Below are 53,256 nucleotides of genomic sequence, written 5' to 3'. Positions count from 1 at the left end.
CAAGCTCAGCGACGGCGACAGCATCACCATCCTCCCGGCCGTCGCCGGCGGCATGAACTGATGCGCTTCGACAGCCCGCTCGCCGCGGTGGGCAACACCCCGCTCGTCCGCCTGCCGCGGCTGTCACCCTCGGACGACGTCCGCATCTGGGCCAAGCTGGAGGACCGCAACCCCACCGGCTCGATCAAGGACCGCCCCGCGCTCCACATGGTCGAGCAGGCGGAGAAGGACGGCCGGCTCACCCCGGGCTGCACGATCCTGGAACCCACCAGCGGCAACACCGGCATCTCGCTCGCGATGGCGGCCAAGCTCAAGGGCTACCGCATCGTGTGCGTGATGCCCGAGAACACCTCCCAGGAGCGGCGCGACCTGCTCGCCATGTGGGGCGCCGAGATCATCTCCTCCCCGGCGGCGGGCGGCTCCAACACCGCCGTCCGCGTCGCCAAGGAACTCTCGGCGGAGCACCCGGACTGGGTGATGCTCTACCAGTACGGCAACCCCGACAACGCGGGCGCCCACTACGCGACGACCGGGCCGGAGATCCTCGCCGACCTCCCGTCGGTGACCCACTTCGTGGCGGGGCTCGGCACGACGGGCACCCTCATGGGCGTCGGCCGCTACCTGCGGGAGCACGTCGAGGGCGTCAGGATCGTGGCCGCCGAGCCGCGCTACGACGACCTCGTCTACGGCCTGCGCAACCTGGACGAGGGCTTCGTCCCCGAGCTGTACGACGCCTCGGTCCTGACCACGCGCTACTCGGTCGGCTCCGCCGACGCGGTGACGCGCACCCGCGAACTCCTCCAGCAGGAGGGAATCTTCGCGGGCATCTCCACGGGGGCGGCGCTGCACGCCGCGATCGGGGTGGGCAACAAGGCGGTGAAGGCCGGGGAGACGGCGGACATCGTGTTCGTCGTGGCCGACGGCGGCTGGAAGTACCTGTCCACGGGCGTGTACACGGCCCCGACCACGGAGGCGGCGATCGCCACACTCCAGGGGCAGCTCTGGGCGTAACCCGCTATCGGGGGCGCTGCCCCCGTACCCCCGCTCCTCAATCGCCGGAGGGGCTTGATTCTGCCCCCGTTGCCGCACACCCGCGGCAACGGGGGCTTTTTCGGCTGAGCCCCGGCGCCACCCGAACCGGTGACAGCGCAGGTGAGTTCCCCCACAACGAGCCACCCCGAAGGAGCGACCCGCTCTTTCGCGCCTTACGCTCAACAAACCGCACCGCGAGAACCGCACGAACCCTCCCCGTTCCCACGTCTCGGAGGTTCACGCTCCATGAAGCTCACCGTCGTCGGCTGCTCCGGCTCGTTCCCCTCCGCGGGATCGGCATGTTCGAGCTACCTCGTAGAGGCCGACGGCTTCCGGCTGCTCCTCGACATGGGCAACGGCGCCCTCGGCGAGCTGCAGCGCCATGTCGGTCTCTACGACCTCGACGCCATCTTCCTCAGCCACCTGCACGCCGACCACTGCATCGACATGTGCGCGTACTTCGTCGTCCGGTACTACCCGCACGGCGGCGACCGCCCCGCCCGCATCCCGGTCTACGGCCCCGAGGGCACCGAGCAGCGGCTCACCACGGCGCACGCGGACACCCCGTCCGAGCACGCGATGAGCGAGGTCTTCGACTTCCACACGCTGAAGCCGGGCTGGTTCGAGATCGGCCCCTTCTCGGTGCGCACGGAGAAGCTCCGGCACCCCGTGGACACGTACGGCATCCGCATCGAGCACGGCGGCTCCTCGCTCACGTACTCCGGTGACACCGGCACCTGCGAGGCCCTGGACGAGCTGGCCGAGGGCACGGACCTCTTCCTGTGCGAGGCGTCCTTCGTGCACGGCAAGGAGGACATCCCGGACCTCCACCTCAACGGCCGCGAGGCGGGCGAACTGGCGGCCCGGGCGGGCGTCGGCCGCCTGGTGCTCACGCACATCCCGCCGTGGACCGACGCCGAACGCAACCTCTCCGACGCCCGCGACGTCTTCACCGGCCCGACGGAACTCGCGGCGCCGGGCGCGGTGTACGAACTCTGAGCGGTGCGCCCGTACGCGTACGGCGTGCGGGTACGACGAAGCCCTCACCTTCCGCCGGGAAGGTGAGGGCTTCGAGCTGTCGGGCCGGACCTACTTGGTCAGGTCCTCGACCTCCTCCTCGGGCTCACGGCCCGGGGTGGTGAGGTTGAACTTGACGATCGCGAAGCGGAAGGTCACGTAGTAGATCACCGCGAACACCAGACCGATCGGGATGATCATCCATGGCTTCGTGGCATGGGTCCAGTTCAGCGCGTAGTCGATGAACCCGGCCGAGAAGTTGAAGCCCGCGTGGACGCCCAGGCCCCAGGTGATGGCCATCGAAGCGGCGGTCAGCACGGCGTGGAGCACGTACAGGACCGGCGCGATGAACATGAACGAGAACTCGATCGGCTCGGTCACACCGGTGACGAACGAGGTCAGGGCCAGGGAGACCATCATGCCCATGACGGCCTTGCGGCGCTCGGGGCGGGCGGTGTGCGCGATGGCGATCGCGGCGGCCGGCAGACCGAACATCATGATCGGGAAGAAGCCGGACTGGAACATGCCGGCGGTCGGGTCGTCGTTCAGGAAGCGCGGGATGTCACCGTGGATGACCTCGCCGGCGGCGTTGGTGAAGTCACCGAGCTGGAACCAGGCGACCGTGTTGACGAACTGGTGCATGCCGATCGGGATCAGCGCGCGGTTGATCCCGCCGAACAGCGCGGCGCCGCCGGAGCCGAGACCGGTCATCCACTCGCCGAAGTTGGATATGCCGTCACCGATCGGTTCCCAGATCAGACCGAAGAAGACACCGACGATGACGCCGACGAAGGCCATGATGATCGGGACCAGGCGGCGGCCGTTGAAGAAGCCGAGCCAGTCGACCAGCTTCTTGCGGTGGTACCGCTGCCACAGGACCGCGGCGAGCAGCCCCACGATGATGCCGCCGAAGACGCCGGGATCGTTGTACGTCGCAGCGACGTCGACACCCTTGTTGGCGGTCGTGTTGACCACCGCGTCGGTGACCGGGAACGCCTGGAGGACCTTGCTGTAGACCAGGAAGCCCACGAGGGCGGCGAGAGCGGTCGAGCCGTCCGACTTCTTCGCGAACCCGATGGCGACGCCCACGCAGAACAGGAGCGGCAGGGCGCCGGTGATCGAGCCGCCGGCCTTGTCGAAGACGGATGCGACCTTGTCCCACCCGAGCCCGTCGGCGCCGAACACGTCCGGCTGGCCCAGTCGGACCATGAGACCGGCGGCGGGCAGCACCGCGATCGGCAGCTGCAGGCTGCGACCCACCTTCTGCAGGCCCTGGAACAGGCCGGAGCCCCGCTTCTTCGCGGGGGCCGCCGTAGCGGTGGCCGTACTCATCAACTTCCTCCAGTAAGCAAGGCGTCGCCGGGGACAGGGGGGTTTGGGTGGGCGACGACTCGAGAAACGTGAGGCTCGGGGCTTCACGTGGTCTGGACCACTGAGTGGTGTAGACCAGTTGTAGCACGGTGAGGGATAGATAAGGAACCTGCAATTTGCGACTACTTCGCAGCAGGTCGCGCATACGTACCGTGACATGCGAAAAGCCCCCGGACCGCTGGGTCCGGGGGCCGCGCTCACAAGGTCAGTGACCTTGCATAAAGGCTACTTGGTGAGGTTCCTCTCGATGTCCTCCTCCACGTCCTCGGGCTCGCGCCCGGGTGTCGGAAGGTTGAACTTGGTGATCGCGAACCGGAAGATCACGTAGTAGACCACCGCGAAACAGAGCCCGATCGGGATGATCAGCCACGGTTTCGTATCCAGGTGCCAGTTGACGACGTAGTCGATCAGTCCGGCCGAGAAGCTGAACCCCGCGTGCACCCCCAGGGCCCAGGTGATGCCCATCGACGCACCGGTCAGGAGCGCGTGCACCCCGTACAGCAGCGGCGCGACGAAGAGGAACGAGAACTCCAGCGGCTCCGTCACGCCCGTCACGAACGACGTCAGCGCGACGGACAGCATCAGGCCGGCGACCTCCTTGCGCCGCTCCGGCCGCGCGGTGTGCGCGATGGCCAGCGCCGCCGCGGGCAGGCCGAACATCATGATCGGGAAGAAGCCCGAGGTGAACTGCCCGGCCGACGGGTCCCCGGCGAAGAACCGGGAGATGTCGCCCTGGACGGTGCCCCCGTCGCTCCCGGTGAACTCGCCCGCCTGGAACCAGAAGAACGTGTTCAGGAACTGGTGCATGCCGATCGGGATCAGCAGCCGGTTGGCGAAGCCGAAGATCGCCGCACCCCAGGCGCCCAGGTCGATCAGCTGCTTGGCGAACCAGGTCAGCGCGTCACCCACCGGCTGCCACAGCAGCCCGAACACCACGCCCAGGATCGCGCAGAGGAACGCCATCAGGATCGGGACGAGCCGGCGGCCGTTGAAGAAGCCGAGCCAGTCGACCAGCTTGGTGCGGTGGTAGCGCTGCCAGACGACGGCGGTCAGCAGCCCGATGATGATCCCGCCCAGCACGCCGGGATTCTGCGGTACCCCCTCCGGGACCTCCTTGGTCACCGAACCGTCCACCGGGAATGCCGTCAGCACCCCCCGGTAGACCAGGAAACCGGCGACCGCGGCCAGGGCCGTCGAGCCGTCCGCCTTCTTCGCGAAGCCGATCGCGACCCCGATGCAGAAGAGCAGCGGCAGGCCCAGCTCGCCGTCGAGGATCGCGCTCCCGCCGTTGAGGAGGACCTTCGCGGTCTTGTCCCAGAAGCGTCCGTGCAGCGAGGAGTCGAAGAGGTTGCCGAGGCTGACCAGCAGGCCCGCCGCGGGCAGGACGGCCACCGGCAGCTGCAGGCTGCGGCCGACCTTCTGCAGGCCCTGGACCGGCCCGTTCCACCACTTCCGCTGCGGTAGCGCGGCCGCGTTCGAACTCATCGGCATCCTCCCGGAACACGCCTGGTTTGGCGGTCGTCGCATACTGGTGTAGACCAGTCGCGATACGGTGCGGAGCCCGGCCCGGAAGGCGGGGCGCCGGTGATCGTCATCATTGGGGACCGTGTGGTTGCCCGCCCGAGAAGTTGGGCCAACCGTGCGTTACCGTGACGAAACGGACCCAGGGTGGGCCGTCGCACGCACATGAGGAACCAGGGAGAAGGCCATGGCCAGCAAGGCTGAGAAGATCGTCGCCGGGCTCGGCGGAATCGAGAACATCGAAGAGGTCGAGGGCTGCATCACGCGCCTCCGCACCGAGGTCATCGACCCGGGCAAGGTCGACGAGGCCGCGCTCAAGGCCGCCGGCGCGCACGGCGTCGTGAAGATGGGCACCGCGATCCAGGTCGTCATCGGCACCGACGCCGACCCGATCGCGGCCGACATCGAAGACATGATGTGACGACCGCCTGAACCCGTCCCCGCAGGCCCCGCCCACCCCGGGCGGGGCCTGTGGCGCACCCGGAAAACGGGGCACCCGTCACCCGATAGGCTCGGCGCCATGTCTCGTATCGACGGCCGCACCGCCGACCAGCTCCGTCCCGTCACCATCGAACGCGGATGGAGCAAGCACGCCGAAGGTTCCGTGCTCATCTCCTTCGGCGACACCAAAGTCTTCTGCACCGCCTCCGTCACCGAAGGCGTGCCGCGCTGGCGCAAGGGCAGCGGCGAAGGCTGGGTCACCGCCGAGTACTCGATGCTGCCCCGGTCCACCAACACCCGCGGCGACCGCGAATCCGTACGCGGCAAGATCGGCGGCCGGACCCACGAGATCAGCCGGCTCATCGGCCGCTCCCTGCGCGCCGTCATCGACTACAAGGCCCTCGGCGAGAACACCATCGTCCTGGACTGCGACGTCCTCCAGGCCGACGGCGGCACCCGCACCGCCGCCATCACCGGCGCCTACGTCGCCCTCGCCGACGCCGTCGCCTGGGCCCAGGGCAAGAAGATCATCAAGCACGGCCGCAAGCCGCTGACCGGCACCGTCGCCGCCATCAGCGTCGGCATCGTCGACGGCACCCCGCTCCTCGACCTCTGCTACGAGGAGGACGTCCGCGCCGAAACCGACATGAACGTCGTCTGCACCGGCGACGGCCGCTTCGTGGAAGTCCAGGGCACCGCCGAGGCCCAGCCCTTCGACCGTACGGAGCTCAACGCGCTGCTCGACCTCGCCACCGCAGGCTGCGTCGACCTCGCCCGGCTCCAGACCGAGGCACTGGCCACCACGCTCGGCGCCTGAGACGCGAAACCGAGAAGGTAAAGAGGCAACCAAGTCCCGCCGGGCCGCGTCGATACGCATACGGGCGCACGGGTCGAACCGTGCGCCCGTCCGCGTATCCGCATCCCGGGGAGGGACCACACCATGGCCGCGCGCCACCGGCTCCACCGCACCGCACTGGCCGTCACGGCCGTACTGATCACCGCCACCGCGGCGGCGGGCTGCGGCGCCCTCGACAAGACGCTCGACTGCGTCCGCACCGCCGACGCCATCGCCACCAGCGTCGACAACCTCCGCCAGGCCGTCTCCAACGCCTCCAGCGACCCCACCCAGGCGTCCGAGGCCCTGGACCAGATCCAGGAGGAACTGGGCAACCTCGGCGACAAGACGGACAACACCGACCTCTCCAAGGCCGTGGACGACCTCCGCACCGGCGTCACCAACGTCCGCGACGCCATCGACAAGGGCGACGCCACCCCGGACATCAGCCCGGTCACCGACGCGGCCGGCGAGATCGCCAAGGTCTGCACCCCCTGACACGCGGGTGTCCCCGGCGGTCGCGAAGACCGCCGGGGACACCCCGACCCGGCTCGGCTCACGACGAGGCGATCCGCTTCCAGAACGCGTAGTGGTGGTCCGCCGCGAAGTCCGTCCGCCCGACGTTCCCGGACGCGAGGCGCTGAACGTACACGTCGTCGTCCGCGAACCGCTGCCACGCCGGCAGCCCCGGACCGTCCATCCGCCCGGTGCTCGCGAACCGGCTCCAGTAGCTGACCACCGTGTCCGACAACTCCGCCTGCGCCGCGTCGAGCGGCTCGAAGAGCTCGTTCTCGAACACGTACGCCAGATCCGTCATATGACCCGTACCCAGGGAAAAGCTCGCCGGACGCGGCAGGCCCCGGAAGTACGGGGCCGACACCTCGGCGAACTCGTACGCGTACACCGATGTGTGCCGCGCCAGCGCCCGCTGCGTGTCCAGCGCCGCCGTCGACCAGTCCGCGTCCGTGAGCGCCGCCGACAGTGCGGCCGCCGGAGCCGGATACCGCCCCACCGGGTACTCGTCCAGCACCGCCGGGGCGTCCGCCCCGAACCGGTCCGCCACCTTCTCCGCGTAGCCCTCGGCGGTCAGCGGCTTCCCCGTCATCACCTCGTCCAGGCCGGCCAGCCCGCTCATCTCGTCGCGCGTCGAGCCGTGCAGCACCGGCAGCCGCGCGAACCGCCCCGCCGCGATCGCCCGCGCCGGCGCCTCCGGCACCACCTCACCGTCCACCACCGGCCGGTAACCGTCGTGACCCGAGGCGGACGCGGCGACCAGGTCCGCCGTCGGCAGGCCCCGCAGACAGGAGTCCACCGACTCCGCCTCCTCGCACCGGGCCGCCGCGGCGACGGCCCTGCCCTGCTCCTCCGCCTGGGCCCTGGTGAACGAACCGTCCGGCCCGACGCACCCCGCGCTCTGCACGATCGCCTTGTGGAACAACCCCCGCGCCCCCGGTGACACCAACTGCGCGCACACGCTGTAGCCCCCGCCCGACTGGCCCATGAGCGTCACGTTGTCCGGATCCCCGCCGAACGCACCCGCATTGCGCGCCACCCACCGCAGCGCGGCCTGCTGGTCCAGCAGCCCCAGGTTCGCCGGAGCGCGCAGCCCGGGCGCTGACAGGAACCCGAACGCCCCCAGCCGGTAATTCACCGTCACCACCACCGCGCCCTGCCGCGCGGCGGCCAGCTTCGCCGCGCCGTAGCTCGCTCCGTCCCCGTAGGTGAAGCTCCCGCCGTGCAGCCACACGATCACCGGCCGGGGCCGTGCCGACCGGTCGGCCGGCGTCGTGACATTCAGATACAGGCAGTCCTCGCTCCCGCCGCCCGCGATCGCGATGGGCTGGTCCGTCGGCTGCGCACACGCGCTCCCCGGGGCCCGCGCGTCCAGCGTGGCGGACCACGGACGGACCGCCCGCGGCTTCTTCCACCGGCGCTCACCGGTCGGCGGAGCCGCGTACGGGATGCCCTGGAACGTACGCACCGCCCCGGCGACCGCTCCCCGCACGGGGCCTTCGGCGGTCACCACCCGGGTGGGAAGTGGATCCTCCGAGGCGCCGGCGGCCGGTGCCAGGACCGTTGCGGAGAGCGCCGCGCCGACGACGGCTGCGGCGAGGGCGGTGACACGGGACTTCAGTGGACTCATCCGGACTCCAGAGTTCGACGTGGTCTTCGGTGCGCCAACGGGACCAACGTAGCGAGGAGTTGGGCAATCGTGCAAGACGATTGTTTAAGGCGAACGCGCAAAACGCCTGCGTCAGGCGTTCGCCTCACTCCCTCGGGCGGCCCTAGGATGCGGCGCATGGGTATGGGAAACCGGGAGAAGCTGCTGGAAGCGGCCAGGAAGTGCCTCTTCGAGAAGGGGTACGAGCGCACCACCGTCCGCGACCTCGCCTCGGCGGCCGGCGTCAGCATGGCGGCCATCGGCTACCACTTCGGCTCCAAGGAGGCCCTGCTCAACCAGGCGCTCTTCGAGGCGCTCGACTCGGGCGGGCAGGCCCTCGGGCCGGCCGGGCGGGACGGCGACATCCAGGCCCTCTGGCACCGCCTGATCGAGGCGTTCTCGGCCAACAGGACGTTCTGGCTGGCCAACCTGGAGACGGTCCTGCGCGCCCAGCGCGACCCGGAGCTCCGCGAGCAGGTCGCCTCAGGCCTGCGGCAGGGACGCGGCGGCATGGCGTACGAGGTCACGGGGACACCCGAGGACCAACTCTCCGAGGAGACGGTGCGCACCCTCGGGTCCGTACAGCTCGCCCTGGTCGGCGGGCTGATGATGCAGCACATCACCGACCCGGAGTCGGCGCCCACCGCCGCCGAGGTGCTGACCGGCATCCGCGCGCTGGCCGCCCTCCTGCCCGACGAGGCGTGAGGGCGGACCCGGTGATACTGGTCGCATGACCCGTCTCATCCTCGCCACCCGCAACGCCGGGAAGATCACCGAACTCCACGCGATCCTCGCCGACGCGGGCCTCACGCACGAGCTCGGCGGCGCCGACGCGTATCCGGAGGTCCCCGACGTCAAGGAGACCGGCGTCACCTTCGCCGAGAACGCCCTGCTCAAGGCCCACGCCCTCGCCCGGGCCACCGGCCACCCCGCGATCGCCGACGACTCCGGCCTCTGCGTGGACGTCCTCGGCGGCGCCCCCGGCATCTTCTCGGCCCGCTGGTCCGGCACCCACGGCAACGACCGCGCCAACCTGGACCTGCTCCTCGCCCAGCTCGGTGACATCTCCGACCCCCATCGCGGGGCCCACTTCGCCTGCGCGGCCGCCCTCGCCCTCCCGGACGGCACGGAACGCGTGGTCGAGGGCCGCCTCACCGGCACCCTCCGCCACACCCCCGCCGGCGGCTACGGCTTCGGCTACGACCCGATCCTCCAGCCCGACGGCGAGACCCGCACGTGCGCGGAACTGACCCCGGACGAGAAGAACGCGATCAGCCACCGCGGCAAGGCGTTCCGGGCGCTGGTGCCGGTGGTGCGGGAGCTGGTGGGCTGACACGAAGAAGCGGCTTTCGCCTTCGAAGTAAAGGTGAAAGCCGCTTCTTGCCTGTGAGCCCGGTGGGATTTGAACCCACGACACACTGATTCTAAGTCAGCGCCCTCTAGCCTGCTGGGGTACGGGCTCGCGACCCCACTCTACTGTGTGGTGGCGCGCCCCTTCGAGAAAGTCGCCGTTTGGCTGTGGCAGGAAGGGCAGAGATAGCGCAGATTGGCCTGGCGGTTGTCGGTGCGGATCCCGTTGATGTGGTCGATCTCCAGCACGAGGCGTTTCCCTCGCCACGACTCGCCGGTTCCGCACACCGCGCATGCGCGTGGAAGCCCCACGTCGTCCAGTGCGCGTCTCAAGAGGGACGTCTTTGTTCGGGATGCGTTATCACTCAGGACAAGGATCTCGTCAGCCCCTTTGCGGCTCGGGGAGCGCGTCCCCGCCGAGTGGCCTTGGCCCACGAAGTGAGCGGTCGACAGCTGGTATTTCGCGATGTCCCGCTTCAGGCGGATGCGAGCGCCGCCGTTGTCGACGTGACCCAGCGCCTTCAGTACGGCGGCGAGGGTCCGGGATTCGGCGACCACGGCCTCCAGCCGCTCGCGCGGGACGGAGGGCGCCCCCTGCCTGCGCCCGCTGTTGAAGTGCGACGTATCTATGCCGAGGCGGTCGAGCTTCGCCCGCACGTACCCGTACGGGCTGTCGCTCGGCGGCAGCCCCATGTACTCGAACACCCCCCTGATGCTGGAAGAGTTGGCGGCCGCTTCGGCGAGGAGTGCGGCCGGGTAGGCCGTACGCGCCCGTTCGGGAAGGGGCTCGTCCACGAAGTGGGAGATGTCGATGCCGTAGTGCCGGAGCCGTTCTCTCAGGTATCGGCGTGTCCGGCTGCCCAGTGGCGCGTCGAGTCTGCGCATCAGATCGACCAGGCTGGTCGCCGTGGCCGCGGCCTTCTCGAGCACACTGCGTGTGTACGTGATGCTCATGCCGTCCTCGCGCGCTTGCGTCCGCGGTACGTGTCGGTTGCCGCGTGGCAGTTGGGGCACAGGATCCGGAGATTTGCCGGGCGGTTGTCCGACCAGTTGCCATTGATGTGATCGACTTCCAGTCGAAGCGGCTGCCCCTGCCACTCGCCCGGGTTGCCGCATTCCGCGCACGCGTCGACCACCCCCGTACGCACCAGCTCTCGGCGCAGCCGTTCGCCGGGAATCCGGCCGCCGGACGGGTCGCCGAGCGCGAGGAGGTTCCTTCGTGCTCCCTTGGGGCGCCGCGGTGACGTGTGCACAAAGTGGGAGGTGTCGATCCCGAGAGCGGCGATGCGGCGGCTGATATGCGCGTGGTTCCCGCCCACCGGACTGATGCCGAGGCGGCGTACGACCTCCGCCACGCTCGTTGACCGGGCCACCAGCTCGCGCAGCACCTCTTCGGTGTGGCGCACCCTCATGTCGGCGAAGTGCGAGACGTCCACCCCCCACTCCGCCACCTTCTGCCGCAGATAGCTCCGTGTTCCCGGTGTGGGCTTCCCGCCGCACCACCGCACGGCGTCGTTGATGTTCGTCGTCATACGAGCCGCTTCTTCGAGCAGCTCGCGCGTGTACCGAACCCCCACGTTCCCCTCCGCATCCGGCCGCCCGTTCGCGGCCTCGTACGGAGTAACGAACCGACTATCGGGGCGTCACGTCCGATATCCGACAAGATGCGGAACGGCCCGTACCGCTCGGGGGAAAGCGGTACGGGCCGTGGCCGGGCGGGGTGGGTCAGAACTTCGGGTCCGGGGTCTGGGCGTGGACCAGTTCTTCCGCCTCCGCCGTCGTCTCCACCGACGGCGGGGAGCCCGCCAGGGGCTTGTTCGCCGTTTCCTTCATGCAGGCCACCGCGATCACGCCCACCAGGGCCGCCGCCATCGAGTAGTACGCCGGCATCAGGTTGGAGCCGGAGACGCTGATCAGGGCCGTGATCACCAGCGGGGTCGTACCGCCGAAGATCGACGCGGAGAGGTTGTAGCCCACCGAGAGGGAGCCGTAGCGGACGTTCGTCGGGAACAGGGCCGGGAGCGCCGCCGACATCGTGCCGAGCATGCAGACCAGGGAGAGGCCCAGCATCGCCATGCCGATGATGATCGCGGGGATGCTGCCCTGGCGGATCAGGAGGAAGGCGGGCAGCGAGAGGATCAGGAAGCCGAGCATGCCCGTCATCAGGAGCGGCTTGCGGCCGAAGCGGTCGGAGAGCTTGCCGATCTGGCTGATGATCAGCATCAGGAACACCATCACGCCGAGCAGGATCAGCAGGCCGTGCGTCTCGCTGTAGCCGAGCTCGTCGGAGAGGTACGTCGGCATGTACGACAGCAGCATGTAGTCGGTGATGTTGTACGCGCCGACCAGGCAGATGCAGAGGATCAGCGTCGGCCAGTAGTCGCGGAAGATCTTCGCGAGGTCGCCCTTCGCCGTCGTCTCGACGCTGTCCGCCGCCTCCGTGGCGTGCGCGGTGCCGCCCTCCAGCTTCTGGAAGGCCGGGGTCTCGTCCAGGCGCAGTCGCAGGTAGAGGCCGACCAGGCCGAGCGGGCCCGCGACCAGGAACGGTACGCGCCAGCCCCAGGTTTCCATCTGGGCGTCGTCGAGCAGCGCGTACAGCAGGGTCACCAGCCCCGCGGCGCCCACGTAACCGGCGAGCGTGCCGAACTCCAGGAAGCTGCCGAAGAAGCCGCGCCGCTTGTCGGGGGCGTACTCCGCGATGAAGGTCGAGGCGCCGCCGTACTCGCCGCCCGTGGAGAAGCCCTGGAGCATGCGGAAGAAGATCAGCAGGACCGCGGCCCAGACGCCGATCGTGGCGTGGGAGGGGATCAGGCCGATCGCGAAGGTGCCGGTCGCCATCAGGATCATCGTGAGGGCGAGGACCTTCTTGCGGCCGATCTTGTCGCCCATCGGCCCGAAGAACATGCCGCCGAGGGGGCGGACGAGGAAGGCGACCGCGAAGGTGGCGAACGAGGAGAGCAGCTGGGTCGTGTCGTTCCCGGACGGGAAGAACACGTGTCCCAGGGTGGCGGCGAGGTAGGAGTAGATGCCGAAGTCGAACCACTCCATGGCGTTGCCGAGTGAGGCCGCCTTGACCGCGCGCTTGACCGACTGGTCGTCCGTGATCGTGATGTCGGTGCGCCGCAGCTTGGGGTTCTGGCGCTTCCGGATCGCACGGAACAGCGCGGGGTGGCGTTTGACCGCTTCCGGGTCGGCCACCTGGTGGGGGTCGGAGGCCGCCATGGCCGGTTCCTTTCCTCGGCAACTGTTACAGGAAAGGCTTCTGCGCGGACATGGCGGCCGCAAACCGGTTCAGCGAAGGAATGGGATGTCCATCACATGTTTTCGGCCATTCGGCCGAGTGAATGGCCCGTTTCGGACTGTTCCGTGTCACCTGTGGGCCGGCCCCGGCCGGCCCCGCCGGATCTCAGATCCCGAGGTCCTTGATGATCTTGGCGACGTGGCCGGTGGCCTTCACGTTGTAGAACGCGTGGGCGACCTTCCCCTCCTCGTCCACCACGACCGTGGACCGGATGACACCCGTCACCGTTTTGCCGTAGAGCTTCTTCTCGCCGTATGCGCCGTACGCCTCAAGGGTCTCCTTGGCCGGATCGCCCACAAGTGTGACCTTGAGGTTCTCCTTCTCGCGGAACTTCGCGAGCTTCTCCGGCTTGTCGGGGGAGACGCCGATGACGTCGTAGCCGGCTTCGGCGAGCAGGTCCAGGTTGTCCGTGAAGTCGCACGCCTGCTTGGTGCAGCCGGGGGTAAGCGCTGCGGGGTAGAAGTAGACGATGACCTTGCGGCCCTTGTGGTCCGCGAGCGAGACGTCGTTGCCGTCCGCGTCGGGCAGGGTGAAGGCGGGGGCGGTGTCGCCGGGGGTGAGGCGCTCGCTCATGGTTCTCCTCGTTGGTACGTGGGGTCTAAGGGACCGAGCGTAATGGGGGTGCCGCCGGGTGCGGATGCGGCGGAACTGACAGACTGTCGATGAAGGTTTACCGGACGAGGACCACGGAGGCGGCGCGGTGTCGGATGCCAGGACCCCTGCGCAGATCGAGGCGGACATCATCAGCAGGCGCGAGCAGCTTGCGGTGGTACTCGATGAGATCGGGGTGCGCGTGCACCCGAAGACGATCATCGGTGACGCGAAGGCCAAGGTCGCCGGGACCGTGGACCGGACGGCCGGCCGGGCGTACGTGGCGGTGAACCGGGCGGTGTCGGACGTGAAGGCCCAGTTCGTGTCGGAGACGGGCAGTCCCCGGCTGGAGCGCGTGATCCCGGCGGCGCTGCTCGCGGTGGGTGTGGTCGGCCTGGTCGTCGTCTCCTCGCGCCGCAAGGGCTGACCCCTCGTAGGTGGGCGGGCCGCCGCCCGGTAGGTTGCGGGGCGTGAGCGAGAACACCGACGACAAGCTGCCCATCCGGATGCTGCACGACCGAGTGCTGGTCCGGTCCGAGTCGCCCGAGGGCGAGCGGCGTTCCGGCGGGGGCATTCTGATTCCCGCGACGGCCGCGGTCGGCCGCCGTCTCGCGTGGGCCGTGGTGGTGGCGGTGGGGCAGAACGTACGGACGGTCGAGCCGGGTGACCGGGTGCTGTTCGACCCGGAGGACCGGGCGGAGGTCGAGGTGCGGGGTGTGGGGTACGTGCTGATGCGCGAGCGCGACCTGCACGCGGTGGCCGCGGACCGGTTCGAGGGCTCGGAGGATTCGACCGGGCTGTATCTGTAGATCCGTGGGCGAAGGGCCCGGTGACAGCCGTCACCGGGCCCTTTGCCGTTCCTTTGCTACGGTTGAGGGACCCGACGAGACGCGCCGTACCGGGTTTCGCAAAGACGACGCACCCGTGTTGTTCGCGTGTTCTGTCTCGTCGGAGGTGCTGTCGTGGCGTGGGTTCTGCTGGTCGTCGCCGGTCTGCTGGAAGTGGCCTGGTCGATCGGGATGAAATACACCGAGGGGTTCACCCGGCTGTGGCCGAGCGTGTTCACGGGTCTCGGGATCGTGGCGAGCATGATGCTGCTGTCGCACGCGGCCCGGACCCTGCCGATCGGTACGGCGTACGGGGTGTGGGTCGGGATCGGCGCGGCGGGTGCCGCGGTCCTGGGCATGGTGGTGCTGCACGAGCCGGTGACGGCGGCCCGGATCTTCTTCGTGTGTCTGCTGCTGGTGGCGGTCGTGGGGCTGAAGGCCACCTCGGGGCACTGAGCCCGGTCTCAGGGCCGGGTGCTGGGTGCCCGGGTGCCGCGGGGGCCCTGGAAGAAGCCCTCGTCACCGCCCCCGTCCCCGCCGTCGCCCCCGGTGTCCCCGCCGTCGCCCCCGGTGTCCCCGCCGCCCGTGTCCGCCCCGCCGTCCGTGGTGCCGCCGTCGCCGGTGCCTCCGGCCGGGTTGTCCGTGGTGCCGGGAGTGGTGCGCGGGGCGGACGGAGTCCGGGACGGGGTGGTGGACCGGGTGCGGCGGGGGGTGGCCGAGGGGGTGCGGCGGCCGGTGTCGCCGGGGGCGGTGTCCTCGGCGGTGGGCAGCGCGGTGTCGCCGGTGCCCTCCGCCACGTCGAGGTCGAAGTCCTGGACGGGGGTGCCCTTCAGGGCGGCCCCGGTGTACTGGGCCCAGGTCTCGGCGGGGGCGCCGCCGCCGTTGATGCGGGGGAGTCCGAGTGCGCCGTAGAGGGACTTCTGGGCGCCGGTGGACGGGTCCTGGCCCATGACGGCGATGACGGTGGCGAGGTCGGGGGTGTAGCCGGCGAACCAGGCGGCCCGGTCCTCCTCGGCGGTACCGGTCTTTCCGGCGGCGGGGCGGCCCGCGCCCCGGGCGGCGGTGCCGGTGCCGCCCTCGACGACGCTCTGGAGGATCGAGGTGGTGGTGTCGGCGGCCTCGCGGCTGACGGCCTGCTTCACCGTGCGGCCGGGCAGGGTGACGTCCTCGCCGTCCTTGGTGACCTTGCTGACCAGGACGTGGGCGCCGTGCTTGCCGTGGGCGGCGAGGGTCGCGTACGCCTCGGTCATGTCGAGGACGCTGGCGGTGGCGACGCCGAGGGCGATGGAGGGGGTGGGGGTGAGGTCGGAGGTGTCCTTGGGGATGCCGAGGTCGATGGCGGTCTGCCGGACCTTCTCGGGGCCGACGTCCTCGGCCATCTGGGCGTAGACGGCGTTGACGGACTTGTCGGTGGCGGTGGACACGGTGATGGGGCCGTAGCTGCGGTCGTCCTCGTTGGCCGGGTCGTAGCCGGTGGGCCCGTCGGGGCCTTCCACCATGCGCTTGTTGGTGCCGTCGTAGATGGTGCTGGGGGTGATGCGGCGGCCGTCCTGGGTGGTGGAGTCGTTCGCGACGGCCGAGGTGAAGACGAACGGCTTGAAGGTGGAGCCGACCTGGTAGTCGCGGCGGGTCGCGTTGTTGACGTACTGCCGGGTGTAGTCGACGCCGCCGTACATGGCGACGACATGGCCGGTGGCCGGGTCGATGGACGCCCCGCCGGCACGGACATTGCGGTCGGCCGCGCGGTCGTCGTCGGTCTTGGACATGACCTTGTCCTCGACGGCTTCGACGAGGGCGTCCTGCCGCTTGCGCTGGAGCGTGGTGGTGATGCGGTAGCCGCGGGTGGCGAGGGTCTTCTCGTCCAGGATGTCGTTGTCGACGAGATAGTCCTCGACGGCCTTGACGATGTAGCCGCGCTGTCCGGAGAGGCTGTTGGCGGGCTTGACGGGGCCGGGGACGGGGAAGGTCATCGCGGCGCGCTCGGCGGGGTCGAGCCACTTCTCCTTGACCATGCCGTCCAGCACGTAGTTCCAGCGGGCGACGGCGGCGGGCTTGTTCTCGGGATAGGCGACGACGTCGTAGGCGCTGGGGGCGTTGAGGAGGGAGGCGAGGTACGCGCCCTGGGCGGTGGTGACGTCGCCGATGTCCTTGCCGTAGTAGGCCTGGGCGGCGGCCTGGATGCCGTAGGCGTTGCGGCCGAAGTAGCTGGTGTTGAGGTAGCCCTCCAGGATCTGGTCCTTGGACTGTTCCCGGTTGAGCTTGATCGAGATGAAGAATTCCTTGATCTTGCGGACGACGGTCTGTTCCTGGCCCAGGTAGTAGTTCTTGACGTACTGCTGGGTGATGGTCGAACCGCCCTGTTTGCCCTTGCCGGTGAGGGTGTTCCAGCCGGCGCGGAACATCGCCTTCACGTCGACGGCGCGTTCGGAGTAGAAGTCGCGGTCCTCGGCGGCGAGGACGGCGTGCCGGACGGTGCGCGGGACCTGGGCGAGCTTGATGTTCTCGCGGTTGATCTCGCCGTCGCGGGCGATGACGGTGCCGTCGGCGTACAGGTAGACGTTGGACTGGGCGGTGGCTTTGGCGTTGGCGGCGGGGATGTCGACCAGTTGGTAGCCGGCGATGAAGCCGCCGATCAGGATCAGGGCGATGAGGAGTACGCCGCCGAGGACCATGCGCCAGGTGGGGACGAGCCGCCGCCAGCCGGTGCGCTTGGGGCGCTTGGCCTTCTTCTTCGGGGCGGTGGGGCCGGCGGACTCGCCTTCGGGGGCCGGTCCCGGGGCGGCGGCGTCGGCAGGCAGGTCCCTGGGGGCCCAGCCCGGGGGGTCGGTGTCCCCGTTCTGCTGCTGTGGCTCGTCGCTCATGTCGGTGCAGACTCCTCGGCCGCGGTCAGTTCCCCCATAGTGCCCTTTTCTGGCGCATATCCCTTGGATCGACGGCCGAAAAGCGCTCGCGGCGGCTGGCCCGGCTGGACTAGGCTCCTGCGCTTTGGTGTCCACGCACGGTGCGGCACCCGTTGACGGGGAGGCGGTTGCTGTGCGGGTCTACGCGGTGGTGGCGGCGGGCGGTTTCCGCCGTTACGCCACCTATCGGATCGAGACGGCGGCGGGGGTGTTCACCAACACCGTCTTCGGTTTCATCCTCGCCTACACGTACATGGCGTTGTGGGACGAGCGGCCGCGGCTCGGCGGTTACGACATGCCGCAGGCCCTCACCTTCGTCTGGCTGGGCCAGGCGCTGCTGATGACCTGCGTGATGATGGGCGGCGGCTTCGAGGACGAGCTGATCGAGCGCATCCGCACGGGCGACATCGCGGTGGACCTGTACCGGCCGGTCGATCTCCAGCTGTGGTGGCTGGCGCAGGACTTGGGACGGGCGGCCTTCCATCTGCTGGGGCGCGGCATCGTGCCGATGGTGCTCGGGGGGCTCGCGTTCGACCTGGCGCTGCCGGGGTCGGCGGGGCCGTGGCTGGCGTTCCTCGTCTCGGTGGCGCTGGGCGTGGTGGTGAGCTTCGGGATCCGCTATCTGGTGGCGCTGTCCGCCTTCTGGCTGATGGACGGGGCGGGCGCGGCGCAGATCGCCTTCCTGGCGGGGCTGTTCTTCTCGGGGATGCTGCTGCCGCTGAGCCTGTTCCCGGGGCTGCTGGGCGAGGTGGCGCGGCTGATGCCGTGGTCGGCGCTGCTCCAGGTGCCGGCGGACGTGTTCCTGGGCAAGCACACGGGCTGGGGTCTGGTGCGGGTGTACGTGTTCCAGGCGGCCTGGGCCGCGGTGCTGCTGCTGGTGGGGCGGATGGTGCAGGGCGTGGCGACGCGGAGGGTGGTGGTCCAGGGTGGCTGAGGTGGCGGAGGCGGGCGTGCCGGAGGCGCCGGGGGAGGTGTTCGCCCCGCGGCCGCGGCTGGTCGAGGGGGTGCGGGCGTACGGGCTGATCGTGTCGATGTGGCTGCGCTCCACGATGGCGTACCGGGCGTCGTTCGTGATGACGGCGGTCGGCAACTTCACGGCGACGGCCTTCGACTTCGTGACGATCATGCTGATGTTCGCGCACGTCGACGCGCTGGGCGGCTACACGCTGCCGGAGATCGCCCTGCTGTACGGGGCTTCGGGGACGGCCTTCGGCCTGGCGGACCTGCTGATGGGGTCGATGGACCGGCTGGGCCGCCGGGTGCGCGACGGCACCCTGGACACGTTGCTGGTGCGGCCGGTCCCGGTCCTCGCGCAGGTGGCGGCCGACCGTTTCGCGCTGCGCAGGCTGGGGCGGATCACCCAGGGGCTGCTGGTCCTGGGCTACGGGCTGGTGGCGGCGGACATCGACTGGACCCCGGCGAAGGCGGTCGTGCTGCCGCTGATGCTGCTGAGCGGGTCGGTGATCTTCGGTGCGGTGTTCGTGGCGGGCGGGGCGTTCCAGTTCATCGCGCAGGACGCGTCGCAGGTGCAGAACTCGTTCACGTACGGCGGTAACACGCTGCTCCAGTACCCGCCGACGATCTTCGCGAAGGACCTGGTGCGCGGGGTGACGTTCGTGGTGCCGCTGGCCTTCGTGAACTGGCTGCCGGCGCTGTACGTGCTGGGCCGCGAGCTGCCGTTGGGGCTGCCGGAGTGGGTGGCGTTCCTGCCGCCGGTGGTGGCCGCGGTCTGCGCGGCCGGGGCGGGTCTGGCGTGGCGGGCGGGGTTGCGGGCGTACCGGAGTACGGGAAGTTGACGGACGGAGAGGGAGCGGCATGAGTACGGACACGGGCACCGGGGCGGCCTTCATCGAGCTGGACCGGCTGGAGAAGGTCTTCGACGTCCGCCGCAGGACGGGCTTCCTGCGCGGCGAGCGGCGCCAGGTGCGGGCGGTCGACGGGATCAGCTTCCGGGTGGAGCGCGGCGAGATGGTCGGCTACATCGGGCCGAACGGGGCCGGTAAGTCGACCACGATCAAGATGCTGACGGGCATCCTCACCCCGAGCGGCGGCACCCTGCGCGTGGCGGGCATCGACCCCTCGCGCGAGCGTACGCGGCTGGCGCACCGGATCGGTGTGGTCTTCGGGCAGCGGACGACGCTCTGGTGGGACCTGCCGCTGCGCGACTCGTACCGGCTGATGCACCGCATGTACCGGGTGCCGGACGCGCGCTTCCGGGCCAATCTGGACCGGTGCGTCGAACTCCTGGACCTGGGTGAGCTGTTGGACGTACCGGTGCGTCAGCTGTCGCTCGGGCAGCGGATGCGCGGCGACATCGCGGCGGCGCTGCTGCACGATCCGGAGGTGCTGTATCTGGACGAGCCGACGATCGGCCTCGATGTGGTGTCCAAGGCCAAGGTGCGGCAGTTCCTGCGGGACTTGAACGCGGAGCGCGGGACGACGGTGCTGCTGACGACCCATGACCTCACGGACATCGAGCAGTTGTGCAGCCGGGTGATGGTGATCGACCACGGCCGGCTGATGTACGACGGTGCGCTGACGGGACTGCACGAGGTGGGGGAGAGCGAGCGGACGCTCGTGGTCGACCTGGAACGCGAACTCCCTCCGATCAGGCTGGAGTCGGAGCCCTCGGTGCGGACGGTGAAGGTGGAGGGGCCGCGCCAGTGGCTGGCCTTCCCGGCGTCCGCGTCGGCGGCTCCGCTGGTGGCGCGGATCGCCGCGGAGTATCCGTTGGCGGACCTTTCGGTGCGGGAGCCCGACATCGAGGCGGTGATCGCGAAGATGTACGCGTCCGAGACGGCCAGGGGAGCCGGTGACGTGAGCGCGGCCGTTCAATAGGCTGCGTTCCATGACGAGCGAACTCCCCGATATGCGGGCCTCCGACGCCGAGCGTGAACGTGTTGCCGAGATCCTGCGTGAGGCGGTCGCCGAAGGGCGCCTTGAGATGGAGGAGTTCGAGCAGCGCCTCGACACCGCCTACAAGGCGCGGACGCACGGCGAGCTGGAACCGCTCGTCCGTGATCTGCCGTCCGTCGGCTCCGGCTCGTCGGCGCCCGTCGCCGTGCAGCCCCGGTCGGGCTCGGCCGCCCGCTGGTCGGAGCGGATCGGGCGGCCGGCGACGTCGACCGGCTGCTTCGCGTTCTGGGGCGGTTTCCGCCGCCGGGGCAACTGGACGGTGGGCAAGGTGTTCACCGCGTTCGCGATGTGGGGCGGCGGCGACATCGACCTGCGCGAGGCGAACTTCGAGTCCCGCGAGACCGTGATCCGCTGCTTCACGATCATGGGCGGCCTCCATGTGACCGTCCCGCCGGACCTCAACGTGGACGTCCGGGGCATCGGCATCATGGGCGGCTTCGGGGAGGACGCCAAGGATGAGTCGGCCCCCGCGCCCGACGCGCCCCGGGTCCGGATCACCGGCTTCGCGCTCATGGGCGGCGTCGGGGTGGAGCACAAGCGCAGCAAGGCGGAGAAGCTGCGGCTGCGGGAGGCGGAGCACGCGCGAGGCCGCCTGGAGAAGGGCGAGGGGCGCTAGCCCATCAGAGCGCGTCGACCTTCGGCCTGTCGCCGGTCAGGGTGTCCACGTCCAGCAGCGACGCGAGGCGGGCGTACCCGGCGTCGTTGAGGTGCAGGTGGTCGCCGGCGTCGTACGCGGGGCGCAGCCGCTGGGGGTGGGCCGGGTCGCGCATGGTGAGGTCGGAGTCGATGACCTCGTCGAAGATCCCGCCGGCCCGGATCTCCGCGTTGACGGACTGCCGCACCTGCTCACCGGCGGCGGTCCACCTGGCGTAGCCCTGGTAGGGCATGAGGGTCGCGCCGATGACCCGCAGGCCGCGTGCGTGGGCCCGCTGGGTGAGGGTGCGCAGGGCGCCGGTGATCCGCTCGGGGTCGGTCTCGTTCGGGAAGGCCTGCACGTCGTTGATGCCGAGCGCGATGACGACCGTCTTCACGCCGGAGACGCCGAGGACGTCGCGCTCGAAGCGGTCCAGCGCGCGCGGGCCGATGCCGTTGAGCAGGAGGCGGTTGCCGCCGATGCCCTCGTTGACCACCGCGTAGCGGCCTTCCAGCCGGTCGGCGAGGAGGTCGGGCCAGCGGGTGTTGGCGTCGGTGGTGGAGCCGGTGCCCGCCGTGAGCGAGTCGCCGAACGCGACGAGCGTCGCCGACGCCCGGGCCCCGCCCCGCACATCGACGGCGGTGAGGTAGCGCCACTGCGTGGTGGCCCAGGTGCCCCGGTCGTCCTCGGTGTATGAGGTCTGGTGGCTGTTCGAGTGCACGGTGACCGGCCCGTCGGCGGTCGGGGTGCGCAGGGTGACCACGAGGTCGGCGTCGGCGTCGACCGGGACGGCGACGGGGTCGCTGACGGTCTGCCCGCCCGCGGCGATTGTGGCGGACGCGGCGCCCCGGAACGTCACGGGGCGGGTGTTCACGGTGACGCGGTCGATGAGCAGGGGCCGCGTACCGAACAGGTTGGACAGCGTCACGCGGGCCTCGGTGCCGCCGATGCTGGTGTGCACGACGTTACGGATGACGCGGCTGCTCTGGTCCTCCGCCTGGGCCGGGTCGGCGACGCCTTCCACGGGCGACGCCGCCCAGGTGGCGAGCCAGTGCCCGGAGGAGTGGGCCGGGGCGGCCGGGCTGTGGGCCACGCCCTGCGGGGCCGTGGTGGCGGCGGCCGTCGCCCTGTCCCCGGTGAACAGCAGGGAACCGGCGAACGCCACGGCTGCGGCGAGCGCGGCGGTACCCGCCACGAGGGCTATGAGCAGGGCGTACCCCTGGCGCCTGGGCATGGGCGGTGTGTCTCCTTGCGGAAATGAGGAAAGCGGGGGGAGTGGACCTGTTCCCATGATGCGGCAGGGCGCGGGGAACTCGACGTGCGGCCCGGGAGTAGGTCAGGTAGGCACAATGCGTAGCGGACGTCGAGGGCTGTGCGTACGCGGACGGGTGGAGCGGATGGAACGGATCGACGGGACCGGGCGGACCGAGCGGGGCGAACTGCCCCCGGGGCCCGGTGGGCGGGCGAGACCCGGGGGCCTCGCCTCTTTCGCGTACACCGCGGCGGACGAGGAGAAGCGTCGTGGTGTACGCCGTATGAAGACCACGGCCACCGGCCTCCTTCTGCTGGTCGCGCTGGTGTACGTCCTCGCCACCTGGGCGAAGAACGAGGGGGTGAGCGGCTGGCCGGGCTTCGTCGCGGCGGCCGCCGAGGCGGGCATGGTGGGTGCGCTGGCCGACTGGTTCGCCGTCACGGCCCTCTTCAAGCGTCCGCTCGGTCTGCCGATTCCGCACACCGCCATCATTCCCACCAAGAAGGACCAGCTCGGGGCGTCCCTCGGTTCCTTCGTCGGGGAGAACTTTCTCTCCGGGGACGTCGTACGTGACCGGATTCACTCGCTGGGCATCGGCCGCCGGGTCGGCGGCTGGCTCGCCGAGCCGGCCCACGCGGACCGGGTCACGGCCGAGCTGTCGACCGCACTGCGCGGGGCGCTCACCGTCCTGCGGGACGCGGACGTCCAGGCCGTCGTCGGGGAGGCGATCACCCGGCGGGCGAACGCGGCGGAGATCGGCCCGGGCCTCGGCAAGATGCTGGCGAAGATCGTCGCGGACGGCGGCCACCGCAAGCTGGTCGACCTGGTCTGCACCCGGGCCCACGACTGGCTCGTGCTGCACGGCGACTCGGTGATGGACGCGGTGCAGGGCGGGGCGCCGGGCTGGACGCCCCGGTTCGTGGACAAGCGGGTCGGCGAGCGGGTCTACAAGGAGCTGCTGCGCTTCGTCACCGAGATGCGGGACATGCCGGGGCATCCGGCGCGCGGCTCCATCGACACGTTCCTCGCGGACTTCGCGGCCGACCTCCAAACCGACTCGGAGACCCGGGACCGGGTGGAGCGCCTGAAGTCGGAGATCCTGGGGCGCGGCGAGGTCCAGGACGTCATCGCCTCGGCCTGGGCGTCGGTGCGCGCGATGGTGATCGCGGCTGCGGAGGACGAGCAGAGCGAGCTGCGGCTGCGCGCCCGGGCCTCGCTGATGTCGCTGGGCGCCCGGCTGGCCACGGACGAACGGCTCCAGGGGAAGCTGGAGGGCTGGCTGGAGGACGCGGCGGCGTATGTCGTCACGACGTACCGGACGGAGATCACGTCGCTGATCAGCGACACGGTGGCCGGCTGGGACGCGGACCAGACGTCCCGCAAGATCGAGGCCCACATCGGGCGTGACCTGCAGTTCATCCGGATCAACGGCACGGTGGTGGGGGCGCTGGCGGGGCTGGCGATCTACACGGTGTCGTGGGCGTTGTGGGGGTGAGCCGGTCCCGGGGCCGGGGCCCCGGGACCGCTTCTCCGGTTCCTTCGGTCAGGAGGCCCGGCGGGTGACCGCCCAGGACGCTGCGGCCACCGTGCCGGCCACGGTGAAGACCGCGGGCCAGGCGCCGACCTTCTTGGCCAGCGGGTGCGAGCCCGCGAACGCGGCCACGTACGCGGTGGTCAGCGCGACGGCCGCGCGCGGGCCCGCCTGCCGGTTCCACTCGTACGCGGCGACGCCGCCCGCCGCCGCGAGCGCGACCCCGCCCAGTGGACGCTTGCGGGTCCATCGCGCGACGGCGTAACCGCCGACCAGTCCGCCCGCCGCCACCGCCGCCGCCGGCACCTTCGCCATCGCGGTCACCTCCGCCTTCGTCCACGTCATGGGGTGTGCGCCCGGCGCACGCGTACGCGCCCCGCGCCCAGCGCCGCACCGGCGCCGGAACCGAGGCTAACCCGTGCTTCCACCTCCCCGTCGCCGAGGGGGTGCACAGGCGTTTACCCTGGGGGTGAACATCCGTGCACCCCTAGTCGGCAACGGAGAACCATGCCTGCGGACATACCCGCCCCCGCCGCCCCGTCGACCCCCGCGGCCCAGGCCCCGCACCCGCGCTTCGCGGTTGGCGTGCTGGCCTTCTGCGGGGTCGTTGTCGCCGTGATGCAGACGATCGTCGTGCCCCTGCTCCCGCACATCCCCGAGCTGACCGGCGCCACCCCGGCCGCCGCGAGCTGGCTGGTCACCGTGACGCTGCTGACCGGTGCGGTGTTCACGCCGGTGCTCGGCCGGGTCGGCGACATGTACGGGAAGCGGCGGGTGCTCGTCGCCTCGCTCGCCGTGCTCGTGGCCGGCTCGGTGCTCTGCGGGGCGAGCTCCCACATCGGCGTGCTGATCACCGGCCGCGCGCTTCAGGGCGCCGCCATCGCCGTCGTACCGCTCGGCATCAGCATCCTGCGCGACGAACTGCCGCCCGAGCGCGTGCTGTCCGCCGTCGCGCTGATGAGCTCGACGCTCGGCATCGGCGCCGCCGTGGGCCTGCCGATCGCCGCGCTGGTGGTGGAGAACTTCGACTGGCACACGATGTTCTGGGTCTCCGGGGTCATCGGCCTCATCGACATCGTGCTCGTCCTCGCCTTCGTACCGGAGTCCCCGCTCCGCAGCCGCGGCCGCTTCGACGCGCTCGGCGCCCTCGGCCTGTCCGGCGCGCTGGTCTGCCTGCTGCTCGCGGTGACGCAGGGCGGCGACTGGGGCTGGACCTCCGGCCGGACGGTCGGCCTGCTCGTGGCGGCCGTCGTGGTGGCGCTGATCTGGGGGGCGTACGAGCTCCGCGTGGCGACGCCCATGGTCGACCTGCGGGTCTCCGCCCGCCCGGCCGTCCTGCTCACCAACATCGCGGCGCTGCTCATCGGCTTCGCCTTCTACGCGAACTCCCTGGTCACCGCGCAGATGGTGCAGGAGCCGAAGGCGACCGGCTACGGGCTCGGCGCGTCGCTCGTCGTCAGCGGTCTGTGCCTGCTGCCGGGCGGTGTCGCCATGGTGGCGCTGTCCCCGGTCTCCGCCCGGATCTCCGCCAAGCACGGCCCCAAGGTGAGCCTCGCGCTGGCGGCGGGGATCATCGCGGCCGGCTACGGGGTGCGGTACTTCACCAGCCACAGCCTGTGGCTCATCATCGCGGGCGCCACGGTCGTCGCCTCCGGCACGGCCATCGCGTACTCGGCGCTCCCGGCCCTCGTGATGCGCGGGGTCCCGGTCAGCGAGACCGGGGCGGCGAACGGCCTGAACACCCTGATGCGGTCGATCGGCCAGGCGTTCTGCAGCGCGACCGTGGCGGCGGTCCTGGCCAACCTCACCTTCCGGGTGGGGGACCGGACCGCGCCGACCCTGCACGCGTACCAGTTGGTCTTCGTCATCGCGGCGGGCGCGGCGCTGCTCGCCCTGCTGGTCACGCTCATGCTGCCGGGCCGCAAGCCGTCCGGGACGGGTACGGTCGAGGAGAGCCGAAAGACGCCGGGCACCCTGACGGGGGGTGTGCGGCCGGCGGGGATCCAGGAGGGCGCATGACCGGCGGCCAGGCCATCGCCGCGGACGCGGGCACCGGGCGGGACGCCATCCTGCGCGCCGCCCGGCGGGCGTTCACGCAGCGGCCGTACGCGGAGGTGACGATCCGGGGGATCGCGGCGGACGCGGGGGTCAGCGCGTCGCTGGTGGTCAAGCACTTCGGCCGCAAGGAGGAGCTGTTCAACACGGTGGCCGACTTCGGCCCGGCCGCCGCCGAACTCTTCGACGCCCCGCTCGATGCGCTGGGACGCCACATGGTGGTCACCCTGGTGACCCGCCGCCGCGCGCTCCAGTCGGACCCGCTGCTGCGGGTCGTCTTCTCCCTGGGCAACCAGGACGAACGCTCCCTGCTCCGCGACCGCTTCCACGAACAGGTCACCGACGCCCTGACCGCGCGCCTCCCCGGCGAGGGGCGCGCGTTGCGCGCGGAGCTCCTGGCGGGGCATCTGCTGGGCCTGGGCGCGACGTTGAGCCTCCACCGGGAGGGGGCGGGGGCGTCCGCGACGCCGGAGCACATCGCGGACCTGTACGCGCCTGCGCTGCAGCGCCTGATCACGGGCGCAACGTAGCCGCGAAAACCCAAGCCCTTCCGGCGCTTGAGGAGCGGGGCCCGCGGCAGCGCCCCGGTTCGGGAAGGGGCGGGGTGGGGAACAGCCCCACCCCCGGCGCCCCCTACCGCATCGCGTTCCGCCAGACCGTCACATCGAGCGTGATGTAGTCACTCGGCGAATCCTCCGGCGAGTGCCCCTGATACGTCACCAGCGCCATGTGGCCCGTGCCCGTCGTCACGCACACCTGCCGCCCCTTGGACAGCTTGCTGATCTCGATGTTGTTGGCGAACCGCGTCTCCGCCCGGCACACGTCCAGCGACCCGGCCTGTCCCGGGTCGAGCAGGATCAGCTTGCCGCCCTCGCTCTCCGCCTCCAGATACCCGCCGGAGTCGTACGTCAGCTCGTACCCGTCGTCCTCACCCTCCTGCGGCCGCACCTCGGCATCGCCGAACGTCAGGTGGTACCCGTTCGTGAGGTTGATCCCGGTGAAGTCCTCCGGCGTCGGGTCCGACGTCGCCGGGGTCTGCCCCTCGGGCTGCTCGGTGCCGTCATCGACACCGTCCCCGGTGGCCTCCGCGCTGGGCGTGGAACTCGCCTTGGGCGCAGGCGAGTTCTTGTCCTGGGCGGTGGTGTCGCTCTGCGACCCCTTGTCGTCGTCCTTCTGCGACAGGAAGTACGCCGTCCCGCCACCCGCCACACCGACCAGCAGCGCGGCCACGACCGCGATCGCCGCCGCCCGCCCCCGCCGCCGCTTCGGAGGCGTCGGCGCGGCGGTCTGCGTCACCGGGGACTGCGGCGGGACCCCGCCGGAGTACGCGGCCCCCGGCCCCGGATACCCGTACGACGGCTGCTGGGCCGCCGGATACCCGTACGCCGGAGTCGGCCCGGCAGGCGTCGAGGGCGCCCCGTACGCCGGGGTCGGCTCCGAGGGGGCCGACGGCGCGCCGTAGGCCCCGGGACCCACCGGCGCGGGCCCCTGCCCGGGCGCGGGCGTGACCGGCGGGCCGTACCCGGGCGGCGGAGTGCTCGGCGCCGGGGTCGTGGGCGAGTAGGCGGCCGGAGCCGCAGGCGTGGCGGCCACCGGCGGCGTGGCCGGAGCCGCGGGCGCGGCGGGGGCGGCCGACGGCGGCGGCGGCGTCTGCACGGGCGCAGGCGCGGCGGCCCGTACGGTGATGTCGGCCGCGACCGGCTTCGGCAGCCAGTCCTCCGGCCGCCGCAGCACCGTCTCCGCGTTCGCGGTCTGGCAGAGCTGGATCACCTCGGCGACCGACGGCCGGTCCTCCGGATTCTTCGCGAGGCAGCGCCCCACGAGGTCCATCAGCCGCTCCGGCACGCCCGCGAGGTCCGGCTCCTCGTGCACGATCCGGTAGAGCACCCCGTGCGAGGTCCCCTCGCCGAACGCGGGCGTCCCGGTCGACGCGAACACCGCGACCTGGCCCAGCGCGAAGATGTCCGTCGCGGCGGTGACCTTGCGCCCGGCGGCCTGCTCCGGCGCCATGAACGACGGGGTGCCGATCGTGACCCCGCTCCCCGTGAGCGACGTCGCGTCGGCCGCGTAGGCGATGCCGAAGTCGATGACGCGCGGCCCGTCCGCCGCGAGCAGCACGTTGGACGGCTTGAGGTCGCGGTGGACGATCCCCGCCCCGTGGATGACGTGCAGCGCCTCGGCCATGCCCGCGATCAGCAGCAGCACCGCGTCGACCGGCAGCGCGCCGTGCTCCACGACCGCGTCGGCGAGCGACGGGCCCGGCACGTACGCGGTGGCGAGCCACGGCTGCGCGCCCTGGGTGTCGGCGTCGATCACCGGCGCGGTGAACAGCCCCTGCACGCGCTGCGCGGAATGGACCTCCTGCGCGAACCGCCGCCGGAACTCCGCGTCCTCGCCGAACTCGGGCCGGATCACCTTGATCGCGACGGGCCGCCCGCCGGGTGTGTACGACAGGTACACCTTGCCCATGCCGCCCGCGCCGAGCTTGGCGGCCAGCCGGTATCCGGCGATGGTGGTGGGGTCGTCAGCCGCGAGGGGCTGGAAGACCTGCGAGGCGCCGCCTCTGCTTGGCTGCTGACCGCTCATGAACTCGTAACTCCCCCGGAGAGCGCTGCTGTAGACACGGCACCTTATCCAAATCCCGGGGCGCTGCGGAGCGGTGGGAGCGCCTGGATTCAGCCGGAACGGGGGAACGCGAACCGCACGCCCGCGGCCTCCTCCGACACCTGCCACAGCCGCCGCCCCGTCGCGGCGTCGGCCGCCCCGGCGGACAGCCGCACCCGGGTGGGTGCGCCGCGCAGCTCGCCCCGTCCGTCCGGCCCGATGAACTCGCCGCCCTTCAGCCCTGGTTGGGTCGCCGCGTACAGCTGCGGCAGCGCCCCCCGGCCGGGGGACTGCGCGAGCGGCCTGAGTACGCGGCCGAACAGCAGGGAGACCAGGGCGACGGGGCCGCCGGTCTGGAGGTTGGTGGCGGTGTAGCCGGGGTGGGCGAGCAGGCTGCGGACCGGGCTGCCGGCCTCGGTGAGGCGGCGGTGCAGCTCGTGGCCGAACACGGCGTTGGCCAGCTTGGACTGGTTGTAGTAGCCCATCGGCGAGTACCGCCGTTCGCCCGCGAGGTCGTCGAAGTACAGGTGTGCCTTGCGGTGGTTGGGCGAGCTGACGGTGACGACGCGTGCATCGGTGCCCGCCGCCAGGAGGGCCAGCAGCCGCCCGGTGAGCGCGAAGTGGCCGAGGTGGTTGACCGCGAACTGCAGCTCGTGGCCCTGCGGGGACAGCGTCCGGGGCGGCGCCATGACCCCGGCGTTGTTGACGAGCACGTCGAGGCGCGCGTGGTCCGCGTGCAGCTTGTCCGCGAACGCGCGTACGGAATCGAGGTCGGCCAGGTCGAGCCGGCGCACCTCCAGCCGGGCATCCGGCTGCGCGGCGGTCAGCTCCGCCGCTGCGCGGCGCCCCTTCGCCTCGTCGCGTACGGCGAGGATCACGTGCCCGCCCCGGCGGGCGAGGGCCCGGGCCGTGGCCAGGCCCAGGCCGCTGTTGGCCCCCGTGACGACGAAGACGCGCCCGGTCTGGTCCGGGATCTGCTCGGCGGTCCAGCGTTCCTGCTGTGTCATACGGCATAGGCTGCCCTTGATGACACCAGGTGTCAACACGGCATCGAGTGCCATGCGAGGCATGGAGTACCGTGAGGTGGGTGAGCACTCCCCGAACGACCCTGGCCGAGCGCAAGCGCCGCCTGGTCTCCGACGAACTGACCGAGGCCGCCCTGCAGTTGCTGGCCCTGAAGGGCTTCGACGCCGTCACGGTGGACGAGATCGCGGCGGCGGCGGGCGTCTCCAAGCGGACGTTCTTCCGCTATTTCGCGTCCAAGGAGGACGTGGTCGTCCAGTTCCTCGCGGACATGGGTACCGGCATCCGCGCGGAGCTGGCCGCCCGCCCTCCCGCCGAGCCGCCGTCCGTCGCCCTGCGCCACGCGGTCTGGGTGCCGCTCGGGGAGTGCGCGGACGACGGGGACCGCGCGCTGCGCGTCGTGCGGCTGATCCTGCGCACACCCGCGCTGCTGGCCCGCTTCCTGGAGCGCCAGGCGCGGTGGCGTGACGACCTCGCGCAGGAGCTGGCCGGGCGGCTGGGCCGGGACGCCGAGGCGGACCTGTACCCGGGGCTGGCGGCCGGCATGGCGCTGAACGCCTTTGACGCGGTGCTCCACCGTTGGAGCGCCGACGGCTCGACGGAGAGCCCGGCGGACCTCACGGACCGCGCGTTCGCGGTGATCGCCCCGGCGCTGGACGAGGGCGCGGCCCAGGCGTACTGACCCGCGCGGTCATGTCCGAAGCTGTCATTTCCGTTGCCTGCCACGGCCGCCTGTTCGATCATGAACGGCCGAAGGCCCCCGTGTACCGGAGGCCGTTCCCGGACGAAAGGTCCTCTGTGCGCAAACTGGTGTACTTCATCGCCGCCACCCTCGACGGCTTCATCGCCGGCCCGGACGGCTCCGACCCCAGCGGCCCGGACGGTTTCTGGCCCATACCGGAGGACTACCTCAAGCACCTGATCGCGGAATACCCGGAGACCCTGCCCGGCCCGGCGCGGGCCGCGCTCGGGGTGACGGCGGAGGGCACGCACTTCGACACGGTCGTGGAGGGCAGGCGCTCGTACGAGATCGGCCTCGACGCCGGACTCACGGACGCCTACCCGCATCTGCGGCACCTGGTGTTCTCCCGCACCCTGGGCGAGAGCCCGGACCCGGCCGTGGAGCTCGTCGCGAGCGATCCCGTCGCGCGTGTACGGGAGTTGAAGCAGGAGGACGGCAAGGACATCTGGCTCGTCGGCGGCGGCGAGCTGGCCGCCTCGCTCTACGCGGAGATCGACACGCTGATCCTGAAGCTCAGCCCGACGACGACCGGCGCGGGCATCCCGCTCTTCGGCCGGCAGGCGGCGTTCGAGCCGGCCGCCTGGACGCTCACGGACCACACGGTCCTCGGGAGCGGGGCGGCGTATCTGACGTATCAACGTGCCTCGATGGACAGCTGAGTCGCTGACACCGGCCGGCCGGGGCGCGAGCCCCCGCCGGCCGGGTGCAGTGCTAGGCGACCGTGCAGGCCGCGCCGCTGAGGGTGAACGCGGCCGGGACGGCGTTCGTACCGCTCTGGCTGCCCGTGAAGCCCACGGTCACCGAGGAGGCCGGGGCGATCGTGGCGGTGTACGAGGCGGGCGCCACGCTCACCGAACCCCCGGACTGCGTGGGCGTACCGCCCCACATGTTGGTGATCGTCTGACCGTTGGCGAAGGCGAAACCGAGCGTCCAGCCGTCGATCGCGGCGGTGCCCGTGTTGCGGATGGTGATCTCGCCCTGGAAACCGCCCTGCCACTGGCCGACCACCTTGTAGCCGACCGAGCAGCTGCCCGCCGGAGTGGTCGCGCCCTCGTCCGTGGTCACGCTCACGGCGGCCGACCGGGCCGAACGGTTGCCGGCCGCGTCGCGCGCGTAGACCGCGAAGGAGTACGCCGTGTCGGCGGTGAGGCCCGTCACGGTGACGCCCGTCGTGGCCGACGAGGCGACCCTGGTCTCCGTACCGCCGCTGACGCGGACCACGTCGTAGCCCGCGACGGCAACGTTGTCGGAGGACGCGGCCCAGGTCAGCGTGGCGGAGGTGTCGGTCACGGCGGAGGCGGCCGGGGTGCCCGGGGCGGTCGGGGCCTCGGTGTCCTCCTCGGCGGGCCCGCCGTAGACCGTGGCCTCGCGGGAGGTCTCCGCGATGCCGTTCGCGCCGTGGAAGATGCGCTCGCCCCAGGAGCTGAGCTGCGCCGGGTCGAAGCCGATGGTCAGGTCGAGGATCGGGTCGGTGTTGCCGCTCCACGACCAGGCGATCCAGCCGAGCCCGAGCCGCTGCGCCTCGGACATCATCGTGTCCTCGTCCGGGTCGCCGTACTGGTCGGCGGGGCCGCCGAACTCACCGATGACCAGGGGCAGTCCGGCGTCCACGAAGGTGTTCAGATAGTCGGTGACCTTCTGGGCGGTGTTGTAGACGCTGTACATGTGGATCGAGAACAGCAGGTTGCCCGTGGTGTCGGCGTCGTAGACCGCCTGGGCGTTGTCCCGCATGACGTTCTGCCAGTCCTGGCCCCAGTTGGGCGCGTCCACCATGATCGTGTGCGCGAACCCGGCGGCCCGCAGCTTCTTGATCGCGGCGGTGGTGGGAGCGGTCCAGCCGGCCGGATCGGTGTTGCCCCAGGGCTCGTTGCCGATGTTGATGACGACGTAGTCCTCCTGGCCCTGGAGGACGTCCTTCAGGGAGATCCAGTAGTCCGCCGCGTGGTCGAGCGTCCCGGCGGCGGAGTCCTCGCCGTATCCGGTGGTGTCGTGCACCTCCAGGACGCAGATGAGCCGGTTCGCCTTGCAGTCGGCGACGACGGCGGCGACGTCGTCCGGCCCGTTCTTGCTCCAGCGGAAGCCGTCGGACAGCACGACGCGGACGGTGTTGGCGCCGGTCGCCTTGATGTCGGCCAGGGACTGGGTTTCGCCGGGGTACCAGGTGTGCGCGTGGTTGACGCCGCGCATGATGAAGTCGTTGCCGTTGCCCTCGACCAGCCGCCCGTCGCTGATGTGCAGTCCGGTTCCGGCGGCGGTGGCGGCCTGCGCGGGGGCGAGGCCGCCGAGCGCGAGGAACCCGAGCAGGGTGGCCAGGACGGTGAGGATGACGGCGGCGGGGCGCTGCGCCGGATGTCTCGCTGTTCTCACTGCGGCTCCAGAGGGGAGGGAGGGGGAGGGCGGACGCACGGGTGGGTCACGCTCTTGTGGGAGCGCTCCCACGCTGTGCGCTCCCATGAAGCCATTTAGTCAGGAGCACGTCAATAGGTCGGACGACTCGGACGCCAGGTTCTATGGTTCGTGGCACCGGACGTCACGCCCGACGAAGGGAACACCACACGATGGCTGGAACCGACCAGGACGAAGTGCGGGCCCGGATCGCGAAGGGGCTCATCTACACGGAGACCGAGGCCGCCTTCCTGGCCCCGGCCCGGCGCGCGGACGAGGTTTTCGCGTACAACCGGACACCCCCGGGCGACACGGAGAGACGGCGTGCGCTGCTGACCGGGATCTTCGGCTCGGTGGGCGAACGCACCGTCCTCCAGGCGCCGTTCCATGCCGCGTTCGGCAGCAACGTGCACATCGGCGACGACTTCTTCGGCAATGTGAACCTGACGTTCGTCGACGACGTGGAGATCCGCATCGGCAACGACGTCATGATCGCCCCGAGTGTGACCCTGACGACGACGGGCCACCCGGTGCACCCCGCACGCCGGGCGGATTTCGGCCGCTTCTCGGAGCCCATCGTCATCGAGGACAAGGTGTGGATCGGCAGCAACGTGGTCGTCCTGCCGGGCGTCCGCATCGGCTACGGCTCGGTGATCGGCGCGGGCAGCGTCGTGAGCCGCGACATTCCTCCGATGAGCGTCGCGCTCGGCACGCCGTGCCGGGTGATCCGGCCGATCACGGACGCGGACCTCACGACGCGGATGTGAACGCCCCGCTCGCCGGGGCCCGTGGTGCCGCCCGCACGTGGCGAGCGTGCGGGGTAGGGGGCGGGTACGGGTGCGGGTGGGGCGAACCGGGCGGGGTGCCTGAGGGGGCCGGGTGCGGGTGGGGCGAACCGGGCGAGGAGTCCGAGCGTGCCGGGTGCGGGCTCGGCGATCCCGGCGGACGGCCCGCGAGGGCCTTCGGCCGTGACGGGCGGTTCAGTGTGCCGAGGGCGCTCCGGAGGGCTCGGTCAGCAACTCCGCCAGCCGGTCCGCGAACGCGGTGATCCACTCCAGCTCCGGCCCGCCGCGGGCGACCCGGAACCCGTGCCGCCGGGCCCAGAACGCCGCCTGCACGGCGTGCAACTGCGCCCATCGCCGCACCCGTTCACGGTCCAGCTCGGCGGCGTCCGCGAAGACGTCCACGATGCGGTGGACGGTGCCGCGGAGGTCGTGGGCGCCCGCGAGGGCGTACGCACGGGACTTCATCAGCGCCCCCGCGTCGTACGCCGGGTCGCCCACGTAACCCTTGGGATCGACGGCCAGCCAGGGCTCGCGTTCGGCCCGCAGGATGTTCCGCCCGTGCAGATCGCCGTGGACGAGCGTGTCGGGCTGCTCCCGCCCCAGCTCCCTCACGGTGGCGAGGGCGGCGTCCAGTACGCGGCGCGGCAGGGCGTGCGACAGCTCGGCGGCGTCCTTGCGCAGCTCGTCCTCCCACTCCCCGGCGCGGTCGCTGAGCCGGGGCAGCCGCAGCCCGCCGGGCGCGGGCACGGCGAGCCGCCGCCCGAGCCGCGCGGCGACGACCACCACCTCGTCCCCGTCGACGGCCTCGGCCAACGTCACCGGCGAGGCCCGTTCCAGCAGCATCGCGTACCGCGCGTCGTCCCTCTCGTACAGGGAGACGGCCCCGCGCCCGCCCCACGCGACGAAGGCGTCGGGTTCGTGGTCGTTGCCGGGGTGCGGGAAGGAGACCTTGAGCACGGCGGGGGGCGTGTGGTCGCGGCGCACGGGGACGATGAGGCCGACGCCGCCGTGCGTGACGTCGCCGTCGAGGACGCACCCCCACTCATCGGCCAGGCCCTCGACGATGCCGGGCAGTTCGGCGGTCCACGCCGCCCCGGCGCTCCCCTCGCGCTCGACGGTGGACCGCGCGAACTCCTCAGGAATGACAACCATCCGGGCACCCTACGCGGGGCCCGCCGGACCGGGCCCGGCGCCGCATCGGCCCGTCAGCGCGCGTCGGGTGCGCCGGGCGCGTCGGGGGACGGGCTGCCGGGCTCCGTCGCCCGGGGCTGCGGACCTCGGCGGAGCACCGGGAAACGGTCCCGCCAGTCGGCACGGACGTACGGCACCGGCCCGGCCGCCGTCTCGCGGTGACGCCGCCCCTCGTGATTGGCGTTGCGGGGAAGGTACCCCTGGAAGAGATCGGCCCCGCGCAGTCCCTCGTGGAGGTGGCCGACGGACTCGGCGACGGGCCGGACGGACACGGGGTCGGCGGGGCGAAAGGCGCCGTCGGCCAGCCGGAACGCCCGCCCCTCGTCGTGGTCGACGCCGCATGCCGCGACGAGCCCGCCCTCCCGGAAGGCGGCCGCGTACTCGTGGAGGAGCTGCCCGCCGAAGGTGCTGTCGCTGATGACGACCACGGGCGCGGCGAGGCTGAGGAAGGAGCCCAGCAGGAAATCGCCGTCATCGAACGCGTCGAGCGGATCGAGCCGCGAGGGCACCCCTGCCGCGACCCGCCAGCCGTCGAGGTCGGACGGCGTGATCCCCTCCAGGTCGTAGGCAAGCCGGCCGACGCCATGCGCGAGCTCCCAGAGAGCGGGAAGCACCCACCCTTCGGGGAGGGCGGGGGCGCTGCCGGTGCGTGGGACGTAGGCGGAACCGCTGGGTATCGCCAGGTCGTAGAGCGCCAACACGCGGGCGTCGAGGGCGAGTACACAGTTGAGGTGGAATCCCATGGCGGGCATCCTCGCGGACGCCGCCCCCTCCGAAGGAGACGACCATGACTGTGACGATCCGCCCCGCCCACCCGGACGACACCCCGCGCCTGGCGGACCTGATCGAGGAGATCGAACGCTTCTACGGAGCCACGGAGATCCAGCCCCTCACGGAACGCCGCTCCCAGATCGAGGCAACCCTGTTCGCCCCGGCACCCTTGGCCCACGCCCTGATCGCCGACCCGGGCGACGGGACTCTCGCGGGGATGGCCGCGTACTCGTTCCTGTGGCCGGCGAGGGGGACGACACACGCCCTCTTCCTGAAGGAGCTGTACGTGACGGAACCGTGGCGGGGGAGAGGCCTCGGCGCCCGCCTGATGGCAGAGCTGCGCGGAGTGGCGTCGGCCCGGGAGGGGTGCAGCCGGGTGGAGTGGATGGCGGACACGGACAACCCGGGGGCGAGGAAGTTCTACGGGGCGCTGGGGTTCGAGGTGGTGGAGGGGAAGGTGGTGTACCGGGTGGGGGTGGAGGGGTGAGGCTGGGTGAACTGGCGGTGTGCCGGGGGGAGTTGGCTTAGGGTGGGCGAGAGCGTGGGCTGTGTGGGGGTTGGGGTGGTTATGCCGGAGTGGGCGAAAGTGGTCAGAAACAGCGCCGACGCGAGATGAACCTGCAGGTCACGAAGAGTGCTCCCCGCGCGTGCGGGGATGGTCCCGGGCCGACAGAGGGTTCCGCCTCGTACCCGGCGTGCTCCCCGCGCGTGCGGGGATGGTCCCTGGGTGTATGGCTCTCCAACACCCGCGCCCGAGTGCTCCCCGCGCGTGCGGGGATGGTCCCGAGGCGATCTTGCTGATCGGGCCGCCGCCGGTGTGCTCCCCGCGCGTGCGGGGATGGCCCCCGCAACCAGCCATGACGTTGCCCGCCCAAAGCGTGCTCCCCGCGCGTGCGGGGATGGTCCCCCGGCGACGCCGACGGTGGCCGCCCAGGCGGAGTGCTCCCCGCGGGCGCGGGGATGGCCGCCGTTCACCGGTCTGCCGTGTCGTGACGCCCTGGGGCCCCGCACGCCGCGCGGCCCGGGGCCGCCCGCGTAGCCTGGCCGCCATGCCCGCCCACCCTGAACCCCTCAGTCTCCGGCCCCTCGCCTTCACGGCCGAGGAGATCCGCGAGGTCGTCGCTCTCTACGCCAGTAACCCGTCCTACTGGCGCGCGGCAGGCGAGTACGACCCCGAGAGCATTCAAGCCGCTGAGGTCGAGGCCAATCTCAAGCAGGAAGTCGCCACGGAGGGCGGCGAGGTGTTGCTTGCCCGGGACGGGGAAGAGCGCCTCGCGGGAATCGTCTGTCTGCTCAACCGGCATCCGAAGGACGGCCTGCCCTGGATCGGGCTGCTCATCGTGGACGGCCATTCCCGCCGTACAGGCATCGGGCGGCGGCTCGCCTGGCTGGTCGAGGAACGGTTCCGGGGTGAGGGACGGAGCGGCATCCGGCTCGCCGTACTGGAGAACAATCCGGATGCCCTCGCCTTCTGGACCTCGCTCGGCTGGTACGAGATCGACCGCCGCCAGGACCTCGCCCACGACCGGCCCTGCGTCGTCATGCACAAGCCCCTCGCCTGAGCGCGGCGAGGGCGCTCCCTCCTCGTATGCCACCCGCCGCCACCCCGACGGGCCCGTAGCAGCGATCGGTCGTCGGTCAGAGTGCGTTGCACTCTCCCGTCCTGACGCCTCCCACGACGAGAGCGCGGCGGTGGAGACCCACAGGCCCGCGCCGCCCCCGCCGCGGGGGCCGTCGGGCGAGCCGTACGCGTTCCTCACCCACAAGAAGAGTTGGGTACTACGGAATGCCCCTTCGCAACTGGCGGATCAAATCCACGGATTCCGCCTGCGCCAGTGATTCCCCCTGAAGTTGATGGTAGGCGGTGAGCATAGGCACCACGAGAGATGTCTCGCGTTCGACGTGCCCCTGGGACTCGGATTCGGCGTATGCGACGACGGATCGGTCGTGGAGAGTGAGCAGGTTGACAGGCAGGTGAAATGCTCGCCGTTCTCCGAGGGAGAACGGCGCCACGTGAATGAACCAGTTCGGAAGCGCGGCCAGTTCTTCCATTCGATGCAGCTGACCGTTCATGACCCGCGGGCCGCCAACTGCTTGGAGGAGGCAACTCTCGTCCACGATGGCGAATACCAGTGGCGGCCGCTGCGTCGCCAGCCGGGACTGCCGTTCCAGCACGAGCGAGATACGTTCCTCGGCCTGCTCATGGGTGACGGCCCCGCGCTGCACGTAACTGTGGTTCAAGGCGCGGGCGTACTCCGGGGTCTGCATCAGGCCGGGGATGAGAGAGACCTGGAAGAGCCGGATCTCCGCAGCCCTGCCCTCGTATCGTACGTACTCGGGGAAACCCTCCAGCATGCTGCCCCGTCTGAGCTTGCGCCATTCACGCTCGAAGGAATCGGGCGTGCTCGCCAGGCCGAATACAGCGTCATTCTTACGGGAGAACAGCAGGGTTGCAGGTTTACGACCGGTCTCAATCGCCGAGACATGGCGCCCACTGCATCCGACCATTGACGCGAAGTGGTCCTGAGTCCAGCCGCGCGCCTCACGCATCCTTCGTAAACGCGCGCCGTAGGCGGCCTGTGGTGAGGCGTTCGGATTCAGTTCCTTGATGTTGGCCAACGTGCCCTCCCTGACCGCTACGTTGCCACGTTGCCGTTTACGCGAGGCTAAGCCAATCTGGGCGCTCCTGGTAGTGAGATCGCTACGGAGGGACACGTAAACGTGCCTGTTGAAAAGCATCGACCCGCGCCGGCCCCCGGCCCACTCCCCACCCGAACCGTCGAAGAACCCCCGAGCCGTGAGCTGCGCGGGGATCCGGACATCTCGCGGTACGCGTCACTCGCGGCGTTCCCGCCGTGCCGGTGCGGGGCTCCTGTCTGCCCGGATGCCCCGCCGAAGGCGGGGACGTCGTCGGACGCCATCCGCGAGCGCGTACGGGAGACGAACGCGATGCACGCGAAGTACCGCCTGTGACGGCGCGCTCTGCGGGGGCGCCGGGACGTCAACACGTAACCCGCGAGGGGCTGGACGGAGTGAACGAGGTCATGAACGGAACGACGTATGACGACGGGCTCCGGACGGCGGGCGGACCGGCCCGCCCCGACGCACCGGAGGGCGTGGCGGCGGCATGAGCGAGCAGACGCTGAGCGCGTACGCCACGCGCGAAGACGTGGCGTACGCGCTCACGACAGGCGGCGTACTGAAGACGGGCTGGCTGGACGCCTACGCGCGGGTGCCCCGGCAGGCGTTCTTACCGGACACGATCTGGCCGTACGACATGGCCACCGGGCGGACGGTGCACGTATCGCGGACGGAGGACCCGCAGGCGTGGCGCGGGTACGCGAACGCGGACGTCCCGGTCGTGACGCAGTGGGACGACGGGGCGCACGCCGGCCGCGAGCCGGGCAGGCTGTCGACGTCCTCGGCCTCGATGCCGAGCGTGGTCTTCCGGATGCTCGACGCGCTCACGGTGGACGACTACTGCCGCGTCCTGGAAATCGGTACGGGGACGGGCTGGAACGCCGCGCTGCTGGCGCACAAGGTGGGTGAGGACAACATCGTCAGCGTGGAGGTGGACGAGGCGGTGGCGAACCGGGCGCGCGACGCCCTGGCCCACTTCTTCGGTGCTCCGGTGGAGGTGATCCACGGCGACGGCCGCGCGGGGGCGCCGGGGCGGGGCGTGTTCGACCGGGTGATCGCGACGTGCGGGGTGCGCGCGATCCCGTACGCGTGGGTCGAACAGACGCGGCCAGGGGGTGTGATCGTGGCGCCGTGGGGAACGGGCTTCACGAACGCGGACGCGGTACTGCGGTTGACGGTGGACGCGGCGGGGAAGAGCGCGAGCGGCCGCTTCATGGGCCCGGTGGAGTTCATGAAGCTGAGGGCGCACCGATCGGCCCCGATCGACCACGAGGCGTACGCGCCCGGCCCGTGGCCCGCCTCGGAAACGACCGCCTCCGAAGCCGCGAGGGCCCTGTCCACAGCCGACCGCTTCAGCCCCCTGACGTTCGCGCTGGGCCTCCGCGTCCCCGCCTGCACGTACATCGCCGCCGAGAAGGTGCGGGGCGCCCAACCCCTCTGGCTCTACAGCCGGAACGACAGGTCCTGGGCGTGCGCGCTGGTGCAGGACGGCCAGCCGACGTCTCGCGTGTGGCAGCGGGGACGGCGGTGGTTGTGGGACGAGGCGGAGGCGGCGTACGCGTGGTGGGTGGAGCGGGGACGGCCGGGGTGGGAGCGGTTCGGGGTGACGGTGCGGGAGGAGGGGGAACGGGTTTGGGTGGATGAGGTGGGGGAGTGGGTGTGAGGGGCGGCGCGTGGCGGGCTGACGGGAACGGGCTTGTGCGGGGCGGTAGTTGACTTAGGCTGGGGGGTGTATGCCAGCTGTGGGGCTGTTGAGGTGGTTATGCCGGAGTCCGCGAAAGTTGCCAGAAACGCCACTCACCCGAGGCAAACCCGCAGGTCACGAAGTCTGCTCCCCGCGCGTGCGGGGATGGCCCCAACATGAATGGAGAACACCCAGTGAGCGCTTCCTGCTCCCCGCGCGTGCGGGGATGGCCCCAACAGCCGGTGGACCTCGGACCACCTGATGAACTGCTCCCCGCGCGTGCGGGGATGGCCCCTACGACGTGCCCGGCGATGATTTGCCCCGCTACTGCTCCCCGCGCGTGCGGGGATGGCCCCGTGTCGGCCAGGTCGTCCGCCCTCGGACCCATCTGCTCCCCGCGCGTGCGGGGATGGCCCCCCGTACGCTCATCGAGCGCACCTCCCCGTGATCTGCTCCCCGCGCGTGCGGGGATGGCCCCCTCGGCATTCTGGTGTTCGTGTGCCTCGCCCCCTGCTCCCCGCGCGTGCGGGGATGGCCCGAGGCCCCACCGCGCCTGCATGACCGCGACCAGCTGCTCCCCGCGCGCGGGGATGGCCCGGTACGGGCCGGTGCTGCGACGCTGGACCCGCCTTCCCCGCGCGTGCGGGGATGATCACCCACGGATCGCGCGGGCCCCGCCCCGCAGCCGTAAACGACCCCGCCTCTCAGCCCCGTTACAGCGCCCAAGAGACGCCGTCCGCCTCGCCGTACCACGCCCGCTGCCCCTCTGGCGTCACCGTGAGACCGAAGTCCTCCCGGGCAGGCGCAACCCCCTCCGGGAAGGCGGAGACCAGCTCCTCCACCGCGTCCCACAGGCGCCGCGGACCCGTCTGCCGGGCGCTGCCCGAGGCGTGCAGGGTGGCCGTGGAGCCGTCCTCCGTCCAGAGGCCCACCCCGGTGACTTCGCCCTCGTCGTCACGCCAGGAGCACGAGCGGTACCCGGGGAGAGCCAGGGAGAGAGGGAACTTCAGGCGGTCCAGGACATCAGCGACGCGCACCGACGTTGCCCGCCTCACCTGCGCCTCCAGTCCCGCGAAGTCCGGGGACTTCGCGGACCGGCGGCGCGGCATGAAGTACGCGGGCACGGGAAGGAACCGACCGGTCGCCTCCCCGCCCTGCGAGACGACGACCCGCGCGACCCCGAAGCCGACCGGGGCGACGAGGACCGCTCCCGCGCGGGCCTGCGCCAGCAGGGCCGGAGGGATGCGCCGCAGTGCGGCCGTCGCGATGACGCGGTCGTACGGAGCCTGGTCCGGACGGCCTTCCGCGCCGTCGCCGGCGTACACGTGAGGCCGATAGCGCCCTCGCTCCAGGTTCCGCCGGGCTCGCCGGACGAGGCCGGGGTCGACATCGACGCTCACGACGTTGTCGCCGCCGAGGAGCGAGGACGCCAGGGCGGCGTTGTAACCGGTGCCGAGCCCGAGCTCGAAGAGCCGATGCCCTGGCTCGGCGTCCAGCGCTTCGAGCATGGCCAGCATCAGCCCCGGCTCGCTGGACGAGGACGTCGGCACACCGTGCGCGTCGAGCTGCGTCGTGAGCGCGGTGTCCGAGTAAACGGCCTCCAGATAGCCGGGGCTGCCCTCGGAGACCTCGTACCAGTGCCCTTGTCCGTCCTGCCGGTAGAAGCTGGGTACGAAGTGCTCCCGCGGCACCTCGGCGAACGCGGCCAGCCACCGGCTCTGACGCCCCCCTTCGCCGAGGGCTGCGGCGAACCGGGCGCGTAGGGCGGCCGACGCGAGGTCGTTCTGCTCGGTCATGTCGTAACCCCTTGCAGGTAGTCGGCATGCGCGGCGGCGATGGGCAGGCCGGTGCGATTCTCGACCCAGGACCACGTGCCGGCCGGGTTGTTCTCGAAGAACACCCAAGTGTCATCAGGGGTTACGGAAAAATCGAAGGAGCCGAATACGATCCCGTACGAGGCCATGAACCGCCGGACGGCATCCCCGACCGAGTCGGGCACTGCAGTCGTGCCGTACTCAAGGTTCTCGTAGTCGGTGCGCCAGTCGGTGCGGGCCTTCTCCGATGTGCCGACGATGGTTCCGGCGAACAGGTTGCCGTCCACGGCGACCAGGCGTACCTCGTACTTCTTTGGGATCTCCTCCTGGAAATAGTGAGCGGTCATTCGCACACTGTCGTCGAAATCGGCCGAATCGACGCGGTGCGTGGCCACCATCAGTTGTCTTTCACCGCCGGTGTCCAGACGTCCGCCGAGAACCGGTTTGCAGATCAAAGGGCCGTCCACCGCGCTGGCGAAGGCGCGGGCCTCTTCGGGGTCGTTCGTGATGAGACTGCGCGGGACACGGAGACCCGCACGGACTGCCGCAACCAGTTGCTGCGGCTTGTGTGCGGCGACACGGTCGTGGTGTGGGTTGTTGATCCAGCGGACAGGCAGGGCGGACAGCAGGTTGAGCATCGCCGCGTCTGCCTGGTTCCGCGCCCAGGTCGCGTACGGCTCTGGCACAGTGTCGGCGACACGAGGACGTCCGGGGCGTCTGTAGTAGACGGCCCGGATGTCCTCCAGCCGCACCGATCGGTGTACGTCAGTCAGTACGCCTTCCCACCCCGAGTCGGTCGGTCGGTGGCCTGCGGTCAGCGATACGTGCTGTGGGAAGTCGGCCGAATCGAACCGCATCACTGGCACGCCCCGCTGATTGAGCTGGTCCACAACCATGTCAGCGGCAGCATCGAGCCGTTCTGCGACGACGAGAACCGGTCGGGCGGCACCCATCAGGAGGCGGGGGCGAAGTAGGGGTCGGCCACGTCGTCGCCCTTGCCGTCCAGGTTGGTGTCGGTGGTCGACGCCGCATGGTCGGCGGTGTGCCAGGCCGAACCGTTGGCCTGCACGTTGAGCTGGAGGCTTTCGTCCCAGGTGACTCCGGCGATGGACGTAGTCACCAGGCAGGGCGGCTCAGCGGCGCGAGTGGCGAAGGGGATCGTGGTGGTTGTCATGTCTTCTCCTCGGTCGTCGTGTGTCGGCCTTCGTGCGGTTGCACAGAAAGAGGCTTGAAATCCGGCCCCGGAAGTTCTTCTGCGGGCCATGGGGCGGACGGCTCGGGACGATGTGCCGTCTTGCGTCGGAGCCGTTCGAAAGTGTCCAGAAGACGTTGGGCGACGCGTGCCGTGTCACGGAGATGAGTGAATGCCTCGAACGCCGGGCTTGCCTCATTGGGTCGCCGGCCGAGGTCGAGCAGGGCGTACGCCTGCCTGAAGAGTTCACGGACTGCGTCGTCGGAGTCGTACCCCAGTTCCTCACCCATCAGGAGGTTGAGATGGCCGTGGACCTGGTGAATGTTCGCGTCGATCACCTCACGCGTGGTGGTGGAGAGAGGCAATTCGAGGGCATGGATCAGTCCGTCACGGATGAACTCCACGTCTACCGGAATGCCGTCGGATCCGGCTCCGACAGAGGCAGGTGGGGCGTCGGATTCCTGCCTCACGATGATCACCACGATTCTCCCTCGGGCTGTTTGACGGCGGCGTGTGAAGAGGTAACCGCAGAGAGTGTGGGTGCGGGTACCTTGGAAGCGAGGACAAAGCATGAATCCCATGAATGCGCGGGGAGTTGACGTGGCTACAGCGTCCGGGAGACAGCGCAACACCGAATTGAAGAACCTGCTTGGCCAGGCACAATGGTCCGAGACGCAACTCGCTCAGGCCGTGAACCGACTCGGTACCGAGGCCGGCATGAGGCTCACCTACAGCCAGTCGACGGTGGCGCAGTGGATCAGAGGTGCGCAGCCCAATGAGCGGGTCAGGCCGCTCATCGTCGCGGCGTTCGAGCGGAGGCTCGGGAGGCCCGTCCTCTACGCGGAAGCCGGTCTCGCGCGGTCGGCGACAGCGGTGGGCCAAGCGCCGGAGGGCGCCGCCGAGTCGCTGCTGCAGTTAGGGAAGGCTGACATGGACCCCTCTCGGCGTGGAGTACTCGCGGCCGGTCTGTATTCGGCCGTGCTTGCCGTCCCTCTGTTCGCCGATGCGGCACACGCCGACGACGGGCAACGGATCACTCGGCCCACGGGCAGGATCGGCCGGGGAGAGGTCGAGACCGTCAGGAGGATGACCGACAAGATCGCCGACATCCTTGACGAACTCGGCGGCGGACACGCGCGGCCCATGGCCGCGGCGTTCCTCGTCAATACGGTGGCCTCGTATCTCAGGGCCGGTGCCACCGAAGAAGTGCACAACGACATGCTGTCCGCCGCCTCCGACCTGACGTACCTGACTGGCTGGATGGCCATGTATGAGCGCGCTCACGGACTTGGGCAGAAGTACTACCTTCAGGCGCTCAGGCTCGCGGGGGAGGCACGCGACCAGGTCACCTACTGCAGGACGCTGCGGGGTATGAGCCTGCAGGCAACCAACCTGCGTCACGGCCGCAAGGCACTCGAACTGGCCGATTCCGCCGCCGAGGCGGCGCCACAGGCCGGGCCGAGACTTGTCGCCTTCCTGCGCGGGCAGCAGGCACACGCCTCCGCGATGGTCGGAGACAAACGGGCTGCGGTGGCACGGCTCCGCGAGACCGAAGCCGCGCTCGCCAGGGCGGACTCGCGCCGTGAATCGGTTGGCGGCTACGGCCAGGCGGCGTACCTGTTCCATGTCGCACATGTGCACTATGAGAACCGGGAACTGGCCCAGTCCATCGAGGCCATGAAGCAATCGATCAAGGCCACCCCGCGTCAGGAGCGACAGGGGTATCTGCATGCCAACGCGGTCCTTGCACAACGGCAGTTCGAGTTTGGCCACGTCGAGGAAGCGTGCGCCTCTTGGCGAACGTTCCTCGACGACTATGCGGTGCTGTCGACGGCCCGCGGGGATGAGCACTTCGAGACGATGCGCAGAAGCCTCGCTCTGCACAGCAAGTCCCGGGCCGTACGAGCCATGCGTGACCAGGTGCGCGAGGTGGCTGCCTTGAAGGCGTGAACCCGAGCTGGGTCTGGGCCGGACTTGGGCCGCGCTCGGAGGCGGGCGAGAGGGAGCGCGAGCGCGATGGATGTCGGATGTGGCGCCTTGGGGTCGAAATGCCGGAATGCGTGAAAGCGGTCAGAAACGCTGCGGTGGCGGGATAACGTCGCAGGTCGTGCAGTCTGCTCCCCGCGTGTGCGGGGATGGCCCCGGGCAGAGGGGCCGGTCGGCCCGGGTGTGACTCTGCTCCCCGCGTGTGCGGGGATGGCCCGGGTTCCCCCCGCTCCGCCCGGGGTGGGAGCCTCTGCTCCCCGCGTGTGCGGGGATGGCCCCGTCACGGGCTACTCCGTGGCGCTGCCGGGAGACTGCTCCCCGCGTGTGCGGGGATGGCCCCGCGGCCACCGCGCTGAACGACCTTGCGGCCAACTGCTCCCCGCGTGTGCGGGGATGGCCCTCCAGTCGGGCACGGCGGGCCGCCGCTCCTCGCCTGCCCTGCGTGTCCGGGGATGGCCCCAGGAGCACGACGTGGTCGCTGACCCCGTCGGCCTGCTCCCCGCACAGCGGGGATGCCCCCCCCGGCACCTCGACGTGCTCCACGCCCCCTCTGTGCACTTCGGTGAGCAGCGTGCCTTCACCCCTGTGCCCACAGACGGTTCCACCTGAGGCCCCGTACATGGCGTTGGAAACGACCACGCCTTGGATTCCCACTGCAGCCGATGCCTGCCCAACGCTAGGGTCTGCGCTGTGCATACGCATCGGATCATCTGCTCACCGCCCCGCTTCTGAGCGGGGCGTCTGCTGGGCCCGGCCGGACGATGGAGCCGTGGCCCCATTCGGTGCTGCCTGATCAGTTGTCGATCCGCTGATGCCCTGCTTTGACGCCATCCCATTTTTCTCCGCGTCGAAGCTGGAGTTCCCTTTCATGTCTGCACGTTCGTCTCTTTCCGCTGCCCCGATACAGCGGAACGGCACCACCCTGCTCGTTCTCGCCGGAGTGCTGTGGGGAACCGGCGGTCTCGCCGGTTCGATCCTCGCCTCGCACACCGGGTTGGCCCCGGTCTCTGTGGCCGCGTACCGCCTGCTGATCGGAGGCGCCCTCATCACCGGATATGCCCTGGTGAGTGGACGACTCGCCGGCGTACCGCGGGACCCGCAGGGCCTGTTCCGCATCGCCGGTACCGGTCTCCTGCTGGCCTGCTACCAGGCAGCGTTCTTCGCGGCGGTAGCTGCTACCTCGGTCGGCCTGGCCACCCTGACCACGATGGTCGCAGTCCCCGTTCTGATCACTGCTGGAACGGCGCTCCTTGACCGGCGCCGGCCAACCCGCCGCGCCATCGTCTCCTTGGCCCTCGCGGTCACGGGTCTGGTGCTGCTGATCGGCTCGCCGACCGCAGGCGCTCACCGGCTGGCCGGCACCGGCCTGGCACTGCTGGCGGCAGCCGGCTTCGCCGCGCTGTCGATGGACCGCCGCGAAACGCTTCCCGGCCTGGACCACATCACCACCATCGGGCTGGGCTTCCTGGCCGGAGGTCTCCTGCTGCTGCCCGTCACGCTGACGGTCGGAATGGGCATCCCGGTCCGTCCCGCAGTAATCGGCGCCGTGTTCTACCTCGGCCTGGTCCCCACGGCCATCGCCTACAGCAGCTACTTCACCGGCCTGCGCCACGCGGGCCCCAGGAGGGCAATCATCGCTCTCTTCCTCGAACCGCTGACCGCCACCCTCCTCGCCCCACTCGTCAATCATGAGCACCTGACCGGCGCACAGCTCCTCGGAGCGCTCCTCGTCCTGTTCTCCACCACGATCCGTCAGGACTCCGCAGCCTGACTTCTTCACCCCCTGAGGGTTTGTGGAGGCGCCGGTGTCACACCGGCGCCTCTGCTCCCCGCACGCACGGAGGTGAACGCTCTACCAGCGACGCAGGCGCCGTGACCTATTCGGCCTGCCGAACAGGCGGTCTAAGATGCCTCGATGCTGCCCTCCGCCCTGCCGCGCATACCGGCGAACGAACTCCGGCCCGGCCGCCACTGGTACGCCATAGCGGCCGCGACCGCAGTCGTGCTGATCGCGCTGGGCGCGGTCATCGGGGTGTACCGCTTCAACGATGTGATCGACGCGGTCGACACCAACCACCAGTTCGCCGACGGCGACACCGTCTCCCTCCGGCTCGGCCCGGAGAGCGAGCGCACGATCTGGATCAAGGAGAGGGGCCCGTCAGCGGCCCAGGACTGCAGCATCACCGGGCCGGGCGATCCGCACCTCAGGGATCCCGGCATCGACGTGTTCCTCACCCGCGGCGAGACCTGGAACCCTCTGTACGACATCGACGTGTCCCGCACGGGCAACTACGAGCTCACCTGCGCCTCCGAAGGACCGTCCCAGTACGCCGTCGGGAAGCCCGGCGGCATCGTTGCGTTTCTGGGCGGGGCAGTACTGGCCATCGTTCTGCCCATCCTCGGAGTCGGCCTCGCCGTCGTCATCGTGATCGTCACCGCCGTCCGCCGCAGCGACCACCGCAAACGCCTGCTCGCCGAGCGCGGTGGCCCTGGCGGGCGCCCCCATTCGACGCAACCCGCCACGGCCTCGACCGTGGGCGAACGCGGCCCTGCGGCCTGACCGTGACAGGCTCTGCGTCGCGCATGAGAGAAGTCGGCCCTTGGCGCTTTGCGCGCTTCGATATACCTGAGGTGGTTATGCCAGAGTACGTGAAAGTGGTCAGAAACAGGTCCTGCGCGGGCTGAAGCCCCAGGTCGCGAAGCCTGCTCCCCGCACGCGCGGGGATGGTCCTAGGGCCGAGCCTATTTGCCACGTGCTCGTGCGCTGCTCCCCGCACGCGCGGGGATGGTCCCGCCGGCGCGACCGACGCCGCCCTGGACGCGCTCTGCTCCCCGCACGCGCGGGGATGGTCCCTGGAAGGCTTCTCCCAGCGGGATGGCGAACTCCTGCTCCCCGCACGCGCGGGGATGGTCCCGACCGGAACGCCAGGCTGTGCGCCGTGCTGCACTGCTCCCCGCACGCGCGGGGATGGTCCCGGCAGCAGCAGAGGCGGCACCTCCTCCCCGTCCTGCTCCCCGCACGCGCGGGGATGGTCCCGTCGCGGTTGCCCAGCAGTCCGCAGCCGACGCCTGCTCCCCGCACGCGCGGGGATGGTCCTCGGGTGGGAGGGACAGGTCCACATGGAGGACCCTGCTCCCCGCACGCGCGGGGATGGTCCGTCGCCCTGTTGGGAGGCGTCCACCGAGGCAGCCTGCTCCCCGCACGCGCGGGGATGGTCCCACTCCGGATCCCGGCCGGAGCACCACTGCGGTCTGCTCCCCGCACACGCGTGGATACCCCACCCACCCCCCACCCCGACTACGCTCCCCCCGCATGACCAACCTCCAAGACCCCGCCCCCGCCCCCCTAACTCCCCACCTGATCCGCGCACTTCTCCGCGAGCAGCACCCCGATCTCGCCGAGCTCCCCCTCAGCCTCGGCGCACGTGGTTGGGACAACCAGTTGTGGCGTCTGGGTGATGAGCTTGCCGTGCGGTTGCCGTGGGCCACCGAGTCCGCGGATGAGTTGTTGCTCAAGGAGCACGCCTGGGTGCCCGGGCTCGCCCCGGGGCTTCCGTTGCCCGTTCCCGTGCCGCAGCGGCTGGGCGTGCCGTCCGGGCGGTTTCCGCGGCCCTGGCTGGTCACCACGTGGGTGCCGGGGGAGCCCGCAGACCGGGTTCCGGCGACGCGGGCCGAGGACGCGGCCGACACCTTGGCCCGGTTTCTCAGCGCGCTGCACCAGGTGGCCCCGGAGGGCGCGCCCGTCGGGCGGGGGCGGGGTGGGCCGTTGAGGCCGTACGGGGAGCATTTCGGCCATGCGCTCGATGCCGTGACCCGGCGAGGGTTGGTCGCCGATCCGGGGCCCGTTCGCCGCGTCTGGGAGGACGCGGTCGCCGCCCCGGACTGGGACGGGCCCGCGCTGTGGCTCCACGGCGACCTTCATCCCGCCAACGTGTTGACGGCCGACGGCACGTTCTGCGGGGTCATCGACTTCGGTGACCTCTTCGCGGGCGACCCGGCCTGCGACCTCGCCGCCGCCTGGATCCTGCTCCCGGACAACGCCGCCGACCGCTTCCACGCCGCCTATCGGCCCACCCCGGACGTGGCAACTCTTCGACGTGCCCGTGGCTGGGCGGTCCTGCGCGCACTGAGTGGTCTGCTCATCGCGGACGACGGCGACCGGGGGCTGCCCAACGGCAAGTCGACTTGGGGGCCGCCCGCTCGGAGGTCACTGGAGCGGCTGGTTGCTTCGCTGGAGCAGTGATGCGACCGGCTTGCGCTGCGGAGCCCGTAAAAATGCGTGAGTTGGGGCCGGCCGCAGCCACCGTCGTGTCGCCTTCATGGTGTCCCCGCCGCCCGCGGTGTTGAACGCGATCGCCCGCGTGGCGCGCGGACTTGTGGATTCGACGCCGATCACCACCACGACGTCCCAGGGGCGTTCGGTCAGCGCTGCTACCAGCGTGGGTAGCGCCGGCGGTCGTAACCCACGACGGTGCACAGGCGCATGGCCCGGCGACGGCGGTCGGGGCGGCGCGAGTAGCGTGGCGCGGAAAGCTACGCGGGTTGCCCTGTCCTGTCTCACGAGACCCGGGCACGAGGAACGGGGGCCGGGAAGCATGGCTGAAAACGACTGGTCCGACGACAGCGCGTACGACGACGCCGTCCGGCGCGCGCAGCGTGCGACGCGGGTCGGCTGGACGGCGATCACCGGCACGGTGACGGCGCTCGGCTGCGTCGCGGTCGTGGTCGCCGGGGCATGCCTGGCGGCGGTGGTCGCGTGCGCGTACCTCGTCGTGTCGGTGAACCGCTAGGCCGCGTACCGAAGGCCGCGCCGTAGGCCGAGCAGGCCGGGCGGGACGTGCCGGACGCGGCGCCGGAGCCGCGCTCAGCCCCCGTACGGCCCCATGTTCTGGCTCTGCGCGTGCCCGTGCGCCAGGCTCTCCGCCTGGCCCTGTCCCGCCGCCCCGCGCTCCCAGGCTCCGCGTTCGCCGGACCCGCCGCGCATCCGGAGCGCTACGAGGCACGCGGCGAGAACCGCACCCAGAACGACCACGACACCGATGACCAGAACCATGTCTTCCCCCGAGTCTTCCGGAGGGCCACGGACTGCGGGGCCCTCGCTGTGTGAATACCCATCGTCGCCCGTGCGGCGCGCTGAACGGGAAGGGGGAGACCGGCCCGGCGGCCCGGTGCGTCCGCTCAGGCGGGACCGGCGGTGAGGGACGCGGCGAGGGAGGCCAGGGCGGCGAAGTCGTCGTCCCGCAGCCCGATCCGCGGATCCACGTGGTGGAGGAGCGCGGGGCCCGGGTGGTGGGCGCTCACATGGGCCTGGTCGGCGTCGCTCTGTTCGTCGTCCACCCAGGCGAACGGGCTGCCGCCCGCGTACGCGAGCAACGCCTCGCACTTCCAGTGCACACCGTCGGGGCGCTCCCGGAACAACCCGTCCCCGAAGTCCACGAACGGCAGCTCGGGCAGCCCGAGGACGGGCCCGATCCACGTGTTCGCGTCGTTCATCCAGGTGGTGGCCCAGCACAGCTCGTAGTCGAGCGCCAACAGCGCCTCGCCGTGGGCAGGATTGAGCCACACACGCAACGGCCGCGCGGAGGAGCGGAGCGTGCTCTGCCCCGTGGCGGCGAGCGGTACGGGGGACGCGGATGGTGGTGTAGCCCGCGGGGCGCCGCTCGGGCTGCGCGGCGTACGGGTTCAGCGGCCCGTCGACGTCCAGGAAGAGAAGGGGGCGGGGCGCCATGGGGACTCCCTCGGACGCGGGTGGGGTCGATGGGGTGGGGGTGCGGGCGGTGCAGGCGGCGGGGGAGCCGTCATTGGGGAAGCCCGGTGCTGGTCACCAAAGCTATTGATCGAAGGTGTCCGCCGTGGACAGAATGATCGCATGTCGCCCTCGAAGTCGAAGCCCATCTACTTTGGCCCCCCTCCGAACGTGAAGGAAGGGGCATGGTTCCGTACGCATAGTGATCTTTACGCAGCTGACATCCACCGGTTTTCCAGGCAGGGAATCTCCGGAACGGCGCACCAGGGAGTCGACTCGATCGTGGCCAGCGGTGGTTACGCCGCCGACGAAGACCACGGCGACGTCATCATTTACACCGCGCAGGGTGGATCGCCTGACGAGAGCGGGCACATCACGGCCGACCAGGAACTGACTGAGGTCAACGAAGGGATGCTGGTCAACTATCGGGAGGGTCTGCCCATCCGATACGTGCGCGGCTTGGGCATCAAGCGACGCAAGGCGACCAAGGGTTACCGGTATCGCGGGCTCTACCTCGTTGAGGATTACTGGAGTGTCCGCACCGACCGTGGCTTTCTTATGTGGCAGTTTCGTTTGGCTAAGTCGTCGGTTGTGGAGCCCTGGGAGACGTCAGAGAGGGACGACACCCCAGAGATCCGGCCGGTTACTCCCCTTGAGAAGGCTGCCGCGAAATACGTGAGTGTTCAGCGGCGCGTGCGGAACACTGCTGAGGCGCGAGCTGTCAAGAACCTTTACGGGAACGTCTGCCAGATGTGCCGAATTCCCCTGGTTGTCGACGCAGATGGCGGGCTGTACAGCGAGGGTGCGCATATCCATGCGCTGGGCAGGCCGCACAATGGACAGGACGTGAGCAGTAACATCCTCTGTCTCTGTCCGAACTGTCACGTTCTCTTCGACAGCGGTATGCGGCTCATCACCGATGACCTGAGGGTCGTCGACGCCTTCACCAAGAAGGTGTTGGGTGAACTGCATGTGCTTCCCGGACACGCTATAGACCCCGCCTGTGTGCAGCAGCACCGCAGCCGCTGGGCGGCTCGCGTGGAGGAGATCTAGGCGGATTCCGCCCCCAGCACCCGCACGAACCCCACCCCCGCCTCCCCGTTCAACACCACCGCCTCCCCCGTCTCCACGAAACCCGTCCTCCTCAGCACCGCCCGCGACGCCGTGTTCCGCACCGATGCCCTCGCCCTGAGCGTCGTCAGGCCGTATCGCGTGCGGCACAGGGCGAAGAGGTCGTGGACCGTGGTCGTCGCCAGGCCCCTGCCCGTGGCCTTCTCCGCCAGGCGGAAGCCCAGTTCGGCGGCGCCCTCCGCCGCGTCCATCAGGTTGAAGCGGCCCAGGACCTCGCCCGACTCCACCAGGACGTGGAAGTGGCAGACGCCCGCCTCCTGTTCGGCGAGCAGGGCCGCGTGGCGGGACGGGTAGTCGGCGAAGAAGTCGTCGCCCCGGTCCGGGACCGACGCCGCGAAGAAGCGGCGGTTGGCCTCCTCGAACGCGAGGACGGCCGGGGCGTGGTCGGGACGCAGGCGCTGGAGTTCGGGCATGGGCGAAGCGTACGGAGCGGGGGCGCGCCCCGGCATCCGTGATTCGGGCTCCGCCCCGGCCCTCAAGCGCCCGGCCCTCAAGCCCTGGCCCTCAAGCGCCCGGCCCCGAGCCCCTGGCCCTCAAGCGCCCGGCCCAAGCCGCCCGACCCCAAGCCCCCGCCCCCCGCCCCTACCCCCCCTGCACCTGCCCCCCATGGCACCCCCGGTACGACTCCCCCGACCCGCACCAGCACGCCCCGCTCTTCGCCGGGGGCCACGGCACCGCGCGCCCCCTCGCGGCCAGTGTCGTCGCGTACTGGGGGAGCAGGTCCGGGTCGGCCGGGGAGGCGGATTCGGAGGCGGCGAAGGCTTCGTAGGAGGGGACCGTGCCCCGGACGATGCCCAGGTTCGGGGTGCCCGCCGCCTGGAGGTCGCGCAGGGCCGTCTCCAGGCGGGCCAGGTGGTCGGGGTGGGACACGTATTCGCTGCCCAGGCTCGGGTACGCCGTGAGGAGTTCGCGGAATTCGGCCTCCGGCCAGTGCAGCACCGCCACCGGGAACGGGCGGGACAAAGCCGTCCGGTACGTGCCCAGTTCGGCGCGCAGGCGGGTGATCTCGGCACGCAGCTCGCCCGGGTCCGACGAGCCGAGCGACCACAGGCGCTTCGGGTCGTGGAGCTCGTCCAGCGGGACCGCCGCCGTGTGCAGGGTGTCCGCCAGCTCGTCCCAGGCGTCGTGCGCGACGCCCATCAGGCGGCGGACCCGGTGGCGGCCGGTCAGCAGCGACTGGGTGGCGTACGGGACCTCCTCGCCCGGGGCGATCAGCAGGCGCAGGGCCGTCGAGAAGAGGTCGTGGGCCGCTTCCAGCTCGTCGTGGGCCTCCAGCGTCTCCGCCGCGATCTCCCAGGGGGCCGCCTCCTGCGGGGCCGCCACGCGGACGCCGTCGATCAGCGCGCGGGCCTCCGCCTCGTGGCCGTACTCCCAGAGGTTCGCGGCGCTGAGCGCCTTCACCAGGTGCGGGTGCTCGGTGCGGGGGTCGCCGAGCAGTTCGTCGTAGAGCGTCGTGGCGCGGGCGCGGTCGCCGCCGAGTTCCAGGTGGGCCGCGGCCTGGAGGAGCAGCGGCTCGTGGTCCTCGGGGTACTGCGCCGCGGTGCGGAGCAGGCGCTCGGCTTCGGAGATGTGGTCGGCAGGAGTCTCGGGGCGCATGCTCCACACCGTACTGCTGTGCGGGGGCGCGGCGGACGGCTTGCCCCGGCTCGGGGGAGTGAGCCTCGTACCGGGACCGCGGCGCCGGGCCCGGCGCCGTCGAAGGGCCCGGCGCCGCCGAAGGGCACGGCGGCCTCGAAGCCCTCCGTGACCTGCTCAATCGAGCCGTTCACCGGCGGAGAGGGTGAGGGACAGGAGCAGGGCACGGCTGCCGGCGGTCTCGGGGTGGTC

General features: G+C 70.8%; 54 protein-coding genes, 1 tRNA gene, 1 pseudogene, 3 CRISPR repeat arrays and 1 riboswitch (2 of these 60 cut by a window edge). Of the genes and pseudogenes, 30 read left to right on the top strand and 26 right to left on the bottom strand.

What is annotated here, in order from left to right; all coding sequences use genetic code 11:
* From ACZ6C6_RS05025 to ACZ6C6_RS05015, 3 genes are all read left to right on the top strand, one after another.
* Positions 1-61, top strand: the end of a protein-coding gene (locus tag ACZ6C6_RS05025) for a MoaD/ThiS family protein (RefSeq protein ID WP_018105612.1). 218 nt of this gene lie to the left of the window's left edge; the window shows 61 of its 279 coding nt (coding positions 219-279); its start codon lies beyond the left edge, outside the window; the stop codon is at positions 59-61.
* Positions 61-1,011, top strand: coding sequence for a PLP-dependent cysteine synthase family protein (locus tag ACZ6C6_RS05020; protein ID WP_469199104.1), 951 nt, complete (start codon positions 61-63; stop codon positions 1,009-1,011). The genes ACZ6C6_RS05025 and ACZ6C6_RS05020 overlap by 1 nt, the downstream gene beginning before the upstream one ends.
* Before the next feature lie 267 nt (positions 1,012-1,278).
* Positions 1,279-2,031, top strand: coding sequence for an MBL fold metallo-hydrolase (locus ACZ6C6_RS05015; protein ID WP_469199102.1), 753 nt, complete (start codon positions 1,279-1,281; stop codon positions 2,029-2,031).
* A gap of 90 nt (positions 2,032-2,121) precedes the next feature.
* Here the strand turns inward: ACZ6C6_RS05015 and ACZ6C6_RS05010 are convergent, their stop codons facing one another.
* Positions 2,122-3,381: a PTS transporter subunit EIIC gene (locus ACZ6C6_RS05010; protein ID WP_469199100.1), complete on the bottom strand. Its 1,260-nt coding sequence runs from the start codon at positions 3,379-3,381 to the stop codon at positions 2,122-2,124.
* 264 nt (positions 3,382-3,645) lie between these two features.
* Positions 3,646-4,905: a PTS transporter subunit EIIC gene (locus ACZ6C6_RS05005; protein WP_469199098.1), complete on the bottom strand. Its 1,260-nt coding sequence runs from the start codon at positions 4,903-4,905 to the stop codon at positions 3,646-3,648.
* A gap of 223 nt (positions 4,906-5,128) precedes the next feature.
* On the opposite strand from ACZ6C6_RS05005, the gene ACZ6C6_RS05000 reads away from it, so the two are divergent.
* The 3 genes from ACZ6C6_RS05000 to ACZ6C6_RS04990 all read left to right on the top strand — a co-directional run bounded on the left by ACZ6C6_RS05000 (position 5,129) and on the right by ACZ6C6_RS04990 (position 6,715).
* A complete protein-coding gene (locus ACZ6C6_RS05000) occupies positions 5,129-5,362 on the top strand; it encodes a PTS sugar transporter subunit IIB (protein ID WP_093708643.1) in 234 nt (77 codons plus the stop codon).
* Positions 5,363-5,461: 99 nt separating this feature from the next.
* Positions 5,462-6,199, top strand: coding sequence for a ribonuclease PH (gene rph, locus ACZ6C6_RS04995; protein WP_469199095.1), 738 nt, complete (start codon positions 5,462-5,464; stop codon positions 6,197-6,199).
* Between the two features lie 123 nt (positions 6,200-6,322).
* Positions 6,323-6,715: a hypothetical protein gene (locus ACZ6C6_RS04990; RefSeq protein WP_469199093.1), complete on the top strand. Its 393-nt coding sequence runs from the start codon at positions 6,323-6,325 to the stop codon at positions 6,713-6,715.
* Between the two features lie 58 nt (positions 6,716-6,773).
* Here ACZ6C6_RS04990 and ACZ6C6_RS04985 read toward each other — a convergent pair whose 3' ends face one another.
* Positions 6,774-8,360, bottom strand: a complete 1,587-nt coding sequence (locus ACZ6C6_RS04985) for a carboxylesterase/lipase family protein (protein ID WP_469199091.1) — start codon at positions 8,358-8,360, stop codon at positions 6,774-6,776.
* A gap of 156 nt (positions 8,361-8,516) precedes the next feature.
* Here ACZ6C6_RS04985 and ACZ6C6_RS04980 point away from each other — a divergent pair, with 156 nt between their 5' ends.
* Both ACZ6C6_RS04980 and rdgB read left to right on the top strand, forming a co-directional pair.
* A complete protein-coding gene (locus ACZ6C6_RS04980) occupies positions 8,517-9,083 on the top strand; it encodes a TetR/AcrR family transcriptional regulator (protein ID WP_469199089.1) in 567 nt (188 codons plus the stop codon).
* A gap of 25 nt (positions 9,084-9,108) precedes the next feature.
* The gene (gene rdgB, locus ACZ6C6_RS04975; protein ID WP_469199087.1) at positions 9,109-9,711 is read left to right on the top strand and encodes an RdgB/HAM1 family non-canonical purine NTP pyrophosphatase; all 603 of its coding nucleotides are present in this window, start codon (positions 9,109-9,111) and stop codon (positions 9,709-9,711) included.
* Positions 9,712-9,765: 54 nt separating this feature from the next.
* Here rdgB and ACZ6C6_RS04970 read toward each other — a convergent pair.
* The 5 genes from ACZ6C6_RS04970 to bcp all read right to left on the bottom strand — a co-directional run bounded on the left by ACZ6C6_RS04970 (position 9,766) and on the right by bcp (position 13,602).
* Positions 9,766-9,840: transfer RNA gene (locus ACZ6C6_RS04970), tRNA-Leu, on the bottom strand.
* A gap of 11 nt (positions 9,841-9,851) precedes the next feature.
* Positions 9,852-10,682 (bottom strand): HNH endonuclease signature motif containing protein, encoded by an 831-nt coding sequence (locus tag ACZ6C6_RS04965; protein WP_469199085.1) that lies wholly within the window; start codon positions 10,680-10,682, stop codon positions 9,852-9,854.
* A complete protein-coding gene (locus ACZ6C6_RS04960; RefSeq protein WP_469199083.1) occupies positions 10,679-11,260 on the bottom strand; it encodes an HNH endonuclease signature motif containing protein in 582 nt (193 codons plus the stop codon). Before ACZ6C6_RS04960 ends, ACZ6C6_RS04965 begins: the two co-directional genes overlap by 4 nt.
* Positions 11,261-11,453: 193 nt before the next feature.
* Positions 11,454-12,950, bottom strand: a complete 1,497-nt coding sequence (proP, locus tag ACZ6C6_RS04955; RefSeq protein WP_469199081.1) for a glycine betaine/L-proline transporter ProP — start codon at positions 12,948-12,950, stop codon at positions 11,454-11,456.
* Between the two features lie 184 nt (positions 12,951-13,134).
* A complete protein-coding gene (gene bcp / locus ACZ6C6_RS04950) occupies positions 13,135-13,602 on the bottom strand; it encodes a thioredoxin-dependent thiol peroxidase (protein ID WP_469199079.1) in 468 nt (155 codons plus the stop codon).
* Positions 13,603-13,729: 127 nt separating this feature from the next.
* On the opposite strand from bcp, the gene ACZ6C6_RS04945 reads away from it, so the two are divergent.
* The 3 genes from ACZ6C6_RS04945 (at position 13,730) to ACZ6C6_RS04935 (ending at position 14,903) form a co-directional block, all read left to right on the top strand.
* Positions 13,730-14,047 (top strand): DUF3618 domain-containing protein, encoded by a 318-nt coding sequence (locus tag ACZ6C6_RS04945; protein WP_469199077.1) that lies wholly within the window; start codon positions 13,730-13,732, stop codon positions 14,045-14,047.
* A 79-nt stretch (positions 14,048-14,126) separates the two neighbouring features.
* A complete protein-coding gene (locus ACZ6C6_RS04940) occupies positions 14,127-14,429 on the top strand; it encodes a GroES family chaperonin (protein ID WP_469199348.1) in 303 nt (100 codons plus the stop codon).
* Positions 14,430-14,473: 44 nt separating this feature from the next.
* A riboswitch (guanidine-III (ykkC-III) riboswitch) is annotated at positions 14,474-14,543 on the top strand.
* A 39-nt stretch (positions 14,544-14,582) separates the two neighbouring features.
* Positions 14,583-14,903, top strand: coding sequence for a DMT family transporter (locus ACZ6C6_RS04935; RefSeq protein WP_018105629.1), 321 nt, complete (start codon positions 14,583-14,585; stop codon positions 14,901-14,903).
* An 8-nt stretch (positions 14,904-14,911) separates the two neighbouring features.
* Here ACZ6C6_RS04935 and ACZ6C6_RS04930 read toward each other — a convergent pair whose 3' ends face one another.
* Positions 14,912-17,308, bottom strand: a complete 2,397-nt coding sequence (locus tag ACZ6C6_RS04930) for a transglycosylase domain-containing protein (protein ID WP_469199075.1) — start codon at positions 17,306-17,308, stop codon at positions 14,912-14,914.
* A gap of 172 nt (positions 17,309-17,480) precedes the next feature.
* Here ACZ6C6_RS04930 and ACZ6C6_RS04925 point away from each other — a divergent pair, with 172 nt between their 5' ends.
* The 4 genes from ACZ6C6_RS04925 to ACZ6C6_RS04910 are packed head-to-tail and all read left to right on the top strand — an operon-like array spanning position 17,481 to position 20,879.
* Complete coding sequence (locus tag ACZ6C6_RS04925; protein WP_265547273.1) at positions 17,481-18,281, top strand: ABC transporter permease; 801 nt, start codon at positions 17,481-17,483, stop codon at positions 18,279-18,281.
* Positions 18,274-19,143, top strand: coding sequence for an ABC transporter permease (locus tag ACZ6C6_RS04920; RefSeq protein WP_469199073.1), 870 nt, complete (start codon positions 18,274-18,276; stop codon positions 19,141-19,143). The genes ACZ6C6_RS04925 and ACZ6C6_RS04920 overlap by 8 nt, the downstream gene beginning before the upstream one ends.
* Before the next feature lie 19 nt (positions 19,144-19,162).
* Positions 19,163-20,185, top strand: a complete 1,023-nt coding sequence (locus ACZ6C6_RS04915) for an ABC transporter ATP-binding protein (protein ID WP_469199071.1) — start codon at positions 19,163-19,165, stop codon at positions 20,183-20,185.
* Between the two features lie 31 nt (positions 20,186-20,216).
* A complete protein-coding gene (locus ACZ6C6_RS04910) occupies positions 20,217-20,879 on the top strand; it encodes a DUF1707 SHOCT-like domain-containing protein (RefSeq protein WP_469199346.1) in 663 nt (220 codons plus the stop codon).
* Positions 20,880-20,883: 4 nt separating this feature from the next.
* Here the strand turns inward: ACZ6C6_RS04910 and ACZ6C6_RS04905 are convergent, their stop codons facing one another.
* The gene (locus ACZ6C6_RS04905; protein WP_469199069.1) at positions 20,884-22,131 is read right to left on the bottom strand and encodes an SGNH/GDSL hydrolase family protein; all 1,248 of its coding nucleotides are present in this window, start codon (positions 22,129-22,131) and stop codon (positions 20,884-20,886) included.
* Between the two features lie 163 nt (positions 22,132-22,294).
* Between ACZ6C6_RS04905 and ACZ6C6_RS04900 the strand changes: the two genes are divergently transcribed.
* Positions 22,295-23,644, top strand: coding sequence for a DUF445 domain-containing protein (locus ACZ6C6_RS04900; protein ID WP_469199067.1), 1,350 nt, complete (start codon positions 22,295-22,297; stop codon positions 23,642-23,644).
* Between the two features lie 48 nt (positions 23,645-23,692).
* Here the strand turns inward: ACZ6C6_RS04900 and ACZ6C6_RS04895 are convergent, their stop codons facing one another.
* Complete coding sequence (locus ACZ6C6_RS04895; RefSeq protein ID WP_143616173.1) at positions 23,693-24,025, bottom strand: hypothetical protein; 333 nt, start codon at positions 24,023-24,025, stop codon at positions 23,693-23,695.
* A gap of 162 nt (positions 24,026-24,187) precedes the next feature.
* On the opposite strand from ACZ6C6_RS04895, the gene ACZ6C6_RS04890 reads away from it, so the two are divergent.
* Positions 24,188-25,699 carry an MFS transporter gene (locus tag ACZ6C6_RS04890; protein ID WP_469199065.1) on the top strand — a complete coding sequence of 504 codons (1,512 nt, stop codon included), beginning with the start codon at positions 24,188-24,190 and terminating at the stop codon, positions 25,697-25,699.
* A complete protein-coding gene (locus ACZ6C6_RS04885) occupies positions 25,696-26,265 on the top strand; it encodes a TetR/AcrR family transcriptional regulator (RefSeq protein ID WP_469199063.1) in 570 nt (189 codons plus the stop codon). The genes ACZ6C6_RS04890 and ACZ6C6_RS04885 overlap by 4 nt, the downstream gene beginning before the upstream one ends.
* A 103-nt stretch (positions 26,266-26,368) precedes the next feature.
* Here ACZ6C6_RS04885 and ACZ6C6_RS04880 read toward each other — a convergent pair whose 3' ends face one another.
* Positions 26,369-28,321: a serine/threonine protein kinase gene (locus ACZ6C6_RS04880; protein ID WP_469199061.1), complete on the bottom strand. Its 1,953-nt coding sequence runs from the start codon at positions 28,319-28,321 to the stop codon at positions 26,369-26,371.
* An 89-nt stretch (positions 28,322-28,410) separates the two neighbouring features.
* Positions 28,411-29,346, bottom strand: coding sequence for an oxidoreductase (locus ACZ6C6_RS04875; RefSeq protein WP_469199059.1), 936 nt, complete (start codon positions 29,344-29,346; stop codon positions 28,411-28,413).
* 80 nt (positions 29,347-29,426) lie between these two features.
* Between ACZ6C6_RS04875 and ACZ6C6_RS04870 the strand changes: the two genes are divergently transcribed.
* Together ACZ6C6_RS04870 and ACZ6C6_RS04865 are read left to right on the top strand one after the other, a co-directional pair.
* Positions 29,427-30,044, top strand: a complete 618-nt coding sequence (locus ACZ6C6_RS04870; protein WP_469199057.1) for a TetR family transcriptional regulator — start codon at positions 29,427-29,429, stop codon at positions 30,042-30,044.
* 116 nt (positions 30,045-30,160) lie between these two features.
* Positions 30,161-30,763, top strand: coding sequence for a dihydrofolate reductase family protein (locus ACZ6C6_RS04865; protein WP_469199055.1), 603 nt, complete (start codon positions 30,161-30,163; stop codon positions 30,761-30,763).
* Between the two features lie 52 nt (positions 30,764-30,815).
* Here the strand turns inward: ACZ6C6_RS04865 and ACZ6C6_RS04860 are convergent, their stop codons facing one another.
* Positions 30,816-32,471 carry a cellulase family glycosylhydrolase gene (locus ACZ6C6_RS04860; protein WP_469199053.1) on the bottom strand — a complete coding sequence of 552 codons (1,656 nt, stop codon included), beginning with the start codon at positions 32,469-32,471 and terminating at the stop codon, positions 30,816-30,818.
* 191 nt (positions 32,472-32,662) lie between these two features.
* Between ACZ6C6_RS04860 and ACZ6C6_RS04855 the strand changes: the two genes are divergently transcribed.
* Positions 32,663-33,256, top strand: coding sequence for a sugar O-acetyltransferase (locus tag ACZ6C6_RS04855; protein ID WP_469199051.1), 594 nt, complete (start codon positions 32,663-32,665; stop codon positions 33,254-33,256).
* A 213-nt stretch (positions 33,257-33,469) separates the two neighbouring features.
* Here ACZ6C6_RS04855 and ACZ6C6_RS04850 read toward each other — a convergent pair whose 3' ends face one another.
* Together ACZ6C6_RS04850 and ACZ6C6_RS04845 are read right to left on the bottom strand one after the other, a co-directional pair.
* Entirely contained in the window at positions 33,470-34,426 is a 957-nt protein-coding gene (locus ACZ6C6_RS04850) for an aminoglycoside phosphotransferase family protein (protein ID WP_469199049.1), read from the bottom strand.
* A 53-nt stretch (positions 34,427-34,479) separates the two neighbouring features.
* Positions 34,480-35,208 (bottom strand): hypothetical protein, encoded by a 729-nt coding sequence (locus tag ACZ6C6_RS04845; protein ID WP_469199047.1) that lies wholly within the window; start codon positions 35,206-35,208, stop codon positions 34,480-34,482.
* Between the two features lie 44 nt (positions 35,209-35,252).
* On the opposite strand from ACZ6C6_RS04845, the gene ACZ6C6_RS04840 reads away from it, so the two are divergent.
* Together ACZ6C6_RS04840 and ACZ6C6_RS04835 are read left to right on the top strand one after the other, a co-directional pair.
* A complete protein-coding gene (locus ACZ6C6_RS04840; RefSeq protein WP_469199045.1) occupies positions 35,253-35,723 on the top strand; it encodes a GNAT family N-acetyltransferase in 471 nt (156 codons plus the stop codon).
* Between the two features lie 562 nt (positions 35,724-36,285).
* Complete coding sequence (locus ACZ6C6_RS04835; RefSeq protein WP_469199043.1) at positions 36,286-36,798, top strand: GNAT family N-acetyltransferase; 513 nt, start codon at positions 36,286-36,288, stop codon at positions 36,796-36,798.
* A gap of 217 nt (positions 36,799-37,015) precedes the next feature.
* Here the strand turns inward: ACZ6C6_RS04835 and ACZ6C6_RS04830 are convergent, their stop codons facing one another.
* Positions 37,016-37,855 (bottom strand): helix-turn-helix domain-containing protein, encoded by an 840-nt coding sequence (locus ACZ6C6_RS04830; RefSeq protein WP_469199041.1) that lies wholly within the window; start codon positions 37,853-37,855, stop codon positions 37,016-37,018.
* Positions 37,856-38,363: 508 nt separating this feature from the next.
* Between ACZ6C6_RS04830 and ACZ6C6_RS04825 the strand changes: the two genes are divergently transcribed.
* Positions 38,364-39,539, top strand: coding sequence for a methyltransferase domain-containing protein (locus ACZ6C6_RS04825; protein WP_469199039.1), 1,176 nt, complete (start codon positions 38,364-38,366; stop codon positions 39,537-39,539).
* Between the two features lie 165 nt (positions 39,540-39,704).
* Positions 39,705-40,099: a CRISPR direct-repeat array (repeat unit 29 nt; unit sequence CTGCTCCCCGCGCGTGCGGGGATGGCCCC).
* Between the two features lie 174 nt (positions 40,100-40,273).
* Here the strand turns inward: ACZ6C6_RS04825 and ACZ6C6_RS04820 are convergent.
* From ACZ6C6_RS04820 to ACZ6C6_RS04805, 4 genes are read right to left on the bottom strand one after another with little or no spacing between them, the layout of a single operon-like run.
* Complete coding sequence (locus ACZ6C6_RS04820) at positions 40,274-41,356, bottom strand: methyltransferase domain-containing protein (protein ID WP_469199037.1); 1,083 nt, start codon at positions 41,354-41,356, stop codon at positions 40,274-40,276.
* A complete protein-coding gene (tgmB, locus tag ACZ6C6_RS04815; protein WP_469199036.1) occupies positions 41,353-42,327 on the bottom strand; it encodes an ATP-grasp ribosomal peptide maturase in 975 nt (324 codons plus the stop codon). The genes ACZ6C6_RS04820 and tgmB overlap by 4 nt, the downstream gene beginning before the upstream one ends.
* Positions 42,327-42,548 carry a hypothetical protein gene (locus ACZ6C6_RS04810; protein ID WP_469199034.1) on the bottom strand — a complete coding sequence of 74 codons (222 nt, stop codon included), beginning with the start codon at positions 42,546-42,548 and terminating at the stop codon, positions 42,327-42,329. Before ACZ6C6_RS04810 ends, tgmB begins: the two co-directional genes overlap by 1 nt.
* Positions 42,545-43,048 (bottom strand): hypothetical protein, encoded by a 504-nt coding sequence (locus tag ACZ6C6_RS04805; protein WP_469199032.1) that lies wholly within the window; start codon positions 43,046-43,048, stop codon positions 42,545-42,547. The genes ACZ6C6_RS04810 and ACZ6C6_RS04805 overlap by 4 nt, the downstream gene beginning before the upstream one ends.
* Positions 43,049-43,145: 97 nt before the next feature.
* Between ACZ6C6_RS04805 and ACZ6C6_RS04800 the strand changes: the two genes are divergently transcribed.
* The 5 genes from ACZ6C6_RS04800 (at position 43,146) to ACZ6C6_RS04780 (ending at position 49,342) form a co-directional block, all read left to right on the top strand.
* On the top strand, positions 43,146-44,516 hold the full coding sequence (locus ACZ6C6_RS04800; protein ID WP_469199344.1) for a hypothetical protein: 1,371 nt from the start codon (positions 43,146-43,148) through the stop codon (positions 44,514-44,516).
* Positions 44,517-44,679: 163 nt separating this feature from the next.
* Positions 44,680-44,952: a CRISPR direct-repeat array (repeat unit 29 nt; unit sequence TCTGCTCCCCGCGTGTGCGGGGATGGCCC).
* Positions 44,953-45,420: 468 nt separating this feature from the next.
* Positions 45,421-46,323: a DMT family transporter gene (locus tag ACZ6C6_RS04795; RefSeq protein WP_469199030.1), complete on the top strand. Its 903-nt coding sequence runs from the start codon at positions 45,421-45,423 to the stop codon at positions 46,321-46,323.
* A 144-nt stretch (positions 46,324-46,467) separates the two neighbouring features.
* The gene (locus ACZ6C6_RS04790; RefSeq protein ID WP_469199028.1) at positions 46,468-47,112 is read left to right on the top strand and encodes a hypothetical protein; all 645 of its coding nucleotides are present in this window, start codon (positions 46,468-46,470) and stop codon (positions 47,110-47,112) included.
* Between the two features lie 142 nt (positions 47,113-47,254).
* Positions 47,255-47,771: direct repeats of the CRISPR family, unit length 29 nt; unit sequence CCTGCTCCCCGCACGCGCGGGGATGGTCC.
* A gap of 94 nt (positions 47,772-47,865) precedes the next feature.
* On the top strand, positions 47,866-48,795 hold the full coding sequence (locus ACZ6C6_RS04785) for an aminoglycoside phosphotransferase family protein (protein ID WP_469199026.1): 930 nt from the start codon (positions 47,866-47,868) through the stop codon (positions 48,793-48,795).
* A 352-nt stretch (positions 48,796-49,147) separates the two neighbouring features.
* Positions 49,148-49,342: a hypothetical protein gene (locus tag ACZ6C6_RS04780; RefSeq protein ID WP_469199024.1), complete on the top strand. Its 195-nt coding sequence runs from the start codon at positions 49,148-49,150 to the stop codon at positions 49,340-49,342.
* Positions 49,343-49,416: 74 nt separating this feature from the next.
* Here the strand turns inward: ACZ6C6_RS04780 and ACZ6C6_RS04775 are convergent, their stop codons facing one another.
* Positions 49,417-49,605: a hypothetical protein gene (locus tag ACZ6C6_RS04775; RefSeq protein ID WP_469199022.1), complete on the bottom strand. Its 189-nt coding sequence runs from the start codon at positions 49,603-49,605 to the stop codon at positions 49,417-49,419.
* A gap of 125 nt (positions 49,606-49,730) precedes the next feature.
* A pseudogene (locus ACZ6C6_RS04770) lies at positions 49,731-50,280 on the bottom strand (hypothetical protein).
* A 141-nt stretch (positions 50,281-50,421) separates the two neighbouring features.
* Here ACZ6C6_RS04770 and ACZ6C6_RS04765 point away from each other — a divergent pair.
* Entirely contained in the window at positions 50,422-51,351 is a 930-nt protein-coding gene (locus ACZ6C6_RS04765; RefSeq protein ID WP_469199021.1) for a YDG/SRA domain-containing protein, read from the top strand.
* Here the strand turns inward: ACZ6C6_RS04765 and ACZ6C6_RS04760 are convergent.
* The 3 genes from ACZ6C6_RS04760 to ACZ6C6_RS04750 form a co-directional block, all read right to left on the bottom strand.
* Positions 51,348-51,842 (bottom strand): GNAT family N-acetyltransferase, encoded by a 495-nt coding sequence (locus ACZ6C6_RS04760; RefSeq protein ID WP_469199019.1) that lies wholly within the window; start codon positions 51,840-51,842, stop codon positions 51,348-51,350. The two genes, ACZ6C6_RS04765 and ACZ6C6_RS04760, sit on opposite strands and share 4 nt — an antisense overlap.
* A gap of 169 nt (positions 51,843-52,011) precedes the next feature.
* The gene (locus ACZ6C6_RS04755) at positions 52,012-53,025 is read right to left on the bottom strand and encodes a tetratricopeptide repeat protein (protein WP_469199017.1); all 1,014 of its coding nucleotides are present in this window, start codon (positions 53,023-53,025) and stop codon (positions 52,012-52,014) included.
* 156 nt (positions 53,026-53,181) lie between these two features.
* On the bottom strand, positions 53,182-53,256 hold the end of the coding sequence (locus ACZ6C6_RS04750) for a tetratricopeptide repeat protein (protein ID WP_469199015.1). It continues 2,442 nt past the right edge of the window; 75 of the gene's 2,517 nt are visible here — the last part of the coding sequence; its start codon lies off the right edge, out of view; the stop codon is at positions 53,182-53,184.

This window comes from Streptomyces sp. NPDC041814, from assembly GCF_055590565.1.
This window is presented reverse-complemented; position numbering and strand designations above follow the sequence as displayed.

Excerpts from the sequence above, each read along its gene's own strand:
- tgmB (WP_469199036.1), bottom strand. The coding sequence starts at position 42,327 with ATGGGTGCCGCCCGACCGGTTCTCGTCGTCGCAGAACGGCTCGATGCT.
- ACZ6C6_RS04760 (WP_469199019.1), bottom strand. The coding sequence starts at position 51,842 with ATGCCCGAACTCCAGCGCCTGCGTCCCGACCACGCCCCGGCCGTCCTC.
- ACZ6C6_RS04855 (WP_469199051.1), top strand. The coding sequence starts at position 32,663 with ATGGCTGGAACCGACCAGGACGAAGTGCGGGCCCGGATCGCGAAGGGG.
- ACZ6C6_RS04985 (WP_469199091.1), bottom strand. The coding sequence starts at position 8,360 with ATGAGTCCACTGAAGTCCCGTGTCACCGCCCTCGCCGCAGCCGTCGTC.
- ACZ6C6_RS04980 (WP_469199089.1), top strand. The coding sequence starts at position 8,517 with ATGGGTATGGGAAACCGGGAGAAGCTGCTGGAAGCGGCCAGGAAGTGC.
- ACZ6C6_RS04810 (WP_469199034.1), bottom strand. The coding sequence starts at position 42,548 with ATGACAACCACCACGATCCCCTTCGCCACTCGCGCCGCTGAGCCGCCC.
- ACZ6C6_RS05000 (WP_093708643.1), top strand. The coding sequence starts at position 5,129 with ATGGCCAGCAAGGCTGAGAAGATCGTCGCCGGGCTCGGCGGAATCGAG.
- ACZ6C6_RS04765 (WP_469199021.1), top strand. The coding sequence starts at position 50,422 with ATGTCGCCCTCGAAGTCGAAGCCCATCTACTTTGGCCCCCCTCCGAAC.
- ACZ6C6_RS04820 (WP_469199037.1), bottom strand. The coding sequence starts at position 41,356 with ATGACCGAGCAGAACGACCTCGCGTCGGCCGCCCTACGCGCCCGGTTC.
- ACZ6C6_RS04875 (WP_469199059.1), bottom strand. The coding sequence starts at position 29,346 with ATGACACAGCAGGAACGCTGGACCGCCGAGCAGATCCCGGACCAGACC.
- ACZ6C6_RS04900 (WP_469199067.1), top strand. The coding sequence starts at position 22,295 with ATGGAACGGATCGACGGGACCGGGCGGACCGAGCGGGGCGAACTGCCC.
- ACZ6C6_RS05020 (WP_469199104.1), top strand. The coding sequence starts at position 61 with ATGCGCTTCGACAGCCCGCTCGCCGCGGTGGGCAACACCCCGCTCGTC.
- ACZ6C6_RS04990 (WP_469199093.1), top strand. The coding sequence starts at position 6,323 with ATGGCCGCGCGCCACCGGCTCCACCGCACCGCACTGGCCGTCACGGCC.
- ACZ6C6_RS04780 (WP_469199024.1), top strand. The coding sequence starts at position 49,148 with ATGGCTGAAAACGACTGGTCCGACGACAGCGCGTACGACGACGCCGTC.
- ACZ6C6_RS04915 (WP_469199071.1), top strand. The coding sequence starts at position 19,163 with ATGAGTACGGACACGGGCACCGGGGCGGCCTTCATCGAGCTGGACCGG.
- ACZ6C6_RS04800 (WP_469199344.1), top strand. The coding sequence starts at position 43,146 with ATGAATGCGCGGGGAGTTGACGTGGCTACAGCGTCCGGGAGACAGCGC.
- rdgB (WP_469199087.1), top strand. The coding sequence starts at position 9,109 with ATGACCCGTCTCATCCTCGCCACCCGCAACGCCGGGAAGATCACCGAA.
- ACZ6C6_RS04910 (WP_469199346.1), top strand. The coding sequence starts at position 20,217 with ATGCGGGCCTCCGACGCCGAGCGTGAACGTGTTGCCGAGATCCTGCGT.
- bcp (WP_469199079.1), bottom strand. The coding sequence starts at position 13,602 with ATGAGCGAGCGCCTCACCCCCGGCGACACCGCCCCCGCCTTCACCCTG.
- ACZ6C6_RS04840 (WP_469199045.1), top strand. The coding sequence starts at position 35,253 with ATGACTGTGACGATCCGCCCCGCCCACCCGGACGACACCCCGCGCCTG.
- ACZ6C6_RS04895 (WP_143616173.1), bottom strand. The coding sequence starts at position 24,025 with ATGACGTGGACGAAGGCGGAGGTGACCGCGATGGCGAAGGTGCCGGCG.
- ACZ6C6_RS04965 (WP_469199085.1), bottom strand. The coding sequence starts at position 10,682 with ATGAGCATCACGTACACACGCAGTGTGCTCGAGAAGGCCGCGGCCACG.
- proP (WP_469199081.1), bottom strand. The coding sequence starts at position 12,950 with ATGGCGGCCTCCGACCCCCACCAGGTGGCCGACCCGGAAGCGGTCAAA.
- ACZ6C6_RS04755 (WP_469199017.1), bottom strand. The coding sequence starts at position 53,025 with ATGCGCCCCGAGACTCCTGCCGACCACATCTCCGAAGCCGAGCGCCTG.
- ACZ6C6_RS04850 (WP_469199049.1), bottom strand. The coding sequence starts at position 34,426 with ATGGTTGTCATTCCTGAGGAGTTCGCGCGGTCCACCGTCGAGCGCGAG.
- ACZ6C6_RS04835 (WP_469199043.1), top strand. The coding sequence starts at position 36,286 with ATGCCCGCCCACCCTGAACCCCTCAGTCTCCGGCCCCTCGCCTTCACG.
- ACZ6C6_RS04960 (WP_469199083.1), bottom strand. The coding sequence starts at position 11,260 with ATGACGACGAACATCAACGACGCCGTGCGGTGGTGCGGCGGGAAGCCC.
- ACZ6C6_RS04905 (WP_469199069.1), bottom strand. The coding sequence starts at position 22,131 with ATGCCCAGGCGCCAGGGGTACGCCCTGCTCATAGCCCTCGTGGCGGGT.
- ACZ6C6_RS05015 (WP_469199102.1), top strand. The coding sequence starts at position 1,279 with ATGAAGCTCACCGTCGTCGGCTGCTCCGGCTCGTTCCCCTCCGCGGGA.
- ACZ6C6_RS04825 (WP_469199039.1), top strand. The coding sequence starts at position 38,364 with ATGAGCGAGCAGACGCTGAGCGCGTACGCCACGCGCGAAGACGTGGCG.
- ACZ6C6_RS04885 (WP_469199063.1), top strand. The coding sequence starts at position 25,696 with ATGACCGGCGGCCAGGCCATCGCCGCGGACGCGGGCACCGGGCGGGAC.
- ACZ6C6_RS05010 (WP_469199100.1), bottom strand. The coding sequence starts at position 3,381 with ATGAGTACGGCCACCGCTACGGCGGCCCCCGCGAAGAAGCGGGGCTCC.
- ACZ6C6_RS04795 (WP_469199030.1), top strand. The coding sequence starts at position 45,421 with ATGTCTGCACGTTCGTCTCTTTCCGCTGCCCCGATACAGCGGAACGGC.
- rph (WP_469199095.1), top strand. The coding sequence starts at position 5,462 with ATGTCTCGTATCGACGGCCGCACCGCCGACCAGCTCCGTCCCGTCACC.
- ACZ6C6_RS04890 (WP_469199065.1), top strand. The coding sequence starts at position 24,188 with ATGCCTGCGGACATACCCGCCCCCGCCGCCCCGTCGACCCCCGCGGCC.
- ACZ6C6_RS04845 (WP_469199047.1), bottom strand. The coding sequence starts at position 35,208 with ATGGGATTCCACCTCAACTGTGTACTCGCCCTCGACGCCCGCGTGTTG.
- ACZ6C6_RS04775 (WP_469199022.1), bottom strand. The coding sequence starts at position 49,605 with ATGGTTCTGGTCATCGGTGTCGTGGTCGTTCTGGGTGCGGTTCTCGCC.
- ACZ6C6_RS04930 (WP_469199075.1), bottom strand. The coding sequence starts at position 17,308 with ATGAGCGACGAGCCACAGCAGCAGAACGGGGACACCGACCCCCCGGGC.
- ACZ6C6_RS04940 (WP_469199348.1), top strand. The coding sequence starts at position 14,127 with ATGCTGCACGACCGAGTGCTGGTCCGGTCCGAGTCGCCCGAGGGCGAG.
- ACZ6C6_RS04790 (WP_469199028.1), top strand. The coding sequence starts at position 46,468 with ATGCTGCCCTCCGCCCTGCCGCGCATACCGGCGAACGAACTCCGGCCC.
- ACZ6C6_RS04880 (WP_469199061.1), bottom strand. The coding sequence starts at position 28,321 with ATGAGCGGTCAGCAGCCAAGCAGAGGCGGCGCCTCGCAGGTCTTCCAG.
- ACZ6C6_RS05005 (WP_469199098.1), bottom strand. The coding sequence starts at position 4,905 with ATGAGTTCGAACGCGGCCGCGCTACCGCAGCGGAAGTGGTGGAACGGG.
- ACZ6C6_RS04785 (WP_469199026.1), top strand. The coding sequence starts at position 47,866 with ATGACCAACCTCCAAGACCCCGCCCCCGCCCCCCTAACTCCCCACCTG.